Source organism: Leisingera sp. ABD4_442, assembly GCF_056160905.1.
In genome coordinates this window covers 57,495-113,552 of sequence record NZ_JBSWYB010000013.1, presented here as the reverse complement: position 1 = coordinate 113,552, position 56,058 = coordinate 57,495, and the positions used below count along the sequence as shown (strand labels likewise).

Here is a 56,058-nt window from a genome sequence, read left to right as displayed (position 1 = left end):
AAGGAAGGCGTCATCGAGGCCATGAAATTCTTCACAAACGTCAAGACATACTCCCTCCCCTGGCCGGAGTAAAACACGCCACAGGGGGGACAGCTCCGCCCGGCCCCGGCCCTTTTGACGTTTCCCTTTTAACCCCCTCGAACGGAGGCGGCACATGCTTGTCCATACGGAAGGTGAATCCAACACCTCGGAGGCCCGCAAGGCCTGGCTGAAAAAATCCATCGGCCCCAATTCCGCGCCGCTGCTGGAGCGGGACGCGGGGGTCTTCCTGCATCAGAGCCTGTCCAGCCCCTGCGTCAGCACCATTGCCAAGGCCGAAGGCATCTGGATTGAGGATAGGGACGGCCGCCGCTTCATGGATTTCCACGGCAATTCGGTGCATCACCTGGGCTATGGCCACCCCAGGCTGGTCGCGGCCATCAAGCAGCAGCTGGATGACCTGCCGTTTGCGCCGCGCCGGTTTACAAATGAACCAGCGGTGGAACTGGCCGAGAAACTGGCGGCGATCACTCCCGGCGATCTGGGCAAGACTCTTTTCACCACCGGCGGCTCCGACGCCAATGAGGTGGCGCTGAAAATCGCCCGCGCCGCCACCGGGCGGTTCAAGACCCTCAGCTTCTGGGATGCGTTTCACGGCGCGGGCTTTGGCGCTGCCTCGGTCGGGGGGGAGGCCACCTTCCGCAGCCATATCGCAGGCCCCTTGCTGCCGGGAACCGAGCATGTGGCGCCGTTCAGCCACTCGGACTGCGCTTATGGCCGCAAGTCGCTGGAAGCCAGCGCCGAGGCTTGCGCGCGGATGATCGACTATGTTCTGGGGCGCGACGGCGACTATTGCGCCTTCATTGCTGAAGCGATGCGGGCGGTCCCGAATGTGCCGCCGCCGGGGTTCTGGAAGTCGGTGCGCGAGATTTGCGACCGCCATGGTGTGCTCTTGATCCTGGATGAAATCCCCACCGGGCTGGGCAAGACCGGGCAGATGTTCTCCTTCCAGCATGACGGGATCGTGCCGGACATGGTGACGCTGGGCAAATCGCTGGGCGGCGGCATCCTGCCCATCGCTGCCTGTGTGGCGCGGCGCGATCTGGATGTGTGCGGGGATTTTGCCATCGGCCATTACACGCATGAGAAAAACCCGGTCACCGCCCGCGCAGCCTTGACGACGCTTCAAATCATTGAAGAAGAGGGGCTGGTGGAGCGCGCGGCGGAACTTGGCAGCTATGCCGTGGCCAGGCTGCGGGAACAGCTGGCTGGTGTGCCGGCGGTTGCTGATATCCGGGGCCGCGGTCTTATGTTCGGGGTCGAGATTACGGGCGGCAGTGAAGACCGGTCAGAGGCACACCAGCGCGCTGAACAGATATACTATGCTTGCCTGGACGCGGGCCTCAGCTTCAAGATCAGCCAGGGCAATGTCCTGACCCTGTCACCGCCGCTGACGATTTCGCGGGCTGACCTGACCCGGGCGCTGGATATCGTGACCGCTGCGGTCAAGGCTGTTCGGTAGCGTGCCGGCACAGCTGTCAGACAAAAGGCGCAGGACAAGAACGCAAAGATTCTGAAGCCTGGCACATGCGGTATGGCGCTGTTCTGGAGTGCAATGCCGCCGGCTCCCGCCCGGTCCAAGGGGAAAGATGCGCGCGCGCAGGTTTCTCCCCTTGAATGGTATCTGGTCCGGCCAAGGCCCGGCGGGGACACTCCGCACCCGCTGGAGGGGAAGAGCCTTGGCCGTCCCAATCCCGGCCTGAAACCAGGCTGGGATTTTCTGGTGTGCGGCGGTCAGGCGTCCTGGCCGGACCGGTCGCCCAGCTCTGCGTTCAGGCTCAGTTCCTTGCCTTTTCGCAGGACTTCGATCTGTGACAGCTCTCCCGGCGCGGTCACCGCAACGGCGGCCGTAAGATCCCGCATCTCAGCGATTTCCTTGCCGCCGAAGCGCAGCACGACATCGCCTGGTTTCAGCCCTGCTTCCGCCGCCGGGCTGTCTGCAACAACACTTTCGATCACCACACCCTTGCCCGCGTCCCGGCCCAGCACGTTGGCCGCGTCTTCCGACAGCGGCTTGATCTGCACACCCAGCCAGCCGCGGGCAATCTCGCCGTCGTCTTCCAGGTCGGCGACGATTTTCTGCACCATGTCGGAGGGCACCGCGAAACCGATCCCGACTGAGCCGCCGCCTGGCGAGTAGATCATGGTGTTGACGCCGACGACCTCGCCCTCGGCATTGAACAGGGGTCCGCCGGAATTGCCCTTGTTGATCGCCGCGTCGGTCTGGATGAAGTCGTCAAAGGGGCCTGAGTTGATATTGCGCGAGGTGGCCGAGACGATGCCGGAGGTCACAGTGCCTGCCAGGCCAAAGGGGCTGCCCATGGCAAGCACCTCGTCGCCCACCCTCAATGCGCCGGAGGAGCCGAATTCAACTGCGGTCAGCGGCGCGTCCGCCTCAATCCTCAGCAGCGCTATATCGGTCAGCGGGTCGGCACCGATCACGGTGGCCTCATGCTTGCTGCCGTCGGCCAGGGTGACCGAGACGGTCTGCGCATCGTCGATCACATGGTGGTTGGTGACGATCAGCCCGTCCTCGGCAATCACAAAACCAGAGCCTGCGCCCTTGACCGGGCGGTCATGATCAAACTGGGGGATGCGCCCGCCAAAACGGCGCATGAATTCTTCCATGAACTTGTCGTTCGGCATGGCTTGGCGGCCGGCAGCAGGCTGCGCCTTGCCGGTAACCTCGACAAAGACAACGGCCGGTGAAATGGCCTCGACCAGATCGGCATAGCCGCCGGCGGGCACCGCCAGCGCAGGCGCAGGGGCCAGGGGGAACATGGCAGCTGCCGAGGCAGCGGCGGTGAGGGCAAAGGCCAACCGTTTGGGAGCGTGGGTTCCGGGCATCTTCATTTCCTTGCGTTCGAAGTGATGCAAGGCAAATGGCAGGCCCGGATTTCAATGTCCTGACGCGTTCTATACAGATCTGTAATGTGTGCCCGGGTTCATTCCCGTGTAATTCAGGCAGGCAGCAAAGCGAGGGAAACCGTGAAGATCCTGGTGATAGAAGACGACGCCACCACCGGTCCTTACGTGGCTGCGGGACTGCGCGAGGAAGGCCACACGGCCGATCTTGTCACCGATGGCCGCGACGGGCTGCTGCAGGCAACCGCCGCTGATTACGACGTGCTGGTCGTCGACCGGATGCTGCCAAGCCTCGACGGGCTGAGCCTGATCAAGACCCTGCGCGGCGCCGGGGTGCGGACCCCTGCCATCATGCTGACGGCGCTGAGCGGGGTGAACGACCGCATCGAGGGGCTGGAAGCGGGTGCAGATGATTATCTCGTCAAACCTTTTGCCTTTGGCGAATTGTCTGCCCGGGTGGCGGCACTGGCCCGGCGCCCCGGTCTTCAAACGCAGGAAACGGTGCTGCGCGCGGGCGGGCTGGAAATGGACTTGATCCGCCGCAGGGTCACCCGCGATGGCCAGGAAATTGACCTGCTGCCGCGGGAGTTCCGGCTGCTGGAGCATTTGCTGCGCCGCAAAGGCCGGGTTCAGACCCGTACCATGCTGCTGGAAGCCGTGTGGGACATCAGCTTTGATCCGCAGACAAATGTGGTAGAGACGCATATCTCCCGGCTGCGGGCCAAGGTGGACAAGCCTTTCTCCGGAGGTTTGATCGAAACCGTGCGCGGAGCGGGGTACCGGATTGCCGAATGACCTGAAGACCCGCGTGCGGGCGCTGCTGCGCTCCTCGCCAGTGCGGCAGTCGCTGTGGCTGTCGCTGCTGTTCGCGGCTGCCAGCTCGCTCAGTCTCGGCATTACTTATTACGTGGCGCATGGGGCGCAGCGGCAGGCGATCGAGGAAAGCCTGACCCAGGACATGGCGGGCTTTCGCGCGACGCCTTCCGCCGCAGCGCTGGCAGCGCTTGTGAATGCGGAAACCGCCGAGACTGACCCGCAGCGCCGCCTGCTGAGCTACCGCCGCCCGGGCGGGCGCGTTGTTGCGGGCAATGCTGCCATCATGCAGCAGCAAACAGGTTTCCGGGTTGTGGTACTGGGGCAGCAGCCGGTTGAAATCACCGGCCGCTTCATTTCACTCAGCGACTATATCCACGGCGGGCTGCTGACAGTGGCACAAAGCGCCAAGCCGCTGGACGACCTGCGCCAGACATATCTGCGGGTGGTTCTCTTCGGGCTGCTGCCGGCCATCGTCATTGCCGTGCTGGGCGGCGTTCTGCTGGCGCGCCGGTCGGCCCGGGCGCTGGCAGGAATTGAGCAGGCTTTGTCCGCTCTGACTTCGGGTGATCTCAGCGCCAGGGTGCCGCAATCGCAGCAGCGGCAAGGGGATCTTGCCCGCATCAGCCGCAGGGTGAACCGCATGGCGCAGGCGCAGCAGCAGTCCACCGAAGCGCTGCGGCAGGTTTCTGCAGATATCGCCCATGACCTGAAGACCCCGATCCAGCGGGTTGCGGTGCAGCTTGCCCGCTTGCAGGAGATGCCCGGCCTGCCGCAGGATGCACAGCTGATGGCGGATCAGGCGCTGGAAGAAACCCGCGGCATGACCCGCATCTTTCAGTCGCTTCTGCAGATCGCACAACTGGAGGGCGGCTCGCCCAGGTCCCGGTTCGAACCCGTGGATCTGAAAGAGATTGCCGCGACCTTTACCGAAATCTATGAGCCCGCAGCGGAGGAAGAAGGCCGCGAGCTCACTCTGAACCTGCCTGAAGAGGCGGCAATCGTTTCCGGCGACCGCGGCCTGCTCGGGCAGCTTCTGGCCAATCTGATTGAAAACGCCCTGCGCCACACCCCGCCCGGCACCGCCATTGGGGTGGCAGTGCGCCAGGAAGGCGGCTCGGCCATCCTGTCTGTGCGCGACCATGGCCCCGGCATCCCGCAAGGTGAGCATCAGAACGTGCTGCGCCGCCTCTACCGCCTGGAACAGAGCCGCACGACCCCGGGCAGCGGGCTTGGCCTGAGCCTGGTTGCCGCAATTGCAGAATTGCATGGTGCTGAGCTGACTCTCATAGATGCAGAGCCGGGCCTGAAGGCTGAGGTGGCCTTCTGTCTTTAGTCTCTGGTTGCCAGACCTTCCAAGACCCCAGCCAGCCGTTTCACAAGCCGCGGAATGATCCGCTCATCCACACCGGAGAACCCCAGCACCAGCGCGGCACGGCCCAACGGCTCAATGCAGTAGACCGAGATCGGCAGCGAGTCGATGCCCGCCTCCAGCAGCGCCTCATGCGCGGCCTGATCGCCGATCCCCGCCTTTAGCCAGGCCACCATATGCATCCCGGCATCAGTGCGCTGCGGCGCCAGGAATTCGCCGCAGTCGCGTGCCAGGCTCTCAAACAGCACATCCCGCCGGGTCCGGTACAGCCGGCGCATCTTGCGGATATGCTCGGTGAACCGCCCGTCCTCCATGAACCGCGCCATTGCTTCCTCCACCACGGCGGAGGAGTTCTGCCCCAGCAGGTTGCGCGCGGTGGCAAAGGTCTCGGTGAATTCCGGCGGCACCACCACATAGCCCAGCCGCATCGCCGCAAACATCGACTTGGAGAACGTGCCGACATAAAACACCCGCCGCGCGCTGTCCAAGGCGCTGAGTGCGGGCAGCGGCCGGCCGCGGTAACGGAACTCGCTGTCGTAGTCGTCCTCGATGATCCAGGCGTTGTTTTCCTGCGCGTAATTCAGCAGCGCCAGCCGCCGCCCCAGGCTCATGGTGGTGCCCAGCGGCTGCTGGTGCGACGGCGTGGTGAAGATCAAGGCCGGCTTGGCGTGCCGGCCGATTGCATGGTCCAGATCCAGTCCCTCGCCATCCACTGGCACCGGCGCCACATTGGCACCCATGATCTGCATCACGTCGCGGCCGGCGATATGGCCCGGGTTCTCGTACCAGACCGTATCTCCTTGGTTCAGCAGCACAAAAGCAATCAGCACAAAGGCCTGCTGCGCGCCGGAGGTGACGATCACCCGCTCCGCATCCACCTTCATGCCGCGCGCATCGGCCAGATGGCGGGCAATCGCCTCACGCAAGGCCGCATTGCCGTTGACCTGCCCGTAGCTGAGGCTGCGGCGCGCATCGCGGGCCATCGCCTCGGCCATGTATTTGTTCCACAGCTTCACCGGAAACTGATCCAGCGCCGGCACGCCGGGGCGGAACGGTGCCGTCTCGCCATAGCGCGCCACCGATTTTGACGCGGCAATGGTCCGCGCCCGGTCTGAGATCTCGATCCCCGGCGGCTTGTCCCGACGCCGCGGCGTGCGGACCTGCGGAAACGCCTCGGTGTCCAGCCCGTCCGCCACAAAGGTCCCCGCCCCGGTTTTCGCCTGGGCATAACCCTCGGCAATGATCTGTTCATAGACGTTCTTCACCGTGATCCGCGAAATCCCCAGCTCCTGCGCCAGCTCGCGGGTCGAGGGCAGCTTTTGCCCCGGCGCCAGCGACCCGTCCAGGATCAGCCGCCGCAGCGAGGCATCCAGCTGCCGGTAAATCGGCACCGAAGAGTCGCGTTCAATTGTGAAACCTTGCAGCAGCGCACCGCCGGGGGATTTGGGCATGGCTCAAAGTGGGTCTATGATTGGATCAATAGCGGGTATAGTTGATGTGCCCACTCTTGGATAGCCTTATTCCCAACCGGCGCGTTCCGCGCGCCACGGGTTCACCAAGGTTCGAGGCCGATCCATGACCAGAATTGAAGATTACGCATTCCCCAAAGGGCTGGACCTTTTGCGCGCCTGGCAGGCGGGCGACGCTGAAGCCAAGGCAGAAATGACACGGGTGTTCGACGCCGCCATCGCCGGCGACTTCGACGCCAATTTCGGGCAAAAGGCCGACCCGGGTCGCGTCAACAGCGTGGCCTCGGTCCACATGCTGGCGCTGGCGGTGCTGAATGATCTCTACGGTATCGAAACCCGCGAGTATTATCACGAGGACCCCTACCGCTATGTCCGCGCCAACCTTGCGGTCAGCCGCCTGCTGGGGGTGAATAAATTCTACATCACCTGGGCGCTCTATGCCTGGTCCTGCGAGCCGCTGGGCCAGACTATGATGTACCCGGACAAATACCCGCCGGGCGCCGACCCCGACGACATGCTGATCAACAAGGACAACTGGCGCAACCTCAAGACCCCGGATTTCACCACCGGCGTGCCCCTGGCGATCACCAAGATCCTGCGGGTGCATGAGGAATTGACCGGCCTGCCGCCGCTCTTGCAGATCACTGCGCCCTACAGCCTCGCCGCCGATATCTATGGGCAGGAGCCGCTCTTGGGCGATGTGGTGAACGACCCTGACAAGGTGAACGCGCTGCTCGACCACCTGGGCGACACGGTGCTGGGCCCCTGGATGGACCATCACATTGCCACCTTCCCGAACGGCTGGATCGAGCTGTCGGATGCTTCCGGCTCGCCCTTCTTCATCGGCCCGGAAAACTGCAAGAACATGTCGATCCGCTCGATCCGCCACATGCTGCGGGACAAGCCTTATGCGGACCGTGTGTTCGACAACAACTATCGCGGCGACCACGTGGCGCTGGCCAAAAAGAAAGACCGCCGCTCCCGCCGCCGCGGCGGCACCGAGACGGCGGCCGCGGCCGCGCCCGAGCTGGCGCCATCGGAAAACCCGGCGCTGCTGGAGCTGACCGACGCCAAGGTCAGCGCCAACCCGGTCTTCATCATGCGGCTGGCCGCGGACAACGTCGATATCTCGTTCTATGAGGACCAGGCGATCAAACGCAACATGCCGCTGACCTCGGGCATCGGCTCGCCGCAGATCGACCGCAACAGCATCGAGGATCTGGAGGCCACCAAGGCCGAAACCCGCGAAATGGCGCGGTCGCATGTGGCGGCGATCCGCAATGTCTGCGCGAATGTGGACCTGCCCGAGGACAACCACGTCAGCCAGGCCTGGCCAAGCCACATCTATTTCGAGGACGTCAACCTGCACACGCAGTTCGACCTGGTCGAGATCATCCTGGAAGAGGTCTACAACTCAGACCCGATCCAGTTCAAAGCCTGAAGGTTTCACTCCCCCGCCGGGTCTCCTCTGTCTGGCGCAATTGACCGGCCCCTGGGCCGGTCTTTTTTTGGGGGGGCACAGCTTCACAGGCGGGCGGAACCGGAATTCTGCAAGAATTCCGGCCATGAAAAATTGAATTTTTCATAGCCGTTTTCCGCGCCGGAAAACGGCACTCCGTTCCTATGCCGCCGGTTTCATAGGCCGGCCTGCGGCATAGGTCTGCGCGATGGAACGGTCGTCGCCCAGTGTCTGCAGGATGAACAGCTCTTCAGACAGGGTTTCGGCGCGTTGCATTCGCAGGTCCATCGCGTGGGTGGCGCGGGAGTCCAGCACCACGATATCGGCCTCGGTTCCAGCCTCCAGCGTGCCGATCTTATCCTCCAGCCCCAGCGCCACAGCATTGCCGCGGGTGATCCAGTGGAAAGCGCGCAAGGGGTGCAGCTTCTGGTTTTGCAATTGCAGCACCTTGTAGCCCTCGTTCAGGGTCTGCAGCATCGAATAGCTGGTGCCGGCGCCAATATCGGTGGCAATCGCATTGGTGATGCCGCGGCTGCGCAGGCCGGCATCGTCAAACAATCCGCTGCCCAGGAACAGGTTGGAGGTCGGGCAGAACACCGGCTTGGCCTTGGTCTCGGCCAGCGCGTCAATCTCGCGCGGCTGAAGGTGGATTGAGTGGCCCAGCAGCATCTTCTCGGTCAGCAGCCCATAGGACTGGTAGACATCCAGATAATCCTGCGCCTGCGGGTAAAGCTCGGCGGTAAAGGCGATCTCGTCGTGGTTTTCCGACAGGTGGGTCTGGACGTAGCACTCCGGGTGTTCCTTCACCAAGGCCCCCGCTATTTCCATCTGATCCGGGGTCGAGGTGATGGCGAAGCGCGGCGTCACGGCATACATGCCGCGGCCCTTGCCGTGGTATTTCGCAATCAGCTCCTTGGTGTCGTCATAGCCGCTGACAGGTGTGTCCAAAAGGCCCTCGGGCGCGTTGCGGTCCATCAGCACCTTGCCGCCGATCATCCGCATGTTGCGGCGGGCGGCCTCCTCAAAATAGGCCTCGGCCGAGGTCTTGTGGACCGAACAATAGGCCACCGCGGTGGTGGTGCCGTGGCTGGTCAGAAGGTCAAAGAAATGCTCGGCCATCCCGGCGCTGTGGCCCGCGTCGGCAAAACGGACCTCCTCGGGGAAGGTATAGTTGTTCAGCCACTCCAGCAGCTGCGAGCCCCAGGAGGCGATCACCTGAACCTGCGGGAAATGCAGATGGGTGTCGATGAAGCCGGCCATCAGGATGTTCGGGCGGTGGTCGATCACCTCGGCCCCGGCCGCCTGCGCCGAGACGCTGTCATAGCTGCCCTTGGCCAGGATCATGCCGTCCGCGACCAGCAGCGCGCCGTCCTCGATGAACTCATAGGCGCTGGTGTCCTGGGGGTCTTGCGGCTCGGCGGTGAAGCTCAGCACCCGCCCGCGCAGCAGCGTCTGTTTCGATGTCATGTCTCTTTATGTCCTTGTTCACTGGCAAGGGGCGGACCACCGCCCCCTGCCCTGGTTCGTGAGTGGTTTTGGCTTTACTCGCCTGCCGGCAGATGCGGCACGTGGGGCTTGGCAGCGTCCTCTTCGGTTTCCTCATGCTCATCCGCCTTGTGGAAGATCGGGTAGATGAACAGGAAGCCGGCCGCGATCAGGTAGCCAAGCGCGATGCCGCTGAACTCCGGCCAATGCAGGCTGGCAGAGTGGATCACGCCCACCAGCGCCATGGCTGCCGCCGCCAGGGCAAAGCCGCCCGCGTTGCGGAAGTCGCCGTCGATCACGCTGGCCACGATGGCGCCCCAGATCAGCCCGGTCAGGATCGCACCCTGACTCAGCGCCAGATGGCCCTCATAGTGCGCGCCCTGCTGCAGCAGCGCCGCTGTCAGCTCCGGATCGCCCAGCTGGGCCATGCCGGTGGCACCCAATGCGCCCAATGCGCCCGCCAGCGCGCCCCATTTCACCACCAGGAAGGCGGAGACATGCGGCATCATCGCAATGGTCACAGCGGCGATATGGTCGGTCTTCACCGAATGCGCGGTATTGGTCACCAGGCTCAGCGCCACAAACACCAGCACCGGCGCGGCAGCGGCCACGGGGATCAGGTTGTTGAGGAACGCCAGGAGGCCAAAGAAGGCGGCGAAGGGGATCACCAGGCCAACGCCAATGATATAGCCCGAACGCGCGCCCATCCGCTTATAGGCCGGGTGGCCGATGTAGGCGGTGGTCGGGAAGGGAGAGCCGAAGACCGCACCGATCATGGTGCCGACGCCATCAGTCACCTGGCAGACGCCGACCGGGTAATGGTCGCCCGCAGCTTCGGCGCTTTCAACGTTGTTCATGGTTTCGATGAAGTTGTAGATCTGCACCGGCACCAGGACCAGGAACAGCTCCGGGTTGGCAAACAGATGCTGGATACCGGCAATCAGATCGCCAAAGTAGGGGATCGGCAGATAGACACCGACGCCATCGAACGAGACCGAAGCCTTGCCCATGCCAAGCGCCACAACGGTACCCACGATCAGCGCCAGAAGGCCTGCCGGAATGTTGAACGGCAGCCGGTGGCGGCCCACCAGGCCCCACAGGATGATGATCATCGAGGCAAAGCCGATGAACGGATCCTCAAAAATCGTCGCCAGCGGCACGGTGCCGATGAACACCAGCGCAATACCGCACAGCGTGCCCAGCATACCGGCGCGCGGGGTCACCCGCTTCAGCCAGGGGCCGACGATCGCGCCCATCGCGGCGACGATACCGCCCATGAAGCCCGCGCCGATGCCCACCTGCCAGGCCAGCATCGCGTCATTGGTGGACCAGTAGATCGGCCCGATCACGCCGAACAGATAGACGAACATCACCGGGGTCGAGATGCCATAGGGCAGCGCGGTCACGTCGCGCCCCTCTTTCTCGGCGATATGCTTGGCCATCCAGGTGTAGACCGCAATACCGGCCAGAATCGCCACTGCGGCGCCGGGCACGATGCGGCCGAACACGATATCGGCAGGCATGTTGAAGACAAACTGACAGATGCCGGAAAGCACGATCAGGTTGATCAGGTTGTCTGTGAACAGCGCCCAGAATGCACTGAAGTCATTCCGCGCGAACAGTTTGTACGTATAGCTCCGCCCTGTGGTCATGGCGGCCTCCTCCTATCAGAGGACGCAGTCCTTACCGGCTGTTTGCTCCAGCCGTGTCTCCCTCTGCGTCCGGTTGGCTGCCCGGTTCGGGCAGGTCAATGCTCCGTGCTGGAGCGGACGCGGCAGGTTCATAGGTCAGATCAGCAATCACTTCCGCTGCCACAAAGGCCGCGATGACGCTGGGCCGCTTGTCGCGGCTACCGCTTGCCCCGATGGGGCAGATGAGACGGTCCGTTCCCAGACCGTCGCAATGGTCCCGGCACCAGCGGCGGAATTTCTCCCGCTTGGTGGCCGATCCGATCAGCCCGACATAGCCCGCATCGCCGCGCTGCAAGGCAGCGGAAGCCAACAGGAAGTCGAGCGCATGATCATGGGTGAGAACGATGAACGCACTGCCTGCAGGGGCGGTGGCTATGTCGATCTCGGGAATTGCACTTTGGCGGATCTCCACATCCGCGTGGCACAAGGCCAGCTCTTCGGCGCGCTGGTCGATCAGGATGCAGCGCACCGGCATATGCTGGAACAGATCCGCCAGGGCGCGGCCCACGTGGCCCGCGCCCATCACATAGACATGCGGCAGCGCCTGTTCCTCGGCCTGCTGCGCGGCAATGGCGTCCTCGCGGCCGGCCTGGCGCATCTGCGCCAGCGACATCTCCACCCGGCCGCCGCAGCACTGGCCGATCTCCGGCCCCAGCGGCACGTCCAGCGTGTCGCTGATTACACCCTGCTTCAGCATCCGCCGGGCGTGATCAATGGCGATGTATTCCAGCTGGCCGCCGCCAATGGTGCCCCACAGGCCTTCTGCCGCCACAAACATGCAGGTGCCGGCTTCGCGCGGGGAGGATCCGCGAACGCGGGTCAGCGCGACCTGCACCACACGGCTGTGGCTGGCCAGAAAGTCCTGGAGGGAGAGGCGGCGGGCCATGGGTCAGCCCTGCCCTTTGAGGGTTTCGATCGCCATCAGCACGCGCTCCGGCGTGGCCGGCGCATCCAGACGGGGGCAGACCTTGTAATCCGCGGTGCTGGCAACAGCCATCGACAGCGCCTCAAACACCGAGATGCCCAGCATGAAGGGCGGCTCGCCCACGGCCTTGGACCGCTTGATGGTGCGCTTCTTGTTCACCGACCATTCGGCCAACTGCGTGTTGAAGATGCGCGGCCGGTCAGAGGCCAGCGGGATCTTGTAGGTCGAGGGCGCATGGGTGCGAAGGCGGCCCTCGCCGTCCCACCACAGCTCCTCGGTGGTGAGCCACCCCATGCCCTGGATGAACGCGCCCTCAACCTGGCCCTTGTCCAGGACCGGGTTCAGCGAGCGGCCCACGTCATGCAGGATGTCGGTGCGCTCCACCCGGTACTCACCGGTCAGCGTGTCGACAGAGACTTCCGAGCAGGACGCGCCATAGGCGTAGTAGAAGAAGGGCTGGCCCTTGCCTGCCGCGCGGTCCCAGTGGATTTCCGGCGTCTTGTAGAAGCCCGCTGCGGACAGGTGGACGCGCGCCATATAGGCCTGTTTCACCAGTGTGTCGAAAGGAATTACCTCGCCCCCGACTCGCACACGGTTGGGCAGGAATTCGACTTCCGCCTCAGAGACCTCGTACTTCTCCGCCGCGAATTTGGTCAGCCGGGCAATGATCTGCTCCGCCGCATCCAGTGCCGCCATGCCATTGAGGTCCGACCCGGACGAGGCCGCGGTGGCCGAGGTGTTCGGCACCTTCTCCGTCGTGGTCTTGGTGATCTTGATACGCTCGAAATCCACCTGGAAGGCATCGGCCACCACCTGCGCCACCTTGGTGTTGAGGCCCTGCCCCATCTCGGTGCCGCCGTGGTTCAGGTGGATCGAGCCGTCGTTATAGACATGGATCAGCGACCCAGCCTGATTGTACCAGGTCGCGGTAAAGGAGATGCCGAATTTAACCGGGGTCAGGGCAATGCCCTTCTTGATGATCTTCGACTCTTTGTTGAAGGCGATGATCTCTTCCCGGCGCTTGCGGTACTCAGCGTTCTCTTCAAGCTCCCCAATCAGCCGGTCGAGGATATTGTCCTCCACCTTCTGATGATAGGGCGTCAGGTCGCGGCCCTCTTCGCCATAGAAATTGGCCTTGCGCACATCCAGCGGGTCCTTGCCCAGGGCATAGGCGATCTCCTCGATCATCCGCTCCGCCGCGACCACACCCTGCGGGCCGCCAAAGCCGCGGAAGGCGGTGTTGGAGACGGTGTTGGTCTTCATCGGCCGGCTTTTCAGCAGCACGTTCGGGTAGAAATAAGCGTTATCCGCATGGAACAGCGCCCGGTCGGTGACCGGCCCTGACAGGTCCGAGGAATAGCCGCAGCGCGCGGCAAAGCCGCCCTCGACCGCCTGGATGCGGCCCTCGCCGTCAAAGGCCACGTCATAGTCGATTACAAAATCATGGCGTTTGCCGGTGGCTGTCATGTCCTGATCGCGGTCCGGGCGGATCTTCACGGGCCGGTTGTGCTTCTTCGCGGCAATGGCAGCCACCGCGCAGAACAGGTTCATCTGGCTTTCCTTGCCGCCAAAGCCGCCGCCCATCCGGCGCACGTTGACCGTGACCGCGTTGTTCGCCACGCCAAGAACATGCGCCACCATATGCTGCGCCTCGCTCGGGTGCTGGGTGGAGCAATGCACGGTGACATCCTCGTCTTCGCCGGGAATGGCAAAGGCGATGTGGCTTTCCAGATACATGTGGTCCTGACCGCCAACGGTCATCTGCGCCTGGATACGGTGCGGGGCGTCTTTGCGGCCCGCCTCCACATCGCCGCGCTCCAGCTTCAGCGGGTCGGTGATCATCGGATAGCCGGCCTCCTGCGCCTGGACCGGGTCCAGCGCGTGCGGCAGCACCTCGTAATCCACCTGCGCCAGTTCAGCGGCACGGCGGGCGGCATCGCGGGTCTCGGCGATCACCGCAAACATCGGCTGGCCGTGAAACTCAACCTTCTCCGTCGGGAACACCGGCTCGTCATGCTTGCCTGTGGGGCTGATGTCGTTGACGCCGGGAATGTCATCGGCGGTCAGCACATCCACCACGCCGGGCGCGGCGCGCACGGCACTGAGGTCGATGCCCTTGATATTGGCGTGCGCCACGGTCGACACACCCAGGTAGGCGTGCAGCGTGCCATAGGGCTCCGCGATGTCGTCGGTGTATTCGGCGCGGCCGGTGACGTGTTTGATGGCACTGTCGTGCTGGCGGTCATGATGCACGGCGCCGCTGATGGTCTGATGGTCTTTCATCGCAAATCCTCCTCAGGCGACTGCCAGCCGGACGTCACCGGCGGTTCCCGCATCATGTTCCAGGTAGAAGCGGCGCAGCAGGTTGCTGGCCGTCAGCGCGCGGTACTGGGCCGAGGCGCGCCAGTCGCTGAGCGGGGTAAAGTCCTGCTTCACCGCTTCGGCCGCTGCGTCAAACGCGGCCTCGCCCCAGGGCTGGCCCACCAGCGCGGCCTCGGCACCGGCCGCGCGCTTGGGCGTTGCCGCCATGCCGCCGAAGGCGATGCGTGCAGAAGCAATCACGCCATCCTTCACGGTGACACTGACCCCGGCGGCGACCGAGGAGATATCCTCATCCCGGCGCTTGGAAATCTTATAGGCGGCATCAATCTGCCCCGCCGCCGGCCGCGGGATACGGATCGAGGCCACAAAGTCGCCCGGCTCACGGTCCTGTTTGCCGTAGTCGATAAAGAACTCTTCCAGCGCCAGGGTGCGCGACCCGCCCTTCTTCTGCAGCGTCACCTCGGCACCCAGCGAGATCAGCACCGGCGGCGTGTCCCCGATGGGGGAGCCGTTGGCGATATTGCCGCCGATGGTGCCCATGTTGCGCACCTGCCAGCCGGCGATGCGGTCCCAGTAGGCGCTCAGATGCGGAAAGGCATCGCGGATCGCCGCTTCGCTTTCGGTATAGGTGACGCCGGCACCGATGGTCAGCGCCTCGTCCGTCAGCTCAACCGCCTTCAGCTCCTCCAGGTGGGCAACAAACACCACCGGAGAGATCGGCTTCATGAACTTGGTGACCCACAGGCCCACATCGGTGGAGCCTGCAACGATGGTCGCCTTGGGGTTCTCTGCAAGCACCTCTGCCAGATCCGCCGCATTCAGCGGCAGGATGGCGCGGTCCTCCTCAGGGCCGGTCACGACGCGGGCCTCAGGCTGGATTGCCTTCAGCTTGGCGGTCAGGCCGTCGCGTTCGGTGGTCAGGTAATCATTGGCCGGGGTGCCGTACTGGTTCACCGCCAGGGCGGCCTTCACGATCGGCTCATAGCCGGTGCAGCGGCACAGGTTGCCCTGAACGGCGGTTTCCACCTCAGCCTCGTTCGGCTGCGGGTTTTCCATCCACAGCGCATAGAGCGACATCACAAAACCGGGGGTGCAGAAGCCGCACTGGCTGCCGTGGTATTCGACCATCGCCTGCTGTACCGGGTGCAGCCGCCCGTTCGGGCCGGACAGATGCTCCACCGTCACCACGTGGCAGCCATTCAGCGATGCCAGGAAACGGATGCAGGCGTTCACCGCCTCATAGCGCAGCGCGCCATTATGCAGACGGCCCACCAGCACGGTGCAGGCGCCGCAGTCGCCCTCGGCGCAGCCTTCCTTGGTGCCGGTCAGCCGCTGCTCCAGCCGCAGGAAATCCAACAGGGTGGTGGTCGCCTTCACGTCTTCCAGCACAATGTCCTTGCCGTTCAGAAGAAAGCGTATGCCGGTTTGATGTGCCATAGGGCCTCCCGAATGTCTCTTGGGCCGAGCTGGCCCGCTTATGTCATTTTTACCCTGTCTGACTGCCACGGTTAACGGCTGCAATCGCGAAAGGCTTTCAACACCCTGTTGAAAATGGTTAGGCTAAAAGGTGCCGAACCGGTGCGTTTGCCAACCTTAGCACAGAAGGGCAGACGGCAGATGCGCCCCGTAAAGGTCTGAGAGCCATGTCTTATCTGGATTCCCTGCGTGTCTTCATTCGTGTCGTTGAACTGGGCAGCATCACCTCCGGCGGGCGGGATCTGCGGCTGACTCCGGCGGTGGCCAGCAAGCGGATCAAGGAGCTTGAAAAGCACCTTGGCGTGCGTCTGTTCAACCGCACCACGAGATCGCTGACCCCGACAGAGGTCGGGCAGCTGTTTTATGCCGAGGCCAAGAAGGTGCTCGAATCGATTGAGGACGCCGAGGCGGTGGTCTCGCAGTTCTCCGAAGCGCCGCGCGGGGTGATCCGGGTGACTGCGCCGCTGGGTGTCGGCCGCCGCATCATTGCGCCGCTGGTGCCGGGGTTCGTCGAGGAGTATCCCGCCACCGAAATCCGGATGCGGATGTCGGACCGCAAGGTCGACATCCTGGCAGACGGCCTGGACGTGGCGTTCTTCATCGGCACCCCGCATGACTCCACCCTCAAGATGCGCAAGATCGCGGACTGCACCCGCGTTCTGTGTGCCGCGCCAGAGTATCTGGCGCGCCACGGCACCCCGCAGCTGCCGGAGGATTTGCTAACCGGCCACAACTGCCTGCTGCTGCGCTATCCGCGTTCGCCGGAGTATTTCTGGACGCTGACCACGCCGGAAGGCCCGCGCAAGCTGGAGGTTTCGGGGAAGTACGACGCTGACGACAGCGACGTGCTGACCAATTGGGCGCTGGACGGGCGCGGCATCGTCAACAAGCCGCGGTTCGACGTTGCCGCGCATCTGCAGAGCGGCGCCCTGGTGGAGGTGCTGCCGGACACCCCGCCCGAGGCAACCATCTTCGGCTGCCTCTACCCGCACCGGAAACTGCAGGATCCCAAGATCAGGCTCTTTGTGGATTATGCAGTGAAACACGGGCTCGCCGCATTCCGGCGCAGCGAGGCTGGCGGCTAAGCCGTTACACTCCGGCGGCGATCATGTCGCGGATCTTCCGGGCCTTCTCGAAATGGTCCAGCTCGTGCGTCTGGATCCACCATGTTGCCGCTTCCATCAGCAGCGCCGGGTCGTCGTTCTTGTTACGAAAAAACGCATAGAACGACAGGCCGGTCCCCTCACCCTTTTGCGCGATCTTCTTGTCGCAGATGGCAATAGCAGTCTGTCGAAGGCTTTGTCGCATAGGGATCCTGTCTCGCTAAAATACGCAGTGCTATGCACCGGGGGGTGCACAGGGGGTGTACGCGTGGTGCACGCCCGGTGCCACGAAAAATGGCCCCGCCACGGGGGCGGGGCCATTGGGATTGTCAGCTCTGAAGTGGCTCAGTTGGAAGCCAGCGCAAACGGCAGATCCTTGGAGGCGCTGCCGTACCAGCGGCGGATCAGGGCGCGCTCTTCGTCCTCCATATAGGTGACGTTGGCGGGCGGCATCGCGTGGGTGGCACCGGACTGGAGGTAGATCTCCTTGGCGTATTTCGCCACATCCGCCGGGGTCTCCAGCAGCACGTTCTTGGGCGCGCGGCGGATGCCGTCATAGTAGGGCTCCCGCGCGTGGCACATGGCGCAGCGGCCCGGCACCACATTCATCACATCCTCGAAATGCTGATTGCTGGCAAACACTTGCTCGGATTTGGTCAGCTCCCGCGCCTCGGACTCTTCGTAGGTGTCCTGCTGCAGCGGCGCCTGGCTCAGGATCATCACGCCGATAAACAGGATGGCGGTCACCGGCCAGGTCCAGGTCGGATTGCTGGTGCCCGCGTGATTGCTGTTGAAGTAATGGCGGATGGTCACGCCCATCAGGAACACTAGCGCCGCAATGAGCCAGTTGTACTCGGTGGCAAAAGCCAGCGGGTAGTGGTTGGACAGCATCAGGAACACCACCGGCAGCGTCAGGTAGTTGTTATGGGTCGAGCGCAGCTTGGCGATCTTGCCGTATTTGGCGTCCGGCGTGCGGCCTTCCTGCAGGTCCTTCACCACGATGCGCTGGTTCGGCATGATGATGAAAAAAACGTTTGCCGTCATGATGGTAGCCGTAAAGGCACCCAGGTGCAGCATCACCGCGCGGCCGGTGAAGATCTGGTTGTACCCCCAGCCCATGGCGACCAGCAGCACAAACAGCAGCACCATCAGGAAGGTCGGCTTTTCCCCCAGCGGCGATTTGCACAGGAAGTCATAGACGATCCAGCCGATGGTCAGCGACGCGCCGGAAATCAGGATGCCCTGCCACAGGGCCAAATCGGCCTTGCTGGAGTCGATCAGGTAAAGCTCCCCGCCCGCCCAGTAGACGATCATCAAGAGCCCCGCCCCCGACAGCCAGGTGGCGTAGCTTTCCCATTTGAACCAGATCAAGTGATCCGGCATGTTTTCCGGTGCCACCAGGTATTTCTGGATGTGGTAAAAACCGCCGCCATGGACCTGCCATTCCTCACCATGCGCGCCGACCGGCAGATGCGGAACTTTCCGCAGGCCAAGGTCCAGCGCGACGAAGTAGAAGGACGATCCGATCCAGGCAATGGCGGTGATGACATGAAGCCAGCGGACCGCAAAGCCCAGCCAGTCCCACATGATCACGAGCTCTTCCATTGTTCTCTCCTCATAAGCTTTGACCCGAGACTAGAGCATGGCGTTATTTTCATGTATTAGGTAAAAAATCCAAGCTGTTTCAAAATAACACAAAGAATACGTGAATGGCCTATCTCGACAACATCCGCACCTTTGTCCGTGTCTATGAACTTGGCAACATGTCTGCTGCGGCGCGCGACATGCGGATCTCGGCGGCGGTTGCGTCGTCGCGGATTTCACAGCTGGAGGATCACCTGAACGTGCGGCTGTTCCAGCGCACCACCCGGCTGCTCAACCCGACCGAGCAGGGCAATCTGTTCTACCACGGCGCGGTCAAGATTCTGGAAGCAGTGGATGAGGCCGAGGCCGATATCAGCAGCGTGACGCAAACGCCCCGCGGCACGCTGTATGTGGCCGCACCTCTCGGACTGGGTCAGCGGCTGATTGCGCCGGCGGTTCCGAAGTTCAAGGAAGCCTATCCGCTGATCTCGATCCGGCTGCGGCTGTCGGACCGTAAGCTGGACCTGGCGGCTGAGGGGCTGGATGCGGCGTTTTTCCTCGGCGTGCCGGAGGATTCAAACCTGCGCATCCGCAAGATCGCCGATTGCCCGCGGGTGCTGTGCGCGGCGCCGCAGTACATTCGGGAGCGCGGCCAGCCGAAGAACAGCGAGGAGCTGAAGACAGAGGCGCATGACTGCCTGAACCTGCGCTATCCCGGCGCGCCGGAGTTCCAATGGCCGCTGCGCAGCCAGGACGGGGTCAAGCGGGTGACTGTCACCGGACCGTTTGAATCCGACCACGGCGACGTGCTGACCAGCTGGGCGCTGGACGGCCACGGCATCATCCTGAAACCGGTGTTTGAGATTTCGGAGCACCTTGCTTCCGGCCGGCTGGTGCCGGTTCTGGCAGAGGAGCCGCCGATCCCGATCCAGATGGCTTGCCTCTATGTCCACCGCCGCCACCAGGACCCCAAGGTGCGGCTGTTCATGGATTTCATGGTAGACCATATCCAGGCCTCCCTCCCCTCAGAATGAAAAAGCCCGCCCCAGTTTCCTGAGGCGGGAACCGCCGGCAGATGCCAAGCGGGAGGAGAGGTAACTTGGGGAGGGCGGCTCAGCTGCCGCGGTAGGTGGAATAGCCGTAGGGCGACAGCAAGAGCGGCACATGGTAGTGGCTGTCAGCCTCGCTCATGCCGAAGCGGAGCGGCACCTCGTCCAGGAACAGCGGATCAGCGCCTGCCTGGCCCGTGGCGCGCAGATAGCCGCCCGCGTGGAACACCAGCTCATAGGTGCCGGTGGCGAACTCGCCCGCTGGCAGGATCTGTTCGTCGGTGCGCCCGTCGTCATTGGTGGTCAGGCTGCGCAGATGGATGCGCTCTTTGCCTTCGATCCGGTAGAGATCAATCTTCAGCCCTTCCGCCGGGCAGCCGCGGGCGGTGTCCAGCACATGGGTGGTCAGAAATCCGGCCATTTCAGCCTCCTATCTATTCCGTTTCCCTAGGTATGCGCGCATCAGGCCAATGCATACAGAAGGAAGAGTCAAAAAGTTCTTTCAAAAATATACTGAAAGCCGAAGCGGATTATCTGTTCTATACATAATAAAAAGACAGGAGACCTGACGTGACGCGCTATCCTCGTGACTTGCGCGGATACGGTGCTTCCGCACCCGACCCGCAGTGGCCCTATGGGGCCAAAGCCGCCGTGCAATTTGTTCTAAACTATGAAGAAGGCGGCGAGAACTGCATCCTGCATGGGGATGCGGCCTCGGAAGCTTTCTTGTCCGACATTCCCGGTGCCGCGCAATGGCCCGGCCAGCGCCATTGGAACATGGAGTCGATCTATGAATACGGGTCGCGTGCCGGCTTCTGGCGGCTGCACCGGCTGTTCACCGGCGCCAGCATTCCGCTGACCATTTATGGCGTCGCCAGTGCCCTGGCCCGAAGCCCTGAGCAAGTGCAGGCGATGAAGGACGCGGACTGGGAGATCGCCAGCCACGGCCTGAAATGGGTCGAGCACAAGGACATGGCGGAGGAAGAAGAGCGCGCCGCGATTGCCGAAGCCGTGCGCCTGCACACCGAAGTGACCGGCACCCGCCCGCGCGGCTGGTACACCGGGCGCTGCAGCGCCAACACGGTGCGGCTGGTGGCCGAGGAAGGCGGATTTGACTACGTCTCCGACACTTACGACGACGACCTGCCCTATTGGCTGGAGACCGGCGGCGGTGATCAGCTGATCATTCCCTACACGCTGGAAGCCAATGACATGCGGTTCGCCAATTCGCCAGGCTGGATCACCGGCGAGCATTTCTTCCAGTATCTGAAGGATGCCTTTGACGTGATCTATGCTGAGGGCGAGGCAGGTGCCGCGAAGATGATGACCATCGGCCTGCACTGCCGTCTGGTGGGCCGTCCAGGCAAAATCGCGGGGCTCAAGCGGTTCATCGACTATATTCAGGGTTTTGAGGGCGTCTGGTGCCCGCGCCGCATCGACATTGCGGAACATTGGGCGGAAATCCACCCGCCGGTGAAGCGCGAGCGCCCCAGCCAAATGGAGCGCGAGGCGTTTGTCGCCAAGTTCGGGTCGATCTTCGAGCATTCGCCCTGGATCGCCGACCGTGCCTTTGATCTGGAGCTGGGGCCCGCGCATGACTGCGCCGCCGGCGTCCACAATGCGCTGTGCCGGATCTTCCGGACCGCCAGCGAGGACGAGCGCCTGGGCGTGCTGACTGCGCACCCGGATCTGGCGGGCAAGCTGGCCGCTGCTGGCCGTCTGACAGCCGAAAGCACCTCCGAACAATCGAGCGCTGGCCTCGACATGCTGACTGATGAGGAGCGCGAGACCTTTACCCGGCTCAACACCGAGTATGTGGAGAAGCACGGCTTCCCCTTCATCATCGCGGTGCGTGATCACAACAAGGCGTCGATCATGGAGGCGTTCCACCGGCGTATCCACAATGACCGGGCGACCGAGTTCGACGAGGCCTGCCGCCAGGTCGAGCGCATCGCCCAGTTCCGGCTGCAGGACCTGCTGCCGTGAGCGGGCGGCTGACAGCAAAACCGCTGACCGCAGCGGCATTTGCACCCTATGGCGATGTGATCGAGGTCTCGGGCACACCCGACAAGATGATCAATCAGGGCATGTGCGGCCGTCACCACGACCGCGCGGCTCTGGATTTCGGCCCGGACGGACGGGCCGGCATCAGCCTGTTTGACGCCAAGGCCCGCCATCTTCCGCACAAGGTGGACATGGTAGAGCGCCATCCGGAGGGCAGCCAGGCCTTTGTGCCGGTCAGCGGCGTGCCGATGCTGGTGGTGGTGGCGGATGACGACGGCGGCGTGCCGGCCAACCTGCAGGCCTTTATCAGCCAGCCGGGCCAGTCCATCAACCTGCACCGGGGCACCTGGCACGGGGTGCTCGCCCCCCTTGGCGCGCCCGGCCAATACATCGTTGTCGACCGGATCGGCACCTCGCCCAATCTCGAAGAACACTGGTTCAAGGAGCCTTTTACCGTGGTCGCTGACTGACCGCACACCTCGAAGCCGCCAACAAAAACAAGAAGCGGCAAGATCCCCATGACCAACAGGAGATTCCCTTCATGGCTGACACTTCCATCGGGACGCCAGCGCAGCTGCGCGACCCCAATTACACGCCGCCCTTGCACAAGGCGGTGCCGCTGGGAATCCAGCATGTGCTGGCGATGTTCGTTTCAAACGTGACCCCCGCCATCATCGTGGCAGGCGCCGCCGGTTTCGGTTTCGGTTCCAACTCGCCGGATTTCCCGGAGCTGCTCTACCTGATCCAGATGTCGATGCTGTTTGCAGGTGTTGCCACCCTGCTGCAGACCATCACCGTGGGACCGGTCGGCGCAGCGCTGCCGATCGTGCAGGGCACCTCATTTGCCTTCCTGCCGATCATGATCCCGCTGGTTGCGGGCAAGGGCGTGGACGGTCTGGCTGCGCTGTTCACCGGCGTCATTGTCGGCGGTATTTTCCACGGGCTGCTCGGCACGGTGATCGGAAAGATCCGCTTTGCCCTGCCGCCGCTGGTCACAGGCCTGGTGGTCACCATGATCGGTCTGGCGCTGGTCAAGGTCGGCATCCAGTACGCTGCTGGCGGTGTTCCCGCTATAGGGACGCCGGAATACGGCTCCCTGCTGAACTGGTCCGCGGCGCTGGTGGTGATCTTCGTGACCCTTGGCCTCAAATTCTTCACCAAAGGAATGCTGTCGGTCTCTGCCGTCCTTTTGGGCCTGATCGTCGGCTATATCTATGCGCTGATGACCGGCATGCTGACCTTTGAAGCTGTTTCCGGATCCTGGGAGCGGGCCGCGGCCTTTGCCCTGCCGCAGCCGTTCAAATACGGAGTGGAGTTCTCTGCCGCCGCGATCATCGGCTTCTGCCTGATGAGCTTTGTCTCAGCCGTGGAAACCGTCGGTGACGTCTCCGGTGTGACCAAGGGCGGCGCGGGCCGCGAAGCGACCGAGGAGGAGATCGCCGGTGCAACCTATGCCGATGGTGTGGGCACTGCTGTGGCGGGCTTCTTTGGTGCCTTCCCCAACACCTCCTTCAGCCAGAACGTTGGCCTGATTGCGATGACCGGGGTGATGAGCCGCCATGTGGTGACCTGCGGCGCCATCTTCCTGATCGTCTGCGGTCTGGTGCCCAAGGTGGGCGCGGTGATCCGCACTGTGCCGATCGAGGTGCTGGGCGGCGGTGTGATCGTGATGTTCGGCATGGTGGTTGCAGCCGGCGTGTCGATGCTGTCTGACGTAGACTGGAACCGCCGCAACATGGTGATCTTTGCGATCTCCCTGTCTATTGGCCTTGGCTTGCAGCTGGAACCTGGCGCGCTGCAGCACATGCCGGACACCGCGCGCATCCTGCTGACCAGCGGCTTGCTGCCCGCGGCGCTGATTGCCATCGTGCTGAACCTGGTGCTGCCGCAGGAACTGGCGGGTGAAGCCACCGAGGAAGTCTCTGGCGGAATGAGCGGCCATGGCAAAGGTTCGTTGCCGCATGAGGATCATGCCTGAAGCACGACGCGTCAGGTGAGCTGAAATTGAAGAACCGGCCCGCAATGGGCCGGTTCTTTTCGTTTCATCCGGCTACCCCGTGCAGAACCGCCAGTCCCGGCAGCCAGCCGGTGAAGATCCCACACAGGAGCGTTGCAATGGCAGTCAGCCGGGGGCTGCCGCGCCGGAGCGCGAGGTTCAGGAAATAAAGGAACCAGAGTCCGGACCAGGCGGCCCAGCATCCCGCCAGCCAGATATCGAACAGACCGTCTGCCTGCGCCAGCACCCGCAGCACCATCGGCGCGGCGGTCAGCGCCACAAAGCCGCTGAACCATCCCAACCCCTCGCCGCTGGAGGCAAAGGTGCGGTTGTAGGCAACCCACAGATAAGTGGTGCCGAACAGCAGCGTCATGCCTGCATCCAGCAGGTCCGCCGGCTGCTGCGCATCCAGCGCGATCAGCAGGACGACGGCAAAGAACACCAGTGCGGCAACAGCGTTGATCAGGATGATCTCGCGGTCCTGAACACGGCCCATTTGCCAGACGCTGTTCAGGCACAGCACCACGCCGACGACCAGCAGACTCAATCCCAAAACATTCCTTCGTCCCTCAATGAAAAACAGGAGAGAGGTGCACCTCTCTCCTGCTGCTCCGCTATGCGGATATTTACAGAATGTGTTTCTAGCCGGGGCTTAGAAATCGACCTCGATGGCGATGCCTTTTTCGACCGCAACTTCAACGACAGAAGCCGCGACGGCCAGGTCCTGCAGGCCGACGCCGGTGCCGTCGAACAGGGTGATCTGGTCGTCTGAGGTGCGGCCCGGGTTGTTGCCGTTGATGACCGCGCCGATCTGGGCCACATCAGATTCCTGGATCAGGCCCTGCGCCACGGCGTGCTGCGCCTCGCCGATGGTGATCGACTGCGCCACCTCGTCGGTGAACACCGAGGCTTTGACCAGCAGTTCGGCCTCGACCTCCTGCTTGCCCTTGGTATCGGTGCCCATGCAAGCGATATGGGTGCCGGGGCTGACGTGATTTGCCATCAGCGACGGTGCGAAGGCCGAGGTGATGGAGATGATCACATCCGCCTCAGCCATGCCGGGGAGGTCCACTGCTTCAAACGGTAGGCCTGCCTCGGCCGCGACCTTCTCGATGTTGGGCAGCATTTCCGGGTGGTAGTTCCAACCGATGACCTTTTCGAACCGGCGCTGCTCCAGTGCGGCGCGCAGCTGGAAGGTTGCCTGATGGCCCGCGCCGATCATGCCGATCACCTTGGCGTCCTGACGGGCCAGATGCTTGATCGACACCGAAGAGGCCGCGGCGGTGCGCAGCGCGGTCAAGAGGTTGCCGCCCACTATCGCCTTCACCTTGCCGGTGTCCGGGTCGAACAGGAAGACGGTGGACTGGTGGTTGATCAGCCCGCGCTTTTCCAGGTTGTTCGGCCAGTATCCCCCGGCCTTGAGGCCCAGAGTTAGGCCCGCGCGGTCAAAGCCGCCCTTGAAGCCGTAAAGCGCGTCCTCGTGGCCGATTGCCTCGCGCACGACGGGGAAGTTGTAGGCATCGCCTGCGGCCATCGCGGCAAAGACCTTCTCGACCGCATCGAACGAAGCTTCGCGGGTCACAAGATCCGCAATCGCCTTTTCCGGAACGATATACATGTCTGTTTCTCCTCAACAAAAAAGCCGGCGGAGGGCGGCATGCGCACCTCCGCCAGTTCGGGGATCGTTTGCTTAGTAGGCCTTGCCGCGGGCCGAGACGGGCCAGACGGATTCGACCTTGCCGCCCCTGACGCCGACGTACCAGTCATGCACGTTGGCGGTCGGGTCGCAGTGGCCGGGCACCAGGCGCAGCTTGTCGCCCACTTTCAACGTGCCGTTCGGGTCAGCGACCACACCGTGCTCGTCGGAGCATTTGATGTATTCCACATCGTTGCGGCCAAAGATGAAGGGCAGGCCGCTATCCACGGATTGCGCCTTGAGGCCCGCGTCCACGATGGCCTTGTCGGCCTTGGCGTGGCTCATCACCTGGGTCAGCAGGAAGAAGGCATTTTCCCACTCGCCTTGGTCGATCCGGTTGCCGTCCTTGTCCAGGATACGGCCATAGTCCGCGTCCATGAAGGCGTAGGAGCCGCACTGCAGCTCGTTGTAAACGCCGGAGTTCGATTCGAAGTAGTAGGAGCCGGTGCCTCCGCCGGATACCAGCTCGCACGCGATGCCTTCGGCCTTCAGGCCCTCAACCGCATCGGCAACCTGGGCGATTGCGATGTCCAGCTTGGCCTTGCGGTCCTCGTAGCTGTCCATGTGCTGCATTGCACCCTGATAGGCCTGGATGCCAGAGAACTTGAGGTTTTCAGCCGCGTTCACTGCTTTGGCGATCTCAACCACAGCTTCGGTGGTGGTCACGCCGCAGCGGCCTGCGCCGCAGTCGATCTCGACGAACACTTCCAACTCGGTGCCGTGTTTCTGCGCTGCTGCCGACAGGTCGGCCACGTTGTCCAGATCATCGACGCAGACGATGGTGCGGGCACCCAGTTTGGGCAGGCGGGCCAGGCGGTCGATTTTCTGCGGGTCGCGCACTTGGTTGGAGACCAGCACGTCCTTGATGCCGCCGCGGGCAAACACCTCGGCTTCGGACACCTTCTGGCAGCAGACGCCAACGGCGCCGCCCAAGGTCTCCTGCAGCTTGGCCACATCCACCGACTTGTGCATCTTGCCGTGCACCCGGTGGCGCATGCCATGCGCCTTGGCGTAATCGCCCATCTTTTTGATGTTGCGCTCCAGCGCGTCCAGGTCGAGGACCAGCGCCGGGGTCTGGATGTCAGCCTCGTCCATGCCCGGGATTGCCGGGACGTCATAGCCGACTTCAAGCTCTTCGAATTTGGTCTGTGCGTTCATGGTTTTATTCCCCAGTTTAGCTGTTCATCCAGGGCAGCTTGTCGAGGTCGACATTGCCGCCGGTGACGATCAGGCCCACGCGTTTGCCCGCGAAGGCGTCTTTGTTTTTCAGAATGGTGGCGAGCGGCACCGCCGAGGACGGCTCCATCACGATGCGCAGGTGCTTCCAGATCAGCTTCATCGCATCGATGATCTCCGCATCGGACGCGGTGTAGATCTCGCTGACGTGGTTGCTGACGAAGTGCCAGGTCAGCTCCTTCAGCGGCACCAGCAGCCCGTCGGCAATGGTCTTGGGCGCATCATCGGCGATGATGTAACCCGCCTTGAAGCTGCGGTAGGCATCATCGGCCTGCTCCGGCTCCGCCGCGATCACCTTGGTTTCCGGCGCCAGAGTTGACAGCGTCAGGCAGGTGCCGGAGATCATGCCGCCGCCGCCGATGGGTGCGACAACCATGTCCAGGCCATCAGCCTGCTCCACGAACTCCTTGGCGCAGGTGCCCTGCCCCGCGATGACCCGGTGGTCATTGTAGGGATGCACGAAATCGCCGCCGGTCTCCGCCTGCACCTTGGCAAAGGTCTCCTCGCGCGAGCTGGTCGAAGGCTCGCATTCGGTGATCCGGCCGCCATAGCGGCGCACGGTGTCCTTCTTGGCCTGCGGCGCGGTGCGCGGCATGACCACGTTGCACGGGATGCCGCGCAGCATCGCCGCGTAGGACAGGCAGGAGGCATGGTTGCCCGAGGAATGCGTGGCGACACCCTTGGCGGCCTGCGCCTCATCCAGCCCGAACACCGCGTTGCAGGCACCGCGCACCTTGAAGGCGCCCGGCTCCTGGAAGTTCTCGCATTTGAAGAACAATTCAGCCCCGGTCAGCTCATTCAGATAGGCTGAAGTGCGCACCGGCGTGCGGCGGATATGGGGCTGGATGCGCTCATGCGCAGCCAGCATGTCCTCATAAGTCGGGATATACATCGCGGTATCCTTCATCAGGCGGCAGCCTTGGTGCTGGAGGCCTCGTTGCCGCGGTAGTAGTCCTGCGCAGCCGCAACACCGGAACCCAGCTGGATGTTCAGGCCCAGATCGGCCATGACCATTTCGGCGGTCGCAATCCCGGACAGCGCCATCACGTCGGTCAGGCTGCCCAGATGGCCGATGCGGAACACCTTGCCCGCGACCTCGCCCAGGCCAGTGCCAAAGGCGACGCCGTATTTCTCGGCCGCCAGGCTGACAAACTTGTTGGCGTCAAAGCCGTCCGGGGTGCGGATCGCGCTGACGCTGTCGGAGCACACATCCGGCGACACGGCGCACAGCTCCAGCCCCCAGGCACGGACCGCGGCGCGGACGCCTTCGGCAATCCGGTGGTGGCGGGCAAAGACATTCTCCAGCCCTTCGTCCAGCAGCATGCCGCAGGCCATGTTCAGACCGTTCAGCAGGCCAACGGAAGGCGTGTAAGGATAGGCGCTGTTGGCGTAGCCGTTTGCCATGTCTCTGATGTCAAAGAATGTACGCGGCAGGTTCGCGGTGTCCACCGCCTGCATCGCCTTGGGTGAAAAGCCAACGATGGCCAGGCCCGGCGGCAGCATGAAGCCTTTCTGCGAGCCGGTGACGGCGATATCGACGCCCCATTCGTCCATGCGGAAATCCATCGAGGCGATGGAGGACACGCCATCGACAAACAGCAGTGCCGGGTGGCCGGCGGCATCCAGTGCACGGCGGACGGCGGCGATGTCGGACTTAACGCCGGTGGCAGTCTCGTTGTGTGTCGCCAGAACCGCTTTGATTTCATGCGCTGTATCGGCGGTCAGGATTTCCTCGTAACGGTCTGCAGGAAGGCCTTCGCCCCAAGGGGTTTCAACAATCTGGACGTCCAGCCCATGACGCTGGCACATGTCGATCCAGCGGTGGCTGAACATGCCGTTGCGGGCGGCCAGGATCTTGTCGCCGGCGCTCAGAGTATTGGTGATCGCGGTTTCCCAGCCGCCGGTTCCGGTCGACGGGAAGACAAAAATCTCGGCGCTCTCGCTTTTCAGAACCTTCTTCACCCCGGCCAGTGCCGGGTGCAGGATCTGACCGAACAGCGGCGAGCGGTGGTCCAGCGTCGGCATGTCCACGGCCTTGCGCAGCGCTTCGGGCATATTGGTCGGACCGGGGATGAAAACCGGATTTTGAAAGCTCATTTCGTGCCCTCCTGTGGCGATTTCCTTCAGAGTAAGGGGAAGCTGTCCGCAGGTGAATTTTTTTGAAAAAAGATTTCAAAAACTAGTCAAACATAGAAAAGTCGCATAATTTCAAGCGCTTTAGTTTTTTCACTGTACAGAAGTGATTTTCATAATTATCCATAAGCTGCTGCTTGAATTGCCAGGGAAGGCCTGAAAATGCCCCAGCCGCCGCGCCGCAAAGGCCGCCCCAAAAGCTTTGATACCGCCAGCCAGCCGGCCACGATCCAATCGCTTGACCGGGCGCTGGATGTGCTGGATGCGCTGGCCGGAGCCAGCGGAATGACGCTGACAGAGCTTTCCACCGCGCTCGATCAGTCGGCGGCGACCATGTACCGGGTGCTGGCCACGCTGGAGGCGCGCCAAATCGTCGAGATGGAGCCGCAAAGCCAGACCTGGCACATCGGCGCCATGGCCTTCCGCCTCGGCTCTGCCTTCCTGCGCCGCTCCAGCGTCATTGAACGCGCCCGCCCGGTGATGCGCGAGCTGATGGAGGCAACGGGCGAGACCTCAAACCTCGGCATCGAACGCGGCGGCGACGTGATGTTCGTAAGCCAGGTGGAAACCCACGAGTCGATCCGCGCTTTCTTCCCGCCGGGGACGACGTCGCCGATGCATGCATCAGGCATCGGCAAGGCGCTGCTCAGCTGTTTCGAAGAGGATCAGCTCAGCCGCTTCCTGCGCGGCCGGGCGCTGGAGAGGTTCACAGAGAAAACCCTGACCTCCGCGGCGGCCCTGCGCGCGGACCTTGCGCAAATCCGCAGCCGCGGCTGGTCGTTTGATGATGAAGAAAAAGCACCCGGCATGCGCTGTGTCGCGGCGCCGGTCTTTGGCATGCAGGGAGAGGTGCTGGCGGGGATCTCCATCTCCGGCCCTACCGCGCGGATGCCGGACGGCGGCATCAATGGCATCGGCGCGCTGGTCAAGGAAGCCGCGCAGAAGCTTTCCCATGGGCTGGGTGCGCCAGCCGTCGGGGATACCCTGCCCGGCTGACCGCCGGGCAGCGCCCGGGCACAGATCAGGGCCGGGCGCTGCCCCGCCCCTTAGCGCAATGGCGCCAGCGGCATGTGACGGTTGACGTCCTTGTACAGCAGATAGCGGAACTTGCCCGGCCCGCCCGCATAACAGGCCTGCGGGCAGAAGGCGCGCAGCCACATGTAATCGCCCGCCTCAACCTCGACCCAATCCTGGTTCAGCCGGTAGACCGCCTTGCCCTCCAGCACGTAAAGCCCGTGTTCCATCACATGGGTTTCGGCAAAGGGGATCACCGCGCCCGGTTCAAAGGTGACGATGGTAACATGCATGTCGTGGCGCAGGTCATTGGGGTCCACGAACCGCGTCGTCGCCCATTTGCCCTCGGTTTCCGGCATCGGCGTGGGAACGACATGCTTGTCGCTGGTGACAAAGGCCTCCGGCGCCTCCATCCCCGCAACTGACTGATATGCCTTGCGGATCCAGTGGAACCGCACCGGCGCATCGCTGTTGTTGCGCAGGCTCCATACGGCCTGCGGCGGCAGGAAAGCATAGCCGCCCTCCTCCATCTCATGCGCGGTTCCGTCAATGGTCAGGGTCATTGATCCTTGCACCACGAACAGTACTGCCTCGGTGCCCGGCTCAGTTTCCGGACGCTCGCTGCCGCCGCCGGGGAGTACCTCGGCGATATATTGCGAGAAGGTCTCGGCAAATCCCGACAGCGGCCGCGACAGCACCCAGAAGCGCGCCTTGTCCCAGAACGGCAGCAGGCTCGCCACGATATCGCTCATGGTGCCTTTGGGGATCACCGCATAGGCCTCGGTGAACATCGCCCGGTCAGTCAGCAGCTGGGTCTGCGGCGGCAGCCCGCCTTCCGGTGCATAATAGGATCGTTTGGTCATCGGCTGCCTTTCCTGCTGAACTGCTGCCCCATTGATACCCGCCTGCCCCGCGCAACCGAACTTATTTCCGTATCAAGATTACCTGAAGGATTATTTCGGAAATTTTGAAGGCCAGGAAACCAAGGCTACTGGCCGCTGCCGATATCCTCTGGCGCGATAGAGACGGTTTTGACCACTGCATAGCATTCTGCACCGGGTTCCAATCCCAGCGCTTGAGCTGAGCGGCGGGTGACACGGGCCAGCACCCGGCCTACCGGCGTGGTCAGCGACACCATCGCGCCCGGACCTCCCCCGGTGCGGACATGTTCGACTATGCCAGGCAGGATATTCAGAGCCGAGAGCCCTTCGGGGCGCTGGCGCGACAGTATGACCTCATGCGCCGAGATCCGCACCCGGACCACGCTGCCGGGTGCTTTGGCGACTTGCGGCAGGAACAGCGGCACGCCGCCTGCATCCAGTTCCGTCAGCCCGTCGCTGTGATGCCGGGCAACCCGCGCCTGCAGCAATGCGCCTGCTGCACGGACCCCTGCAGGTATCACCGCCGGATCGCCCAGAACCTCTGCCGCGGTGCCTTGCCGCTGCACCTTGCCGTCCTGCAGCACAACCACGGTGGTTGCCAGCCGGGCAACTTCGGCAGCGGAGTGGCTGACGTATAGCATCGAGATGCCGATTTCATCCCGGAGCCGTTCGAAATAGGGCATTATCTCCGCTTTGCGGGCCTCGTCGAGCGCCGACAACGGCTCATCCGCCAGGATCATCCGCGGCGCGGCCAGCAACGCCCGGCCAATGGCAACCCGCTGCTTCTCGCCGCCTGACAACCGTCCAGGACGCCGCTGCAAAAGCGGTCGGATGCCCAACAGCTCCACCACCCGGTCCAGGCTTTCAGGCTTGGTATCCCGCGGCGCAAACCATTGCCCGAACAGCAGGTTCTGCCGCACCGTCAGATGCGGAAACAGCCGCCCCTCCTGAAAGACATAGCCCATGCGGCGTTTGTGCGGCGGCCGCCATTGACCCTCTCTGGTGTCGCACAGCACCTCCCCTTCCAGCGCCACCCGGCCTTGATCAGGGCGGAGCAGACCCGCCACCGCCTGGATCACCGTCGTCTTGCCGGTGCCGGAGCGTCCGAACAGCACGGTAACACCCGGCGGTGCCTCAAACTGCACATCAAGCCCGAACCCCGGCAGAGCATGTTGCAGCGACACAGTCAGCATCAGCGCCCCTCTGCCCGGTCAGCCGCCCGCCGCGCCAGCAGTTCCGACAGCAGCAAAGCGGTCAGGGCAATTGCGATCGACACCAGCGTCAGCCTTAGCGCGGCGGTTTCTCCGCCTGGAACCTGCAGGAACGTATAAATCGCCGAAGGCAGCGTCTGGGTCTGCCCGGGAATGCTGGAGACAAAGGTGATTGTGGCGCCAAACTCTCCCATCGCCTTGGCAAAACCCAGCACCGCACCGGCAATCAGCCCGGGCAGGATCATCGGCAGGGTGACGGTGGCAAAACACATCAGGCGCGACGCGCCCAGGGTGGCGGCGGCCTGTTCAAGCTTCGGATCCACTGCCTCCACCGACAGGCGGATCGCCCGCACCATCAGCGGGAAGGCCATGATGGCAGCGGCCAGGGCCGCCCCGGTCCAGCGGAACGCAAAGACGATGCCGATCTCCTGCAGCGCCCCGCCGACCGGCCCTTTTGTGCCGAACACCATCAGCAGCAGATAGCCGGTGACCACTGGCGGCAGGATCAGCGGCAGATGCACCAGGCTGTTGACGATCTGCTTGCCGGGAAACTTCCAGCGCGCCAGTGCATAGGCCACAAAGACCGCCAGCGGCAGCGCTGCCAGGGTGGCCCAGACAGAAACCCGCAGCGACAGCATGACCGCCTGCCACTCCTCGGGTCCCAGCCATGCGGTCTCCGTGCTCACTGTTCCGGCACTCCAAACCCGTGCTGCAAAAAAATCTTCCGCGCTACGGGGCTGCGGAGATAGTCCAGAAACGCGCGGGCCTCAGCGGCGTTACGGTTTGCAACAATCGCGGCCGGATAGATGACCGGCGGGTGGCTGTCCTGCGGAAAAGCAGCAACTATGGTAACATCGGCGCTCGCCGTTGCATCGGTGGCATAAACCACCCCCATCGGTGCCTCACCGGAGGCGACGAGCGCCAGCGCAGCACGCACATTGGCGGTCTGCGCAACCTTTGGCGCAACCGCCTCCCACTGCCCCAGCGCCGTCAACGCGGCCTTGCCGTAAACACCCGCGGGCACCGCGTCCACAAGCGCCATTGCCAGCCGGCCCTGGCCCAGGAGGCTGGCAAGGTCGGCAGCTTCCAGGTCCAGAGGCGCCTGTCCCTTACCATGCGCAATCAAGACCAGCGTGTTGGTCAGAAGATCCAGGCGCGAGCCCGCGTCGATCAGTTTTGCGGACTGCAGTACATCCATCCAGCCGGGATTGGCCGAGACAAATAAATCCGCAGGCGCGCCAAGTTGGATCTGCCGGGCCAAAGCGGGAGACCCCGCATAGGAAACTGTGAGGCTTCGGCCAGTATCTGCCCTGTAGGCTTCGGCGGCTTCATCCAATGCTGTCTTGGTGCTGGCTGCGGCAAAGACCGTCATCTGGGCCTGAGCCAGCCCCGTCAGGACAATGACCAAACCACCAGCCGCAATCAGGCGCCGCCAGAGTTCCGGCGAAGCCAATGATTTCAAGAATGAAGCCGGGTTTGCGTTCATAACCCCTAAGGAAGTATCCCCGCCGCCCGGCACGGGCAAATGGAAATTCCAGCCTGGCTTCCGTGCAGCCCTGCCCAAAGGGTCTACTGGCAGAAGGCCTGAGATCAGAACAGATCAACCACGCCCGCACTTGCAGGCGCAGGAGCCGCCGCCGCTGCCGGCCGTACCGCGGCACGCTGCTCCATTTCACCCAGGCGGCGGTCGTCTTTGACATGGGTCTGCTGCGCCGCACCGGAACAGGCGTGGAACCGTACACGCCGCGCCGAGGTGCCGCCAACACTCGACGATATGCAGGGGATGCCTTCATCGCGCAGGAACCGTTGCACGAAATCTGCATTTGCAGCACCGATGTCGGACAAGTTCGCCGACATCTTGGCACCGCCGAACACCTTGGCCTTCAAGTTCGAACGGATGGCGCCCTTCTTCATGATACCGTTGATCAGCAGTTCCATGGCGTGGATGCCATAGCGGGCATTGGCCGCCCCTCCCTGGCGGGCATTCGCAAGGAGGAAATGGTTCATTCCGCCTACACCATTTTCGGGATCATAAATGCAAGCCGCGATGCACGACCCAAGCACCGTGGAGAACACGGTTTTTGGATCTGTGGTCACACGGTACTCCCCCTGCAGAACCGTTACAGACTTTGAATTGGCGAAGACAGTGGTCAATGGTTTGGTTCCTTCCTGCGGAGCATTCAAGCCTTGCTGGCTCGCAATAGTGTGCTGGCCATCCGGGTCAACGGAACCTGCTGCTGTGCGGCGCCGATGTCCCAAGCCACCCTTGGCATCCCGTAGACAACCGAGGATTTTTCGTCCTGGGCAAATGTCTTGGCGCCCGCCTTGCGCAATTCCAGCAGACCCCGGGCGCCGTCCTGGCCCATACCGGTCAGGATGGTGGCAACAACGTCCCTTCCATATGGCACGGCAGAGGTGAACAGAGCGTCAACAGAAGGCGTGTGGCCGGAAATATCAGGCCCCTCCTTCATCCGCAGACGCACCGGTTTGCGGCTGCTCAACCCCATATGGCGGCGCTGGCCGGCCGCAACATAGACATGGCCTGGCTCCAGCGTGATCCCATCCTCAGCCGGACGGACCCGCGCCGGGCAGATCCGGTCCAGCAGCGACACCAGCCCGGCGCCGAAATTCTTCCCTGTGTGCTGCACAATCAGCGTGGGCGGGCAGTCAAAGGGGAAACCGACCAGAACATTGCGCAGCGCCTCCACGCCGCCGGTGGAAGACCCGATCAGGATCAGTTTCTTGACGCCGCCCGCAGGCGAGGCCGCGCGCCTGGCGCCATTGGCCGCAGCACCGGCACTACGGCGCGGCGCCTTGATCATCATGTCGAAATACTGGGCGAACTGGCTGGGATGATCCGCTTTTGTCAGCTCAAAGATACCCGCGCCCATATTCAATAGCGGCGAGGATTTCCGGGCCGGGGTGGCACCTTGGGTATCCATGACTGAAACCCATCGGGTATCCATCGCGGAAAACAGCGCCATCATCATCTCAAATTCTGGCAGCTTGGTGAATCCGTCCTCCACAAAGGCAAAAACCGGCTGTGCGGCTTCTGCCTGATTGTAGGCCATCATCAGGTTGTTCGCCAAAAGCACTTTCATGCCGGGGTAGGCGGATTCCATGTAGCCTTGCAAAGTTCGGGCAAAGCTACGGTCAGTGGTAATGATCAATAAGTTTCGCGAAGACAATGGGTTCCCCAGTCAAATTGCAGTGCCCTAGGAATTTGCAGGCACAGGTTGCCATGTCTGAAGGCGCCGCAGACTGGCCGCGGCGCCTTCGGTGAGTTCTTAGAAGTCCTGCCACACATCGCGGGCGGCGTTTCCGCTGCCGGCTGCGGCGGAGGACGGTGCCGGGCTCGCCTCAATGTCCCAGGCATCATCGCCATGGGCGGATGGCGCAGCCGGCGCCGGGGCCACAGGAGCTGCAGCCCTTGCAGGACGGGGCGCAACGGTGCCCCCCGCCACGCGGAAGTGCGCCACCAGTTCGGCCAGCTTGCCCGCATCAGTGTTCAGCATGTGGCCGGCTGCGGTGGCTTCCTCCACCATCGCGGCATTCTGCTGCGTCACCTGATCCAGCTGGGTCACACCGGTGTTGATCTCGTTAAGGCCCGTGGATTGTTCGGCCGCGCCTTCTGCGATGCCGGACACCAGTTGCGAGATATGCGTGACCTGCTCAACGATGCTCTGCAATGCCTGGCCTGCCTTGCCAACCAGATCGACACCACGCTCCACTTGCTTGGAGCTGTCAGAGATCAGTGTCTTAATCTCCATCGCCGCATCTGACGAGCGCTGCGCCAGCGCGCGCACTTCGCTGGCAACAACGGCAAAGCCCTTGCCGGCCTCGCCTGCCCGCGCCGCCTCGACACCCGCATTCAAGGCCAGCAGGTTGGTTTGGAAGGCGATATCGTCGATCACGGAGATAATCTGGCTGATGTGGTTCGAGCTCTGCTCGATCTCAGTCATGGCAGAGACCGCGCTCTGCACCACTTCGCGGTTGTTCTCCGCCTCGGTGCGGGCCTCGGCCATGGTGGTTTCGACGCTGCGCGCGCCCTCGGCGGCAGATTTCACCGAGGCCGTCAGCTCATCCAGTGCCGCGGCGGTTTCTTCCAGCGTGGCCGCCTGGCTTTCGGTGCGGTGCGACAGGTCATCGGAGGCCTGGCTGATCTCTGCTGCCCCATTGCGGATACTGCCAGAGGCCTCAATCACCTGCTGAACCGTAGAGCTGAGGTTGCTGACAGTGCTGTTAAAGTTCTGCCGCAGCTGCTCATACTCCTCCGGGAAGGCACTGGTAATCGGCTGCGAGAAATCACCATCCGCCAGCTGAACCAGGCCGGCACTCAGGCTTTCGACCACCTGCTGCTGCTGGCGCTGCATCTCGGCACGTTCTTCTTCCGCGGCACGGGCCATTTTCAGATCGTCCTGCATGGACACAAGTGTCTTGCCGATCTTGCCGATTTCGTCGGTCCGGCCTGCAGCCTCCACGTCGGTGTCCAGATCGCCGGAGGAAACGGCCTCCATATCGGCGCAGATGCGGTTGATCGGCTTGGTGATTGACCGTGCAAACAGCCAGCCGAAGAGCGACATGCCCGCAGCACAGATCAGAGACGCCATCAGCAGCATGTTGCGCTTTTTAACGGCAGGCGCCATCAGTTCTGCCCAATCCTGTTCCGCAATGATGGCCCAGTTGGCGAATTCCAGCGGCAGCGGCTCTGAATAAGCCAGTACAGGCTGTCCGTTCAGGCCCGGAACCCCCTTTTGCACATGGGATTCGCCATCAAAAGCCGCGGCCACTTGCGGTGTCGAGGGCAACTGAGAAAGCACCTTGTACCCTTCCTCAAACCGGGAGGTGGTCCGGGCTTTCATGTCAGCGCCTGCAATATAGACCTGCGTGGAGCCGCCCATGCCTTGTTCGTTGTTCACAATCGCGCCCAGCAGATCCACCGGGATTTGCACCGCCAGCACGCCGACGGTCAGATTGGCGTCATTCACAACCGGCGCCGCAGCAAAGGCAGCCGCCGCCCCGCCCGAAGGTGCATAGGGCTCCATATCAGCAAAGAACACATCGCCGCGGCTGCCATCCAAGGCAGTCTGGTAGACTTTGGCCAAGCCGGAGTCCTTGAAAGGGCCGGTCATCATGTTGGTGCCGAAATCATTTTCCTTGAACACCGAATAGACGATGTCGCCAGCCAGATTGATCAGGAAAGCGTCATAGTAACCTTTGCTCTCGATCAGAGTCTTGTAGGCCGGATGGAAGGTTTCGTGATGCATGTGGTAGGGCGAATCGCCCTTGCCGCGTCCCAGCAGATGCTTCTGCCCGATCGGGTTCGGATTATCGTCGATATAGGCCTGGCGCAGGATCTGCCCCGGATTGCCGTCCAGATCATTCCAGGTCATCGTCAGCCATTCGATGGCCGTAGCGGTTGATGGCACCGCCGCCAGGGTCTGCACATCCGCATGGATTCCGTCCAACAGGGTCTGAACCGAATACTTCCGGTCAGCCACCATGGAGCGGAATTGGTCTTCAGCATTTTGTTCAGCGCTGTTTTGAAAACTGATTGTGCTGATGGTGACGAGAATCGCCGTCACCAGCACACCGAACCCAACAACAAACAGCGGCAGTTTTTGTGCCAGCTTGAGCGATTTTAGCGCTTTCATTCCGTCCTCCTAAGAGTGATGCGGTCTAGGCCACCGCACGAGTAATGCCGCTCAGGATGCAGCGCATATGTTAATTTGCGGCTTACGGGACGACCAGCTCACCTTGCTCAGGCGCAAAAAAATGCTGATTTCCGCCACGCTCCAGCGTCACTTTCTAAAGACCGGGTAAAGATGCACGCACAGGCTGTGCGCGGCTTTCGGCGCACCCCGCACCAGCGCTGAAAATCCGCGACTCAGCGATTCCCGGAGCAGCCCGCCTACCGGTAAAAATTGAGAGGCTTTGACGGGAAGAAGTGCAGGCACCCTCCTTATGAATCCCTCACAACAGGCAGGCCGCGGCAATCAAATGTTAAGGCACGCCGCCTATGAATTGCTTCATCGAACTCGAACTGATCGCCGACAACGGGGGTGCGAATCGCCGAAAATGACAACGGAAACGCAAAAGCACGTATTGGATTTGCCGAATGCCTTCGCGGAGCTGGATCCGCTGATTGCCTTTCTGCAAGGGGCTCGCTCCAAAGCGGTCGAAATAGACTGCGGCGGTGTCGCCCTGATGCCGTCGCGCTGCCTGCAGCTCCTGCTCGGCGCAGAGCAGCAGTGGCGGTCCGAGGGGGTAGGCTTCTCAGTCACCAATATTACCGAATCCTGCCGCAAGTCCCTGACGCTTCTGGGGCTGGAGCCCAACCGATTTGAAGACGAGGAAACAGCATGAAAACCAAAGTTCTGGCAATCGACGATTCCCGCACGATCCGGAATCTTCTGGCCGCGACCCTGGAAGAAGCAGGATTTGAGTACCACTGCGCCGTCGATGGCCGCGAAGGTGTCGACATGTACTCCGATGTGGATCCCGATGTAGTGATCACCGACATCAACATGCCCAACCTCGACGGTTTCGGCGTGATCGAGGAACTGCGCGGCACCGGTATCAACTCCAAGGTGCCGATCCTGGTCCTGACCACCGAAAGCGCGCCTGAGTTGAAGGCCCGCGCCCGCGGTGCCGGCGCCACCGGCTGGATCACCAAACCCTTTGACGACGCCTCTCTTATCTTCGCGCTCAAGCGTGTGACCGGAGCCGCGGCCTAAGATGTCGGGGTCGATTCAGGATACCTTCTTTGAGGAGTGCGAAGAGCTCCTTGAAGCAACGGATGAGGGTCTGACCGCCATCGAAGGAGGCGATCACGACCCTGAGGTGGTCAATGCGATTTTCCGCGCCGTGCACTCGATCAAGGGGGGCGCCGGAGCCTTTGGCCTGGATGATCTGGTGGCCTTTGCCCACCGATTCGAAACCGTGTTCGACGAGGTGCGCTCCAACCGGCTGGATCTGGACGAGAAGCTGATTCAGCTGCTGCTGCGTTCCAGCGACCATCTGTCGGCGCTTGTCGAAGTTGCCCGCGACGGCGGTCAAGTCGACGAGGCACATCACGATACGCTGCTGGCTGCACTGGATGAGTATATTCCGGAAGAGGAGGAAGACCTCACCTTCGAGCCGATGGGACTGGGCGCCGCACCGATGGTGGACCTTGGCGATCTCGGCGGTGCTCCAACGGAGCCGCAGGAAGAGACCTACCGGATCCGGTTCCAGCCGCTGAAAGAGATGTACGGCACCGGAAACGAGCCTTTCTTCCTGTTCCAGGCGCTCAAGGACATGGGCGAGCTGACGGTGAAGCTTGATGAAAACGAGCTGCCCGGCTTTGACGCCATGGACATGGCCGAAAGCTACCTGGCCTGGGATCTGGTGCTTGTGACCAAGGAATCCCGGTCCATCGTTGAGGCGGTCTTCGAGTTCGTCGAAGGCCTGTGCGAACTCTCGATCGAAGGAGACGGGGACGCGGAAGCGGAAGCAAACGCTCTGGCTGCGCTTGACGCCATGTTCGCGCCGCCTTCTGGGGACACACCGCCCGAGCCGGATACAGGCTCTGCTGCAGTCCCTTTTGAGCCGCCGGCCCCCGCACCAGAACCCGAAGCCAAGCCGGCAGCTGCCGAAGAAAAGGCCTCGGCCCCGAAAGCCGAGAGCGGCAAGCAGGAGCAGCGCGGCGGTCCCAAGCCGACGCTCCGCGTCGAACTCGAGCGGGTGGACCGGCTGATCAACGCTGTCGGGGAGCTTATCATCAACCATTCGATGCTGGCCCAGCAGATCGCCAATCTCAACGTTTCGGATACCCGCGACGTCGAGACTGAGCTGGAAGGATTCAAGAACCTGGCCCGTGACATCCAGGAAGGCGTCATGGCCATCCGCGCGCAACCGGTGAAACCGCTGTTCCAGCGGATGGCCCGGATCGTGCGCGAGGCATCGGCAGCGACGGACAAGACCTGCAAGCTGGTCACCGAAGGCGAAAACACCGAGGTCGACAAGACGGTCATCGAACGGCTGTCCGACCCGCTGACGCATATCCTGCGCAACGCGGTTGACCATGGCGTGGAAAAACCCGACGACAGGGAAGCCGCCGGGAAGTCCAGAGTCGGTGAAATCCGGCTGTCTGCCTCCCATCGCTCCGGCAGTGTCTGCATCGAGATCAAGGACGACGGCGCCGGTGTGAACCGCCCGCGCGTGAAGCAGATTGCCATTGAGAAGGGTCTGATCCCGGAAAACGCCGAGCTGACCGACAGCGAGATCGACAACCTGCTGTTTGCGCCTGGCTTCTCGACGGCGAAAGAGATCTCCAATCTCTCCGGCCGCGGGGTCGGCATGGATGTGGTGAAAAATGCGGTGACAGGCCTCGGCGGGCGCATCAACATCTCCTCCGCGCCGGGTAGAGGCTCCACCTTCACCATCATCCTGCCGCTGACGCTGGCGGTGATGGACGGCATGGTGGTGTCGGTCGCCGATCAGACCATGGTGGTGCCGATCACCTCGATCGTCGAGACCATGCGCGGCAGCGACGACATGATCAACAGCCTCGGCGCCGATGGCACCTTGCTGTCGATCCGCGGCAACTTCGTGCCGATCTGCGATGTTGCCGGCGCCCTTGGCCTCTACCGTGAAAGCGACCAGCAGGCCGGCGTGTACCTGCTCGTGGAAACCGAAACCGGCCAGCGCTGCGCCCTGGCGGTGGATGACATCCACGACCAGCGCCAGGTGGTGATCAAAAGCCTGGACGGCGTTTGCGGGGATATCCCCGGTGTCGCCGCAGCAACCATCCTGGGGGACGGCAAGATCGCCATGATCCTGGACCCTGAAAGCATCATTGCGGCCTCGCCTTCGGCAGCCGCCTTTGACACCGAGCGGAGATTGAGCAATGCAAGCTGAAGTGAAGCAAACCGATCAGGAAGTGAAACACGCTGAGCACAGCGAGTTTGTCAGCTTCACCGTGGCCGGGCAGGCTTTCTGCCTGAAGATCACCCAGATCCGGGAAATCCGGCGCTGGTCTCCGGTGACGATCCTGCCGCATGCCCCGGCCGATGTGCTGGGCGTGATGAACCTGCGCGGCGCGGTGATCCCGATCTATGACCTGTCTGCCCGCTTCGGCCTGCAGCAAACCGAGGCCAGCGAACGCAATGTTGTCATCGTCGTCTCTGTGCATGGCAAACCGGTCGGCCTGCTGGCGGAATCCGTCTCCGAGATCATCTCCATCAACCCGGATGACATCCAGGAAACCCCGCCCGTCGACAGCCGCAACACCATGGAGTACATCCAGGGCATCATCTCCCACGATGATACCATGGTGCGGATCATCAATCTGGATGCAGTGATTTCGGCCCCGGAACAGGTGATGCTGTGAGCGCAGTCGGGTCCATCTCACCTAATACAGAGAGCTTTTCGCTGTCGGATCAGGAATTCGAAGCCATTGCGCAATTCGCGCATAAGAACTTCGGCCTGGCCATGGCGAAAAGCAAGAAGCCGCTGGTGTCGTCACGGCTGGCGCGCAAGCTGCGCCAGCGCAACATCACCAATTTTAAGGACTACCTGGCCAGCCTGGACGGTCCGAATGCGGATGAAGAGCGCAGTGGGCTGCTGTCGCTTCTGACCACTAATGTGACTCACTTTTTCCGGGAGCCGCACCACTTTGAAACCCTGCGCAACGATGTTTTACCGCCGCTGGTCGAACAGGCGCGCAAGGGCGGCCGCGTCCGTATCTGGTCGGCTGGCTGCTCCAACGGGCAGGAGCCCTACTCCATTGCCATGACGGTTCTGGATCTCTGTCCGGAAGCGGCGAAGCTGGATTTCAAGATCCTTGGCACCGACATCGACCCGGTTGTGGTGCGCCATGCGCAAACCGCAAAATACCCCGAGGATGAGCTGGCCCAGATCGACACCAAATACAGCAAACTGCTACCCAAGCGCGATCCCGACGGGCGCCTGCCCGAAAGCCTGCGCAAACTGATCACCTTCGGGGTGCTGAACCTCATCGAGCCTTTCCCGTTCCGCGGCAAGTTCGATGCAATCTTCTGCCGGAACGTGGCGATTTATTTCGACAATCCGACCCAGCAGAAGGTGTGGAGCGCCTTTCAGAATGCCCTGAACCCGGGCGGCTACCTCTTCATCGGTCACTCCGAACGCATGTCAGGCCCGGCAGCGCAGAAACTGAAGACGGCCGGGATCACAACTTATGTCAACTCACCCGCTGGCAGGACGTCCTGACCACGGCTGCAAGCAGAGCAGAAGGAAAGAAAAATGAGCTTGAAAGACTCTCTCCGCGTAATGGTTGTTGACGATATGTCGACAAGCAGGGGGATCATCACACAAAGCCTGGATGAGATCGGCATCAAGAACTACATGGTCGAAAATTCCGGCCAGGGCGCCTACCAGAAACTGACCCAGACCCCGGTGCATCTGGTGCTGTCGGATTATAATATGCCGGGCATGGATGGCTTGGGCTTGCTGCAGGCGCTGCGCAATCACCAGGTAACACAGCGCGTCGGCTTCATTTTGGTAACCGGCAAGCCCACACCGGAAATGATCCAAGTTGGCAAGCAAATCGGGTTGAACAACATCGTCCGAAAGCCCTTTACGGTGGCAACGATGAAACAGGCCATCGAACAGGTCGTCGGGCGGCTGTAACCATGGAGCATCCCGACAAAGCTCTCAGCGAACTCTGCGCTGCATCAGCGTGGGAAATGGAGCAGCTGGGGCGCCAGATGCAGGCACTGGAAGATGTTGTCCTGGATGTCTTGGAGCGGGGCACCGCCCCGACCAGCCAGGAACTGCGGTCTCTGCAGGACTTCGACCTGGTGATCCAAACCCTGGCCGGGCTCTCTGGATTCTACCGGCGCGTGCAGGCGCAAGTCGAGGAAGCCGGCCCCGCGGATCTGCCCGCGGCCGCGGCCGGGGTCACACTGGAGAAGCTGCGTGACAGGCTGCGCGGCGCTAAAAGCCTTGCCGCTTCCTGAAAATCAGCGGCCCCGCCCGATCCAGGCGGGGCCGCGCACCGGTCGCGGAATTCATTTTTCTTTGCAGCTTTCGCGGACTACATTGGGCCTTAGCTGAAACTGCCAGCCAAGGTGTCCGCATGTCTTTCTTTTCCAAGTCTCTGATTTTTCCGGCCTTCCTTCTGTTCGCGGCGACGGCGCAGGCAGCAAGCGACCGGATTGCCCTGGTGATCGGTGTGGCGGAGTATCAGTATCTTCCGCCGCTTGAGAACACCCGCAACGACGCCGTTGCCATGGCCGATACGCTGGAAGGCATCGGTTTTGATGTCAGCCTAGCCTTGGATCCCGGCACCGAAGACATAGTGCAGCTGCTGGATGATTTCACGTTCCGTTCCGAGGTCGCGGACTTGGCGCTTGTTTATTTTGCCGGCCATGGGATCGAAGTGCAGGGCGAGAATTTCCTGATCCCGGCTGATGCCCAGGTGGCCAGCAACCGGGATGTGCAGCGCCAGTCGCTGTCGCTGAAACAGCTGCTGGCGGCGGTGGACCGGGCCCGCAAGATGCGTATCGTCATTCTGGACAGCTGCCGCGACAATCCGCTGGGCGATTCCATTGCTCTGGAGCAGGACGGCGGCCAATCGGCGGCATCTTCTGAGACAACCCGCGGCGGCGGCGGCATGGCACCCGCAGACCCCGACCGCGGCACCCTGGTCGCCTTTGCGGCCAAAGACGGCCAGGTGGCTTTGGACGGGTCCGGCAGCAACTCGCCCTATGCTTTGGCGCTGATGGATAAAATGGTTCAGCCCGGGCTTGAAATCAGCCTGATGTTCCGCCAGGTGCGCGACAATGTGATGCAAAACACCGCAAATCTGCAGGAGCCCCATACCTATGGGTCGCTTACCGGCGTGCCGTTCTACCTTGCCGGTCCCGGGGACAATGATACCCCTGTCAGTGCGGCTGACGCATCCGCAGCCTGGGCCGCTTTGAAACCGGACCAAGAGGAACAGCTGCTGGCACTGGCAGAGCTCGGCGACACCCGGTCGATGCTTGGCCTGGCCTACATTCGGCTGAATCCGAACGAAGGCCGGTTTGATCCCGCCGCCGCGGTCGATTTCCTGCAGCGCGCCGCAGACGCCGGCTCTCCTGAAGCGCAGTTTGAGCTTGCCAAACTATACGAGCGCGGCACTGGTGTTGATGTTGATCAAGCAAAGGCGCTTGACCTGTATCAGGCCGCGGCGGCCCAGGACTTTGCCGATGCGATCAATGATCTTGGCTTCCTTCACTATCAGGGCGGGCTGGGCCTGCCGGCCAATCCAAAGAAAGCACTCGCGTTCTTCGAACGGGCGGCCGACCTGCGCCACCCGCAGGCTCAGTTCAATTTTGCCGCTTTGATTGATGACGGGCTAATTCCGTCGAAAGGTCCAGAAGATTCAGCCCATTATCTGTATGCCGCATTGCGGACAGGCAGTTCAGATGTACTTAAGCTTCTCAGTGATCGGCCAAATATGTTCACCTCCGAAACCCGGCGTGCGTTGCAGAAGAAACTGAAGGAAAACAATTTCTATGCAGGCGCCATTGATGGGGATTTCGGGCCGGGCACCCAGCGGGGAATCCGGCAAGCCTATGGACTGGAAGGCTGACCGCTCTAATTCAAGCGGATGTTGTTACATCGTATCCTGTTCCTGATCCTGATCACTTGTTTCCTAAATTCTCCCACTGAGAGCCAAGCTGGCGGCTGTGGCTGCGGCGGCTACGGCGGCGGCGATGGCGGCGACGGTGGCGGCGATGGCGGCGGCGACGGTGGCGGCGGCGACGGTGGCGGCGATGGCGGCGGCGATGGCGGCGGCGACGGTGGCGGCGATGGCGGCGGCGACGGTGGCGGCGATGGCGGCGGCGATGGCGGCGGGAGCAGTGATGGTGGCGGAGCCGGAGACGTCAGCTCGCGTGGCGGCGGCAGCGACGGTGACCGCAGCTTTGGCTTCAATGGGCGCAGCCGGCCTTTGACCAAACGGATCCGCTCAGCAGACAGCGTCGATGAACGCGTTTCCAATATCCAATTGCTTTGCGGCAGTGTTCCGCCGCAGTATCTGATTGATTGCCTGGCCGAGAGGTTTGAAGCACTGGAAAAAGACCTGGCTCGCCTGCCGGGCCACAGGGAAGTCCGCAGTATTCTGCGCGAAACGGCTCAGGACCTGCGCCGGATCGCGGTCGAGAACCGCGATATGACACAGCCCAGGGTCACCGCCCGCACCCAGTCCAGCTCTCAGAGAACACATCGCCCGCTAATCGCGGTGGCGCCAGAGAAGCAAGCCGGGGCCGCGGTGCAGGCGCTGGCAGTGCTGGAGGAAACCCAGACCAAACTGCTGCGTTCCGCAGAAACCTCTCCGACCCGGTCCATTGCACGCTACCGCAGGATCGCATCAGCACTGGATTCAAGCAAAGTTCTTCTACGCTCTGTTTGATTCCACAGGAATTGACACCACGCTACAGCAGGCCGTCAGCGATCCATTGATCCAGCTGGCGGCGGCTGATCTCGAAATGCATGCTGTCTTCGCGCCGGAACCCGGCCCCCCAGACCCATCCCTGATCATAAAAGAAATCCGCCATGATCGTGAGGCCCAGCTGGGTCTTGCCATCGGTGAAATTGTCCAGCTTGCCGTCGATATTCAGATCCACCGCCAGACCATAGCTGTGTGTCGACAGTGAATTGGCGGTCCCCCGGATCCTGCGCACACACAGGGCCCCTGCAGTGTTGATACGGGCATAGAGATCAGGATCGGCCTGGCGGATATTCTCAAACACCACCTTCAGGCTGTCGATCGCCGGACGCAGCATACTGACACGGATCGGCCCGACCTGTTCGGTTACGAGCTTTTCCTTCAACTCCGGATTGGTCATCGGCTGGCAAGTGTCGTTCAAGTCCTCCCGCGGCCGGCCCAGCTTTTCAGTGAGATAAGCGCCCCCGGTCACCCTCAGGCCACGGTTCACATTCAGCCGGTCGGCGATCAGCACTACTTGGGCATAGTCCAGATCAGCCCCGCCAGTCTGGTTCCAGATCGCGGCCTCGCCGGCCGCGTCATCGGTGAAAGGGCCTCCGGCGCCTGCCCCTCCCGCGGGCAGGCTGGCAACCTCGTTTTGCAGCTCTGTCAGCCGTGCCTGCAAATCTTCGACCTGCTGGCGCAGCATTTCAATATCAATCCGGGCCGTAGAATCCACGCCGCCAGCCCCCTGATAGTCCTCTTCGCTCAGCAGCCAGCTGAGCCCGAACCAGACCACAGGGGCCAGCACCAGGCCAATTGCAATTATGACAGCTGGCAAAACCCGCATTTTTCCTCCTGGACCAATTGCGCCTATTTCAGTCTTTCGCCGCCTGCCAGTAAACCCCCTGATTACAGCTTGCCGGAAACACCGTGTTTTTTTCCGGCGCCGGCCTGCGCCCGCCATTGGCAGGCTGCGGGCGCTGGTATAAACTGTTTGTTATGTTGCAACGGTAAGAGGGGGCGCCGGGCATGATCCGCCTCAATGGAATTTTTGCAAGTGTTCTGGGTGCAGGTTTGATTTTGGCACCAGTGGCGCAGGCGCAATCAAACAGCGGTGAATTATCTGTCGAAGAAATCACTGAAGCCTTCAAGAAACAAAAAACCCGCGGCCTGGTCATCGTGCCCAGCAGTGCCGGCGCCTCGGATGACAGCACCGAAGAGACGGCGACCGTGGCCGCGGCAGCCGAAGAATACAACCCAGTCGACCGCCAGACCCAAATCAACGTCCAGATCTCCTTTGATTTCGACAGCGCCGCGTTGCGGGCGGACCAGGAGCCAAAACTGGCCAATATGTGCGCTTCGATGAAGGCGCTGAACGGCACCGTGTTCCAGATCATCGGCCACACCGACAGCTCCGGTTCTGCAGCTTACAACGAACGCCTGTCACTACTGCGGGCGCAGGAAGTGCGCCGCCATCTGATCAGTTCCTGCGGCGTGCCGGAGGACATGCTCAAGGCGATCGGCATGGGGGAAACCGCGCCGTTCAATCAGGACAACACGCGCGCAGATGAAAACCGCCGCGTTGAATTTCAGGCTCTGGGCTAAGTACAGCCCGGACCCGCGCCGGATCAAGGGCCAGGGAGACTTCCATGCTTGAATCGCGCCCTGGCGACTTGTTCCAGCCGGGTGACCTGCTCAACAATACCTACAGGATCGAATGCCTGCTGGGCCGCGGCGGCACGTCGGATGTGTACAAGGCGCGCTCGGAAATTTCCGGCAACCTGGTGGCCCTGAAGGTGCTGAAGCAGGAACTCGCCGCCAACGAGGACTTTACCGTCCTGATGGCGCGCGAGGAAAACATTCGCGAAATCCGCCATGCCGCCGTGGTGCGCTATTCTGAAAACCACCGCACGCCGGATGGCCATATCTATCTACTGATGGATTACGTCGACGGCCCCGGCCTCGATAAGCGCCTGAAACAGGGCCCGATGGCAGCCGATGACTTGCTGGTGATCTGCCGAAGGGTGGCCCAGGGTCTGCAGGCGGCCCATGCCCGCAATATTGTCCACCGCGACCTCAGCCCCGACAATATCATCCTGCGGGGCGGCGACCCGGCAGAGGCGGTGATTATCGATTTCGGCATCGCCAAGGACACCAATCCGGGCGCCCAGACAATTGTCGGGAATGAATTTGCGGGCAAATACTCCTATGCCGCGCCAGAGCAGATGAGCGGCGACACCGATGCCCGGTCGGACATTTATTCGTTGGGGGCGCTGCTGCTGGCAAACTTCCGCGGCGCTGCTCCCAAGCTGGGTGCCAACCCGATGGAAGTGGTTGAAAACAAGAAAAAACCAGTTGACACCAGCGGCGTTCCAGAGCCGCTGAAAACCCTGATCGAACGCATGTGCGCGCCGGACCCGGCCGACCGGTTCCAAACCGCAGGCGAGGTTCTGGCGTTTCTCGACACTCCCGGCAGCGGGGCTGATGGCGGCAGCCTGGCGGATCTGCTGGAGGCGCCGAACGAAGACGCCACCATCATCGTGCCGCAGACCAGCAAACCTGCTCCGCCGCCGCCCTCCTCCAAACCAGACACGGAGAAAGCAGCAAAACGCGGCGGCGGACTCTGGGCGGCTTTGGCGGTGCTCCTGCTGTTGGGCGGCGGGACCGGCGCCTATTTCGGGGGCTTCCTCGACAGTTTCCTTGGGCCCAGCTACCCGGAGGCGCGCCCCTATTCCCTGATTGCAGAAAAACCTGCCGGCGGACCCGTGGAAATCGTCGGCAACGTACCGTCCGAGGCGGTGCGGGATGCGCTGTTGTCAGTGTCTCAGGATGCAGATCTCACCCTGGCATCCGGGACGATTGCCGACACCTGGGGCGCCGATGTGCTGGATACCTTGAGGCCGCTCGAGGGGCTGCGCGAATGGCGGCTGGTCGTCAGCAACAACAAGGCCCGGCTGACAGGCACCACGGATGACACCAATGTCGCGGAGATGCTCAACGAGCTGTTCCGCAACGGATTGCCCGGCGCCCTGGAAGGCAAGGCCGAAATCCGGTTTGAACTGCCGATGCTGCCCGTGGCTGAGGTCAAGGCGATCATGGACAGCTTTTCCGACTGCGGACCGCTGGTGCGCCAGGGCAACGGCCACTTCGAAGGCTATGGCCCCGCCGACCCGATCCTGATCAGCGGCCGGGTTGCCAGCACCGCCACCCGGCTGGAGCTGTTTGATGCGTTGCGCGCGCTGGCTCATGAACGGCAAGTGGTTCTGGACGTCGAGGTTCTGAATGATGCGCTGTGCGTCGTAGAGCAGCACCTGCCCAAGGCGCCATCAGGCGGTGCTGAAGTGGAGTTTGCAGTTGGCGGCGACACGGTGGAGCCGAACCCTTCCGGCCGGTTCTTCGTCGGTGAAAACCCGGTGATCGATGTGGTGTTGCCGAATGATGTGACAGACGGCTATCTGACGGTCTCGATCCTTGATGTTTCGGGCAATGTATTCCACTTGCTGCCCAACATCTCGCGAGAGGACAACGCCATCTCCAGTTTACGCGGCGGCGAAACCGGCGATATTCCGGTGCGCGTCGCCTACAGCCTGGAGGAATCCGCATCAAATGGCGGTATCGCCTTCAAGGTCGACGACAGCACGCTCGGCAAAAGCAAGGTGCTGGTGCTGCATTCCGCCGAACCGCTGTTTGACGGAATGCGCCCAACCTCTGAAAGCGCGGTGGGGTTCGCCGAAGCACTGAAAGCCAGCTATGATGCGGATTCCAGCCGCATCCGCTCGCTTGACAGCCGTATCCTGGTCACGGCCAAACCCTGATAGGGGCACCGGAAATTTAAAAAATTCCGGCTGGGAAACGGGTAAGCTACAGCACGTCCACCACGATCACGGTGATATTGTCCGCCCCGCCACCTGTCAGGGCGATCTGGATCAGCTGATCCCCCACCGTTTCCAGCGGCGCATTGCCCAGCACGTCTTCCAGGATCTGGAAGGTGGCATATTTGGTCAGCCCGTCAGAGCAGATCAGAAACCGGTCGCCAGTTTCAGTGTTGCCTCGGATCTTGTCAATCTCCAGCTCCTCTCCAACTCCGACTGCGCGGGTAATGGCGTTGGAATGCGGGTGCTGCTCCGCCTCATCCCAGGTCATCTTGCCGGCCAGAACATATTCCGCCACCGCTGAATGGTCCTCTGTCAGCATCTCGATATGGCCATCCCGCTGCCGGTAAATCCGGCTGTCCCCGGCCCAAAGGCCGACAAAATGCTGGTTCGCCATAATCAGCGCCGCAACAGTTGACCCGATGGTGCCACCGCCGCGGGCTTCGGCCTCGGCCCGGATAACCTTATGCGCGTTCTGGATGGCATCGCGCAGCGCATGCATCCGGGCCGCAGGGTCCAGACCTTCCGGGATCATTGCAACCGCGTCGGCAATCAGCCGGCTGGCATAATCCCCGGCATCATGGCCGCCCATTCCGTCAGCAACCAGCCAGATATCGTGCTCCGGCAGCGCCAGCACCGCATCCTCGTTTACCTTGCGCTTGAGTCCCACATGGGTCTTGGCGATATAGCGGTATTTGCGCAGCTGGTTCATCATGCCGCCTCAGCACCGGTCCAGACCGGCGCACCCGGATCGAACAAACCCAGCGCCGCAGCCCCTCCCGGCAAGCCCTTGCAAGCCAGCGTGCGCGGCTCCCCATCCAGAACCGCGGTCCAGATGCTGCACCCGGCAAGGCGCGGATTAAACCGCCCGTCCGGATCTGCGGCCGCCAGTCTCTCCAGACCTTGCGGCCCGGCCTTTATCACCTCCGTTGCCTCAGGCTGTTCGTCCACGGGTTCCGGCACAGATGCAAGCCGGTCTGCAAGCCTGTCCTTGGTCATGCTGTCCTCCAATGCATCCAGTGCCAACTCCTCCAGCTGCTCAAACAGAGCGCTGCACACCAGGTGACCAAACCCCTCTCCGCCGGACGCTGGCACCGGTGCCATCAGGCTCAGCGGAAACCGCCGCCCCACCCTGTCAACCGATGGCATCATAACACCCCACACCGCCGCGCGCCCCGCGAGCCCCGCAGGCAATGTGAAACGCCAGATCGGCGCGGACATGTAGTGCACATCAAAGCCGGATCCATAGACCGTCCTGCCATCCAGCAAAATCTGCTGCAGCCATGCATCCCACACCCGCACGAAGCCGCCCGGCGTGTTCAGCCGGAAGAAATCCCCGGTTGAAGGCATCTTGCCGAATGCGCCAAACCCCGCCATCACATCGACTTCGGGCAGCTGAATTTCGCCATCGCCGGCAGGGCGAAGGGATTGATGACAGACCCGGACTGCAGCTCAAACAGCGCCAGCCGCCCGCCGACGCGGAAATTCACCCGCCGCCGGTCGGAGACGTTGGTGCGCCGCACCTCCGCCGCGTCCAGCAGCCGGAACCAGGCCCACGGCCCGTCCCGCGACAGCACGTTCTCAGCATCACGCTTCTGCGGGAGCAGCGTCAGCCGCGCCAGCCCAACCGAACCCGGCCAGGTCACCGCCACAGGCGTCGGCGCACCAGAGCGGTGATTGTAGGCGACCTTGGTGCCGTCGATTTCCAGCAGTACCTCCTTGGCCTTGGGGTCCAGGGCGTTGACGGTGATCTGGAAGTTCACAGCCGGCTGCGTCCCGCCGGCAAAAAACGCCTCCTTGATCTCGGACGCATATTGCATCTGCTGCAGTACCGCCGGGCTGATGCCCAAATCCACGTCATTCACCCGCTTCCAGGTCCAGGGGCGGCTGCGGGTGTCGACATATTTCAGCAGATGTTCGTTGAAGAAGCTATCGATCATCCCGCTTGGGGAGAACAGCTTGGCAAAGTCCGCCATCGCCACATCGGCACGTGCCGAGCGGTTGAACGGATAGCGGTTGGCCAGCGCCTTCTCGCAGAACGGCAGCACCGCAGATTGCCAGCGCGCGTTGATCGAAGCCCGGGTTCCCTCCGATGTAATCCCGGACGAACCCGCCGAAATCTGCGTGGCCCAGCGGGGCAGCGGCCCGCCCATCCGGCTGGCGGTCTGCTGGAACTGCAGCAGCGCCTGACCGCTCTGGCCGCCGGATGCAACACCGGAGAAGGACATCTTGTTCAGCTCCTGATAGACCAATTGAAGCTGCCCCATCAGGTCGTCCAGCTGCGACGGCTGCCCTTCGGGCCGGTTGACAAGATCATACAGCCACTGGAACCGCTCCTGCACATAGGCCCCCGGCGGCTTGGCCGCCTGGCCGGGCGCATTTTCGGCAGAGCCGACCAGCGCCTCCAGCAGGATCTGCCCTTGGATCGACAGGTTCGAACGCGCCTCAATCGCGGCCACGTTCTGGGCGCCTGCGGCAAGCGTGCCCGCATCCAGAACAGATTTGTCCTCGTTCAGCCGGGTCTCGTTGCTGACTTCGGTCAGAATATTGACGATGGGCGACGTCGGCCCGGACAGAACGTTGGTAACTTCCACCGCATGCGACAAGGATTCCAGCGGCACGATGTCGATATCGCCCAGGATCTGGTCATAGCGACTGATATAGTCGTTGTAGTAGAGGTCCAACACATCGCGGCTAAGCTTCAGCAGTACTGCCTCGTTCTGCGCCGCCTCATTCTGCTCACCCAGCACCCAGGCCTCGCGGTGAACCCGCTCGGCAACGCTGACCGCCTCTGGCAGGAACACGTTGTGGAACCCATCATAGGTATAGATACCCTCGATCCCGTCGTTCAAAGGTTTGCCGGAACTCCTGACCAGCACCCGCTTGACCGACGGCCCGCCAACATCGGTGATCCGCCATTTTGGGAGCGCCGTTGCCTGCTGCGAGTTCAGGATGCCGTTATACACACGCTGCGCCAGCGGCATTTCCGACAGGATGTTCTGCGCCTGCTCGATCAGCGGACCGTTCAGCGCAATCTCCTCCATCGGCTGCGACAACAGTGCAGTCAGGTGGTCCATCAGGTCGGCGCGCAGCTGGCTGCGGGCGATGCCGGGATAGGCAAGGTTTTCCCAATCCAGCCGCATCCATTCCTTAACCAGATCAGGGTTCATCGGCCCCTGAAGACCCAGCATCAGGTAAATTTTCAGCGCCTCATACAGCGTATCGGGGTTGTTCATATTCCCCTCGATCTGCTGCTCCAGCCGCACCAGCAGACGCGGCAGCAAACGCCGGTTCAGCGCCCCACGGTAGGTCTGCGCCGCCTGTGTACCGATCACTTCGCCCTGATACAGGCCATAGGTCATCTCGCGCTCTGGCTCTGGCTCAGAAAGCACGGGATTGCCCGGCAGGTCGCGCAGATTGTTCAAAGCGGCGGCGACCGGCACCAGGTCCGTGTCCCCAACCGGGCTGGGCGGCAGCGTGGCTGCCGCCGCCTGGAAGGCTTCGACCTGCTCTTCCGCTTCCTCGATCAATTCCGCGTTCTCGAGGTATGAATTGACCCACAGCCCCCCCGTCGCAAATGCCACCAGCACGGTAGCTGCAATCGCAATCCGGCGGGTCCAGCGGTAGCGGCGCTCGACCTTGTCGTCAGCCGAGACCAGCCCAGCCTCAGGAAACATCACGCTCTCGAACAGGCGGGTCAGGAAGAAACTGCGCCCTGTCCCCTGCCCCGAGCCGATTGCCTGCCGTCCGATGCCAAAGGTCTGCGCCATGCCCAGCATCAGCCGGTCAATCGGGGTGCCTTCCTGGGTGCCGGAGGTGAAATAGGCCCCGCGCAGCATCTGGCGCTGCTCATAGCGGTTGTCCTGGAACACCTCCATCAGGAACTCGCGCGCCACGCCCCGCATCGAGGCCACCTGCGCCGGGAACCCGGCAATCAGCGCCCGGCGCTGATGGTCGGTCTCAGTCTGCATCTTCTCCAGCAGCTGGGCATTGATCTGCCCCAGCAGCAGCCCGAATTCCTCGTCGAACCCGGCAATCGGCGGCTGTTCCTTCTTGCCCTTGGGCAGCGGCAGAGTGAATCCCCAGACCTGTTCGCGGTCTTCCTTGCCAAGGCTGTCGTGGAACTCCTGGAAGCCTGCAATCAGGTCGGCCTTGGTGAACAGCACATAGACCGGGAAACGCACACCCAGCTTCTCGCGCAGCTCCGCCAGACGGCGGCGCACGGCGGCGGCGTGGCTTTTCTGGGTGATCTCATCCTGCAAGGACAGGTCCGACAGCGAAATAGCAATGATCGCGCCGTTGATGGGCTGCCGCTTGCGGTACTTCTTGAGCAACCCCAGAAAGCCCAGCCAGGCGGCGTTATCAGCCTCTGCGTCGCTTTCCTGTGTGGTATAGCGCCCGGCGGTGTCGATCAGCACCGCCTCATTGGTGAACCACCAGTCGCAGTTGCGAGTGCCGCCAACGCCGCCAATCGCCGCCTTGCCCATCTTCTCGGCCAACGGGAATTGCAGGCCTGAGTTCACAATCGCCGTGGTCTTACCGGCACCCGGCGGGCCGATCATGATGTACCACGGCAGATCGTTCAGGTGCCGCCGCCCGCCCTTGGACTTGCGCAGCTCTTTCATGGCATCCTTGAACTTGCCGCGCAGCTCGCCGATTTCCTCGGACAGCACATCATCTTCCGAAGTGTCGACGGCCTCCGCCATCTCCTCGGTCATCTCCCTGTCCTTGCGGCGGCGGCGCCAGAAAATGATACCGATGGTGAGGAAATAGAGAAGGAAGATCACTCCGATAGTGATCAACCGCGCCATCACTCCATCAAACGGCCGCCAGTCATCGCCGCCGATGAAGGGTGCAAAATACCACACGCAGGCCGCCAGAACCGCGGCCAGGATCAGCAGAACGGTGTAGATCGACCGGAACAGGGGAAAGAAATAACGGCGGATCATCCTTCAACCTCCTGAACCAGAAGGATTTCAATCCTGCGGTTTTTGGCGCGCCCTGCTCGGGTGCTGTTGTCTGCAATCGGTTCCTTATCGGCGCGGCCCTCCGCAGACAGCCGGTCCGGATCGGTCATGACCTTGGCCATGCCTGCCATCACCGATTTTGCCCGCGCCAGCGACAGCGCCATATTGGACGGGAAACGCGACGAGCGGATCGGCACGTTGTCGGAATGCCCTGCCACGATGATCTTGCCCTTTTCGTCATTCAGCGCCTCGGCCACCCGGTTCACCGGGTTGCGGAACGCCTTGCTCAGCTGATCCGAGCCAGAGCCGAACATGCCGGATCCGGTCAGCCGGATGATGAGCGTGTTGCCCTTCTGGAAGACCTGCACGATGCCTTCCTTGATCTCCGGCTCCAGGAAACCTGAAACCTTAGCGACCTGTTCCTCGGTGGTCGGCGCCAGCGGTGGCGGTGGTGGCGGCGGCGCGCGCCGTTCCAGCTCTGCCTTGGGGCCGGAATCCACGATCGTCAGCTGCCCGACCACATTTTCGGTCTGATTCGACAGCATCCAGCTAAGGCCCAGAAACTGCAGCGCCAGAATGGCACAGGTCACGGCCATGGTGATCCACACCAGCCGCCAGACCGACAGCGCCTTGAAGGGCTTAACCAGTCCTTCCCAATGCGGCGACAGATCGCGCTCGACGGGGCCTCGCTGGTTGCGGATGATCCGGGCCAGTGCGCCGCGGATCTGCAAGTGCTTCTCGGAACCGCCCTGCTCCACACGCAGACGGCCCTCAAACCCCAGCGACAGGCACATGTACAGGAACTCGAGCATGTCGATATTGTTGCCAGGTTCCTTCTCCAGCCGTGCCAGCAGGTCATAAAACCGGTCGCCGCCCACCACCTCGCGGTGGAAGGTCGCCACCATCGACTGCAGTCCCCAGGCGGACTGGCCGCCCCAAGGCGTGTTCAGCACCACATCGTCCAGCGTCGCGCACAGCGCATAGCGCGCAATTTTCACCGTCTGCGCGGCAATCCCCGCTTGCAAGGCACGGTTTTCAAACGCGCGCACCTCGGCAACCACATTCTTGCGCAGCCCGTCCGGGTCCATGTGCTGGGCCCGGTTGCGGATGCGGGAAATCAGTGCAAACAGAGTTGAGGCGCAGGCCGTCAGCTGGTTCATCCCCGTCAGGGCCATCTTCGGCGCTTTGGCACCGCCCGCTGTGGCCTGCGGTTTCGGTGCTGCCGCCTGCGGCACGCCATAAGCATCCAAATCCGGCTCCGCGGGCTGTTCCTGAACCGGCTGGGTCTGCTGCGGCACCTCCGGCTGCTGCATTGGCGCGGCGGTACGCCGTCCGCCCGGGTTCGGCTTGATCACCGTCTTGTCGGTATCCCCCGGTTCGGCAAAGGGATCGTCATAGTCAGCCATTTCAGCGCCTTCCCTTATGCATTACGGATCGCCCAAAGCTCCATCTTGAGCCCCGGATACTGTCCCGACACATGCACCGCGATACCGCCCGAGGTGGTCATCTTGCGCCAATAGGGGCTGTCCGCATCCATCTCGAAATAGACCACGCCGGAATGATAGGGGATCTGCCGCGGAGCCACCGGCAGGGGACGCAGGGTGATCCCCGGCAGGGCCGAGTTCACCAGCTGGCGGATCTCCTCCACAGGGCCGATCTTGGCCTGGCCGGAGAAGTGCTTGCGCACGTCCTCGGCCGGGATATCGGCACTGACAGCCAGCACGAACCCTGCGTTGCCCAAAAGCTTGCGGTCGGCGATGACGCCCACCGAGATGCCGTATTTGCGCGCTTCCAGCTTGATCGGGATCGCTGTTTGCTCCAGCACAGAGCTCAGGTACTGGCGCAGCACCCGGATCACCGGTGCAAAGCACTCAACCAGGTTGTCATGGGTATAGGGCGGAAATTCCGGCGCCTGTTTTTCCGTCGACATGAACACCGACAGCTCGCCCGCCATA

At 62.5% G+C, this 56,058-nt stretch carries 49 protein-coding genes (1 of these 49 cut by a window edge); 21 read left to right on the top strand and 28 right to left on the bottom strand.

Annotated elements, in window-relative coordinates; genetic code table 11:
- Positions 1–154 precede the first annotated feature (154 nt).
- Positions 155–1,501, top strand: coding sequence for a (R)-1-hydroxy-2-aminoethylphosphonate ammonia-lyase (pbfA, locus tag ACXAHG_RS12430; protein WP_475057727.1), 1,347 nt, complete (start codon positions 155–157; stop codon positions 1,499–1,501).
- A gap of 272 nt (positions 1,502–1,773) precedes the next feature.
- Here the strand turns inward: pbfA and ACXAHG_RS12425 are convergent, their stop codons facing one another.
- Positions 1,774–2,892, bottom strand: coding sequence for a trypsin-like peptidase domain-containing protein (locus ACXAHG_RS12425; RefSeq protein WP_475045386.1), 1,119 nt, complete (start codon positions 2,890–2,892; stop codon positions 1,774–1,776).
- Positions 2,893–3,027: 135 nt separating this feature from the next.
- Here ACXAHG_RS12425 and ACXAHG_RS12420 point away from each other — a divergent pair, with 135 nt between their 5' ends.
- Positions 3,028–3,699, top strand: coding sequence for a winged helix-turn-helix domain-containing protein (locus ACXAHG_RS12420; protein ID WP_475057725.1), 672 nt, complete (start codon positions 3,028–3,030; stop codon positions 3,697–3,699).
- On the top strand, positions 3,689–5,053 hold the full coding sequence (locus ACXAHG_RS12415) for a sensor histidine kinase (protein ID WP_475057722.1): 1,365 nt from the start codon (positions 3,689–3,691) through the stop codon (positions 5,051–5,053). Before ACXAHG_RS12420 ends, ACXAHG_RS12415 begins: the two co-directional genes overlap by 11 nt.
- Here the strand turns inward: ACXAHG_RS12415 and pdxR are convergent.
- A complete protein-coding gene (gene pdxR, locus ACXAHG_RS12410) occupies positions 5,050–6,540 on the bottom strand; it encodes a MocR-like pyridoxine biosynthesis transcription factor PdxR (protein WP_475057719.1) in 1,491 nt (496 codons plus the stop codon). The genes ACXAHG_RS12415 and pdxR overlap by 4 nt on opposite strands.
- Before the next feature lie 124 nt (positions 6,541–6,664).
- On the opposite strand from pdxR, the gene ACXAHG_RS12405 reads away from it, so the two are divergent.
- Complete coding sequence (locus tag ACXAHG_RS12405) at positions 6,665–7,999, top strand: uroporphyrinogen decarboxylase family protein (protein ID WP_475057716.1); 1,335 nt, start codon at positions 6,665–6,667, stop codon at positions 7,997–7,999.
- Between the two features lie 180 nt (positions 8,000–8,179).
- Here ACXAHG_RS12405 and guaD read toward each other — a convergent pair whose 3' ends face one another.
- From guaD to xdhA, 5 genes are all read right to left on the bottom strand, one after another.
- On the bottom strand, positions 8,180–9,484 hold the full coding sequence (gene guaD / locus ACXAHG_RS12400) for a guanine deaminase (RefSeq protein WP_475057713.1): 1,305 nt from the start codon (positions 9,482–9,484) through the stop codon (positions 8,180–8,182).
- Positions 9,485–9,558: 74 nt separating this feature from the next.
- A complete protein-coding gene (locus tag ACXAHG_RS12395; RefSeq protein ID WP_475057710.1) occupies positions 9,559–11,154 on the bottom strand; it encodes a xanthine/uracil/vitamin C permease in 1,596 nt (531 codons plus the stop codon).
- Between the two features lie 31 nt (positions 11,155–11,185).
- Positions 11,186–12,079: a xanthine dehydrogenase accessory protein XdhC gene (gene xdhC / locus ACXAHG_RS12390; RefSeq protein ID WP_475057707.1), complete on the bottom strand. Its 894-nt coding sequence runs from the start codon at positions 12,077–12,079 to the stop codon at positions 11,186–11,188.
- 3 nt (positions 12,080–12,082) lie between these two features.
- Positions 12,083–14,401 (bottom strand): xanthine dehydrogenase molybdopterin binding subunit, encoded by a 2,319-nt coding sequence (gene xdhB / locus ACXAHG_RS12385; RefSeq protein ID WP_475057704.1) that lies wholly within the window; start codon positions 14,399–14,401, stop codon positions 12,083–12,085.
- Positions 14,402–14,413: 12 nt separating this feature from the next.
- Positions 14,414–15,877, bottom strand: a complete 1,464-nt coding sequence (gene xdhA, locus ACXAHG_RS12380; protein WP_475057702.1) for a xanthine dehydrogenase small subunit — start codon at positions 15,875–15,877, stop codon at positions 14,414–14,416.
- Between the two features lie 206 nt (positions 15,878–16,083).
- Here xdhA and ACXAHG_RS12375 point away from each other — a divergent pair, with 206 nt between their 5' ends.
- Positions 16,084–17,001 carry a LysR family transcriptional regulator gene (locus tag ACXAHG_RS12375; RefSeq protein WP_475057699.1) on the top strand — a complete coding sequence of 306 codons (918 nt, stop codon included), beginning with the start codon at positions 16,084–16,086 and terminating at the stop codon, positions 16,999–17,001.
- Between the two features lie 4 nt (positions 17,002–17,005).
- On the opposite strand, the gene ACXAHG_RS12370 is transcribed toward ACXAHG_RS12375, so the two are convergent.
- Together ACXAHG_RS12370 and ACXAHG_RS12365 are read right to left on the bottom strand one after the other, a co-directional pair.
- Positions 17,006–17,224 (bottom strand): DUF6500 family protein, encoded by a 219-nt coding sequence (locus ACXAHG_RS12370; RefSeq protein WP_475057696.1) that lies wholly within the window; start codon positions 17,222–17,224, stop codon positions 17,006–17,008.
- A 140-nt stretch (positions 17,225–17,364) separates the two neighbouring features.
- Positions 17,365–18,624, bottom strand: coding sequence for a urate hydroxylase PuuD (locus ACXAHG_RS12365; RefSeq protein ID WP_475057693.1), 1,260 nt, complete (start codon positions 18,622–18,624; stop codon positions 17,365–17,367).
- Positions 18,625–18,728: 104 nt separating this feature from the next.
- On the opposite strand from ACXAHG_RS12365, the gene ACXAHG_RS12360 reads away from it, so the two are divergent.
- Positions 18,729–19,637 (top strand): LysR family transcriptional regulator, encoded by a 909-nt coding sequence (locus ACXAHG_RS12360; protein ID WP_475057690.1) that lies wholly within the window; start codon positions 18,729–18,731, stop codon positions 19,635–19,637.
- 79 nt (positions 19,638–19,716) lie between these two features.
- Here the strand turns inward: ACXAHG_RS12360 and uraH are convergent, their stop codons facing one another.
- A complete protein-coding gene (gene uraH / locus ACXAHG_RS12355; protein WP_027233834.1) occupies positions 19,717–20,073 on the bottom strand; it encodes a hydroxyisourate hydrolase in 357 nt (118 codons plus the stop codon).
- Between the two features lie 149 nt (positions 20,074–20,222).
- Here uraH and puuE point away from each other — a divergent pair, with 149 nt between their 5' ends.
- From puuE to ACXAHG_RS12340, 3 genes are all read left to right on the top strand, one after another.
- On the top strand, positions 20,223–21,638 hold the full coding sequence (gene puuE / locus ACXAHG_RS12350) for an allantoinase PuuE (RefSeq protein WP_475057687.1): 1,416 nt from the start codon (positions 20,223–20,225) through the stop codon (positions 21,636–21,638).
- Positions 21,635–22,126, top strand: a complete 492-nt coding sequence (locus ACXAHG_RS12345; RefSeq protein ID WP_475057684.1) for an ureidoglycolate lyase — start codon at positions 21,635–21,637, stop codon at positions 22,124–22,126. The genes puuE and ACXAHG_RS12345 overlap by 4 nt, the downstream gene beginning before the upstream one ends.
- Positions 22,127–22,197: 71 nt before the next feature.
- Complete coding sequence (locus ACXAHG_RS12340; RefSeq protein ID WP_475057681.1) at positions 22,198–23,634, top strand: uracil-xanthine permease family protein; 1,437 nt, start codon at positions 22,198–22,200, stop codon at positions 23,632–23,634.
- Positions 23,635–23,698: 64 nt separating this feature from the next.
- Here ACXAHG_RS12340 and ACXAHG_RS12335 read toward each other — a convergent pair whose 3' ends face one another.
- The 5 genes from ACXAHG_RS12335 to bhcA all read right to left on the bottom strand — a co-directional run bounded on the left by ACXAHG_RS12335 (position 23,699) and on the right by bhcA (position 28,681).
- On the bottom strand, positions 23,699–24,199 hold the full coding sequence (locus ACXAHG_RS12335) for an AmiS/UreI family transporter (protein ID WP_475057678.1): 501 nt from the start codon (positions 24,197–24,199) through the stop codon (positions 23,699–23,701).
- Positions 24,200–24,304: 105 nt separating this feature from the next.
- Complete coding sequence (gene bhcD / locus ACXAHG_RS12330; protein ID WP_475057676.1) at positions 24,305–25,270, bottom strand: iminosuccinate reductase BhcD; 966 nt, start codon at positions 25,268–25,270, stop codon at positions 24,305–24,307.
- Between the two features lie 72 nt (positions 25,271–25,342).
- A complete protein-coding gene (bhcC, locus tag ACXAHG_RS12325) occupies positions 25,343–26,506 on the bottom strand; it encodes a 3-hydroxy-D-aspartate aldolase BhcC (protein ID WP_475057673.1) in 1,164 nt (387 codons plus the stop codon).
- Between the two features lie 16 nt (positions 26,507–26,522).
- Positions 26,523–27,491 (bottom strand): beta-hydroxyaspartate dehydratase BhcB, encoded by a 969-nt coding sequence (gene bhcB / locus ACXAHG_RS12320; protein ID WP_475057670.1) that lies wholly within the window; start codon positions 27,489–27,491, stop codon positions 26,523–26,525.
- The gene (gene bhcA / locus ACXAHG_RS12315; RefSeq protein WP_475057667.1) at positions 27,491–28,681 is read right to left on the bottom strand and encodes an L-aspartate--glyoxylate aminotransferase BhcA; all 1,191 of its coding nucleotides are present in this window, start codon (positions 28,679–28,681) and stop codon (positions 27,491–27,493) included. The genes bhcB and bhcA overlap by 1 nt, the downstream gene beginning before the upstream one ends.
- Positions 28,682–28,879: 198 nt before the next feature.
- On the opposite strand from bhcA, the gene bhcR reads away from it, so the two are divergent.
- Complete coding sequence (gene bhcR / locus ACXAHG_RS12310; protein WP_475045540.1) at positions 28,880–29,713, top strand: HTH-type transcriptional regulator BhcR; 834 nt, start codon at positions 28,880–28,882, stop codon at positions 29,711–29,713.
- Positions 29,714–29,763: 50 nt separating this feature from the next.
- Here bhcR and ACXAHG_RS12305 read toward each other — a convergent pair whose 3' ends face one another.
- The 7 genes from ACXAHG_RS12305 to ACXAHG_RS12275 all read right to left on the bottom strand — a co-directional run bounded on the left by ACXAHG_RS12305 (position 29,764) and on the right by ACXAHG_RS12275 (position 37,477).
- A complete protein-coding gene (locus tag ACXAHG_RS12305; protein ID WP_475045539.1) occupies positions 29,764–30,594 on the bottom strand; it encodes a bifunctional allantoicase/(S)-ureidoglycine aminohydrolase in 831 nt (276 codons plus the stop codon).
- Between the two features lie 125 nt (positions 30,595–30,719).
- Positions 30,720–31,805, bottom strand: a complete 1,086-nt coding sequence (gene modC / locus ACXAHG_RS12300) for a molybdenum ABC transporter ATP-binding protein (RefSeq protein ID WP_475045537.1) — start codon at positions 31,803–31,805, stop codon at positions 30,720–30,722.
- Positions 31,805–32,461 (bottom strand): molybdate ABC transporter permease subunit, encoded by a 657-nt coding sequence (gene modB / locus ACXAHG_RS12295; protein ID WP_475045561.1) that lies wholly within the window; start codon positions 32,459–32,461, stop codon positions 31,805–31,807. The genes modC and modB overlap by 1 nt, the downstream gene beginning before the upstream one ends.
- A gap of 44 nt (positions 32,462–32,505) precedes the next feature.
- Positions 32,506–33,309 (bottom strand): molybdate ABC transporter substrate-binding protein, encoded by an 804-nt coding sequence (gene modA / locus ACXAHG_RS12290; protein ID WP_475057664.1) that lies wholly within the window; start codon positions 33,307–33,309, stop codon positions 32,506–32,508.
- A 104-nt stretch (positions 33,310–33,413) separates the two neighbouring features.
- On the bottom strand, positions 33,414–33,977 hold the full coding sequence (locus tag ACXAHG_RS12285) for a chemotaxis protein CheD (protein WP_475045535.1): 564 nt from the start codon (positions 33,975–33,977) through the stop codon (positions 33,414–33,416).
- Between the two features lie 26 nt (positions 33,978–34,003).
- Positions 34,004–34,945: a CheB methylesterase domain-containing protein gene (locus ACXAHG_RS12280; protein WP_475057661.1), complete on the bottom strand. Its 942-nt coding sequence runs from the start codon at positions 34,943–34,945 to the stop codon at positions 34,004–34,006.
- 165 nt (positions 34,946–35,110) lie between these two features.
- Complete coding sequence (locus ACXAHG_RS12275) at positions 35,111–37,477, bottom strand: methyl-accepting chemotaxis protein (protein WP_475045532.1); 2,367 nt, start codon at positions 37,475–37,477, stop codon at positions 35,111–35,113.
- Positions 37,478–37,901: 424 nt separating this feature from the next.
- Here ACXAHG_RS12275 and ACXAHG_RS12270 point away from each other — a divergent pair, with 424 nt between their 5' ends.
- The 9 genes from ACXAHG_RS12270 to ACXAHG_RS12230 all read left to right on the top strand — a co-directional run bounded on the left by ACXAHG_RS12270 (position 37,902) and on the right by ACXAHG_RS12230 (position 45,246).
- The gene (locus ACXAHG_RS12270; RefSeq protein ID WP_475045530.1) at positions 37,902–38,189 is read left to right on the top strand and encodes an STAS domain-containing protein; all 288 of its coding nucleotides are present in this window, start codon (positions 37,902–37,904) and stop codon (positions 38,187–38,189) included.
- Entirely contained in the window at positions 38,186–38,560 is a 375-nt protein-coding gene (locus ACXAHG_RS12265) for a response regulator (protein WP_366663558.1), read from the top strand. The genes ACXAHG_RS12270 and ACXAHG_RS12265 overlap by 4 nt, the downstream gene beginning before the upstream one ends.
- Position 38,561: 1 nt before the next feature.
- Positions 38,562–40,724: a chemotaxis protein CheA gene (locus tag ACXAHG_RS12260; RefSeq protein WP_475057658.1), complete on the top strand. Its 2,163-nt coding sequence runs from the start codon at positions 38,562–38,564 to the stop codon at positions 40,722–40,724.
- Positions 40,714–41,196 (top strand): chemotaxis protein CheW, encoded by a 483-nt coding sequence (locus ACXAHG_RS12255; RefSeq protein ID WP_475045528.1) that lies wholly within the window; start codon positions 40,714–40,716, stop codon positions 41,194–41,196. Before ACXAHG_RS12260 ends, ACXAHG_RS12255 begins: the two co-directional genes overlap by 11 nt.
- Entirely contained in the window at positions 41,193–42,056 is an 864-nt protein-coding gene (locus tag ACXAHG_RS12250; RefSeq protein WP_475057655.1) for a CheR family methyltransferase, read from the top strand. Before ACXAHG_RS12255 ends, ACXAHG_RS12250 begins: the two co-directional genes overlap by 4 nt.
- 33 nt (positions 42,057–42,089) lie before the next feature.
- The gene (locus ACXAHG_RS12245; protein ID WP_475045525.1) at positions 42,090–42,476 is read left to right on the top strand and encodes a response regulator; all 387 of its coding nucleotides are present in this window, start codon (positions 42,090–42,092) and stop codon (positions 42,474–42,476) included.
- 2 nt (positions 42,477–42,478) lie between these two features.
- Positions 42,479–42,805 (top strand): hypothetical protein, encoded by a 327-nt coding sequence (locus ACXAHG_RS12240; protein ID WP_475045524.1) that lies wholly within the window; start codon positions 42,479–42,481, stop codon positions 42,803–42,805.
- Positions 42,806–42,924: 119 nt separating this feature from the next.
- Positions 42,925–44,424, top strand: a complete 1,500-nt coding sequence (locus ACXAHG_RS12235; protein WP_475057652.1) for a caspase family protein — start codon at positions 42,925–42,927, stop codon at positions 44,422–44,424.
- 18 nt (positions 44,425–44,442) lie between these two features.
- Complete coding sequence (locus tag ACXAHG_RS12230; protein ID WP_475057649.1) at positions 44,443–45,246, top strand: hypothetical protein; 804 nt, start codon at positions 44,443–44,445, stop codon at positions 45,244–45,246.
- Positions 45,247–45,268: 22 nt separating this feature from the next.
- Here the strand turns inward: ACXAHG_RS12230 and ACXAHG_RS12225 are convergent, their stop codons facing one another.
- Positions 45,269–46,111, bottom strand: coding sequence for a M15 family metallopeptidase (locus ACXAHG_RS12225; RefSeq protein WP_475045517.1), 843 nt, complete (start codon positions 46,109–46,111; stop codon positions 45,269–45,271).
- 182 nt (positions 46,112–46,293) lie between these two features.
- Here ACXAHG_RS12225 and ACXAHG_RS12220 point away from each other — a divergent pair, with 182 nt between their 5' ends.
- Positions 46,294–46,869, top strand: a complete 576-nt coding sequence (locus ACXAHG_RS12220; RefSeq protein ID WP_475057646.1) for an OmpA family protein — start codon at positions 46,294–46,296, stop codon at positions 46,867–46,869.
- Positions 46,870–46,913: 44 nt separating this feature from the next.
- Positions 46,914–49,079: a serine/threonine protein kinase gene (locus ACXAHG_RS12215; protein WP_475057644.1), complete on the top strand. Its 2,166-nt coding sequence runs from the start codon at positions 46,914–46,916 to the stop codon at positions 49,077–49,079.
- A 46-nt stretch (positions 49,080–49,125) separates the two neighbouring features.
- Here ACXAHG_RS12215 and ACXAHG_RS12210 read toward each other — a convergent pair whose 3' ends face one another.
- The 5 genes in view from ACXAHG_RS12210 to tssK are tightly spaced (at most 14 nt apart) and all read right to left on the bottom strand, a layout consistent with a single transcriptional unit that may run on beyond the window.
- Positions 49,126–49,848 carry a PP2C family protein-serine/threonine phosphatase gene (locus ACXAHG_RS12210; protein WP_475045559.1) on the bottom strand — a complete coding sequence of 241 codons (723 nt, stop codon included), beginning with the start codon at positions 49,846–49,848 and terminating at the stop codon, positions 49,126–49,128.
- The gene (gene tagF / locus ACXAHG_RS12205; protein WP_475057642.1) at positions 49,848–50,513 is read right to left on the bottom strand and encodes a type VI secretion system-associated protein TagF; all 666 of its coding nucleotides are present in this window, start codon (positions 50,511–50,513) and stop codon (positions 49,848–49,850) included. Before tagF ends, ACXAHG_RS12210 begins: the two co-directional genes overlap by 1 nt.
- Positions 50,513–54,085, bottom strand: coding sequence for a type VI secretion system membrane subunit TssM (gene tssM, locus ACXAHG_RS12200; RefSeq protein ID WP_475057639.1), 3,573 nt, complete (start codon positions 54,083–54,085; stop codon positions 50,513–50,515). Before tssM ends, tagF begins: the two co-directional genes overlap by 1 nt.
- Entirely contained in the window at positions 54,082–55,509 is a 1,428-nt protein-coding gene (icmH, locus tag ACXAHG_RS12195) for a type IVB secretion system protein IcmH/DotU (RefSeq protein ID WP_475057636.1), read from the bottom strand. The genes tssM and icmH overlap by 4 nt, the downstream gene beginning before the upstream one ends.
- Before the next feature lie 14 nt (positions 55,510–55,523).
- On the bottom strand, positions 55,524–56,058 hold the final stretch of the coding sequence (gene tssK, locus ACXAHG_RS12190) for a type VI secretion system baseplate subunit TssK (protein ID WP_475057633.1). 806 nt of this gene lie beyond the right edge of the window; only the last 535 of its 1,341 coding nucleotides appear in the window; its start codon lies off the right edge, out of view; its stop codon occupies positions 55,524–55,526.

Coding starts and splice junctions, on each gene's coding strand:
- bhcB (WP_475057670.1), bottom strand. CDS start 27,491: ATGAAGGATACCGCGATGTATATCCCGACTTATGAGGACATGCTGGCT.
- ACXAHG_RS12245 (WP_475045525.1), top strand. CDS start 42,090: ATGAGCTTGAAAGACTCTCTCCGCGTAATGGTTGTTGACGATATGTCG.
- ACXAHG_RS12370 (WP_475057696.1), bottom strand. CDS start 17,224: ATGCGACAAAGCCTTCGACAGACTGCTATTGCCATCTGCGACAAGAAG.
- pdxR (WP_475057719.1), bottom strand. CDS start 6,540: ATGCCCAAATCCCCCGGCGGTGCGCTGCTGCAAGGTTTCACAATTGAA.
- bhcC (WP_475057673.1), bottom strand. CDS start 26,506: ATGAACGCACAGACCAAATTCGAAGAGCTTGAAGTCGGCTATGACGTC.
- ACXAHG_RS12280 (WP_475057661.1), bottom strand. CDS start 34,945: ATGGAATCCGCCTACCCCGGCATGAAAGTGCTTTTGGCGAACAACCTG.
- ACXAHG_RS12215 (WP_475057644.1), top strand. CDS start 46,914: ATGCTTGAATCGCGCCCTGGCGACTTGTTCCAGCCGGGTGACCTGCTC.
- tssM (WP_475057639.1), bottom strand. CDS start 54,085: ATGATCCGCCGTTATTTCTTTCCCCTGTTCCGGTCGATCTACACCGTT.
- ACXAHG_RS12265 (WP_366663558.1), top strand. CDS start 38,186: ATGAAAACCAAAGTTCTGGCAATCGACGATTCCCGCACGATCCGGAAT.
- tagF (WP_475057642.1), bottom strand. CDS start 50,513: ATGGCGGGGTTTGGCGCATTCGGCAAGATGCCTTCAACCGGGGATTTC.
- ACXAHG_RS12395 (WP_475057710.1), bottom strand. CDS start 11,154: ATGACCACAGGGCGGAGCTATACGTACAAACTGTTCGCGCGGAATGAC.
- ACXAHG_RS12425 (WP_475045386.1), bottom strand. CDS start 2,892: ATGAAGATGCCCGGAACCCACGCTCCCAAACGGTTGGCCTTTGCCCTC.
- modB (WP_475045561.1), bottom strand. CDS start 32,461: ATGCTGTCGCTGCGGGTTTCTGTCTGGGCCACCCTGGCAGCGCTGCCG.
- ACXAHG_RS12210 (WP_475045559.1), bottom strand. CDS start 49,848: ATGAACCAGCTGCGCAAATACCGCTATATCGCCAAGACCCATGTGGGA.
- modC (WP_475045537.1), bottom strand. CDS start 31,805: ATGCTGACTGTGTCGCTGCAACATGCTCTGCCGGGGTTCGGGCTTGAT.
- ACXAHG_RS12340 (WP_475057681.1), top strand. CDS start 22,198: ATGGCTGACACTTCCATCGGGACGCCAGCGCAGCTGCGCGACCCCAAT.
- ACXAHG_RS12365 (WP_475057693.1), bottom strand. CDS start 18,624: ATGGAAGAGCTCGTGATCATGTGGGACTGGCTGGGCTTTGCGGTCCGC.
- ACXAHG_RS12240 (WP_475045524.1), top strand. CDS start 42,479: ATGGAGCATCCCGACAAAGCTCTCAGCGAACTCTGCGCTGCATCAGCG.
- pbfA (WP_475057727.1), top strand. CDS start 155: ATGCTTGTCCATACGGAAGGTGAATCCAACACCTCGGAGGCCCGCAAG.
- ACXAHG_RS12235 (WP_475057652.1), top strand. CDS start 42,925: ATGTCTTTCTTTTCCAAGTCTCTGATTTTTCCGGCCTTCCTTCTGTTC.
- xdhC (WP_475057707.1), bottom strand. CDS start 12,079: ATGGCCCGCCGCCTCTCCCTCCAGGACTTTCTGGCCAGCCACAGCCGT.
- ACXAHG_RS12405 (WP_475057716.1), top strand. CDS start 6,665: ATGACCAGAATTGAAGATTACGCATTCCCCAAAGGGCTGGACCTTTTG.
- xdhA (WP_475057702.1), bottom strand. CDS start 15,877: ATGGCACATCAAACCGGCATACGCTTTCTTCTGAACGGCAAGGACATT.
- bhcR (WP_475045540.1), top strand. CDS start 28,880: ATGCCCCAGCCGCCGCGCCGCAAAGGCCGCCCCAAAAGCTTTGATACC.
- ACXAHG_RS12220 (WP_475057646.1), top strand. CDS start 46,294: ATGATCCGCCTCAATGGAATTTTTGCAAGTGTTCTGGGTGCAGGTTTG.
- ACXAHG_RS12230 (WP_475057649.1), top strand. CDS start 44,443: ATGTTGTTACATCGTATCCTGTTCCTGATCCTGATCACTTGTTTCCTA.
- xdhB (WP_475057704.1), bottom strand. CDS start 14,401: ATGAAAGACCATCAGACCATCAGCGGCGCCGTGCATCATGACCGCCAG.
- modA (WP_475057664.1), bottom strand. CDS start 33,309: ATGAACGCAAACCCGGCTTCATTCTTGAAATCATTGGCTTCGCCGGAA.
- ACXAHG_RS12360 (WP_475057690.1), top strand. CDS start 18,729: ATGGCCTATCTCGACAACATCCGCACCTTTGTCCGTGTCTATGAACTT.
- ACXAHG_RS12255 (WP_475045528.1), top strand. CDS start 40,714: ATGCAAGCTGAAGTGAAGCAAACCGATCAGGAAGTGAAACACGCTGAG.
- ACXAHG_RS12275 (WP_475045532.1), bottom strand. CDS start 37,477: ATGAAAGCGCTAAAATCGCTCAAGCTGGCACAAAAACTGCCGCTGTTT.
- icmH (WP_475057636.1), bottom strand. CDS start 55,509: ATGGCTGACTATGACGATCCCTTTGCCGAACCGGGGGATACCGACAAG.
- bhcD (WP_475057676.1), bottom strand. CDS start 25,270: ATGTATATCGTTCCGGAAAAGGCGATTGCGGATCTTGTGACCCGCGAA.
- ACXAHG_RS12225 (WP_475045517.1), bottom strand. CDS start 46,111: ATGCGGGTTTTGCCAGCTGTCATAATTGCAATTGGCCTGGTGCTGGCC.
- bhcA (WP_475057667.1), bottom strand. CDS start 28,681: ATGAGCTTTCAAAATCCGGTTTTCATCCCCGGTCCGACCAATATGCCC.
- ACXAHG_RS12305 (WP_475045539.1), bottom strand. CDS start 30,594: ATGACCAAACGATCCTATTATGCACCGGAAGGCGGGCTGCCGCCGCAG.
- ACXAHG_RS12260 (WP_475057658.1), top strand. CDS start 38,562: ATGTCGGGGTCGATTCAGGATACCTTCTTTGAGGAGTGCGAAGAGCTC.
- guaD (WP_475057713.1), bottom strand. CDS start 9,484: ATGACATCGAAACAGACGCTGCTGCGCGGGCGGGTGCTGAGCTTCACC.
- ACXAHG_RS12270 (WP_475045530.1), top strand. CDS start 37,902: ATGACAACGGAAACGCAAAAGCACGTATTGGATTTGCCGAATGCCTTC.
- uraH (WP_027233834.1), bottom strand. CDS start 20,073: ATGGCCGGATTTCTGACCACCCATGTGCTGGACACCGCCCGCGGCTGC.
- ACXAHG_RS12375 (WP_475057699.1), top strand. CDS start 16,084: ATGTCTTATCTGGATTCCCTGCGTGTCTTCATTCGTGTCGTTGAACTG.